54 protein-coding genes and 1 pseudogene (1 of these 55 only partly in view) are annotated in these 56497 nt (G+C 61.0%); 38 read left to right on the forward strand and 17 right to left on the reverse strand.

What is annotated here, in order from left to right; genetic code table 11:
- A pseudogene (locus GGD63_RS05775) lies at positions 1–932 on the forward strand (hypothetical protein); the annotation flags it as partial.
- Positions 933–1016: 84 nt separating this feature from the next.
- Here the strand turns inward: GGD63_RS05775 and GGD63_RS05780 are convergent.
- The gene (locus tag GGD63_RS05780; RefSeq protein ID WP_183240746.1) at positions 1017–2183 is read right to left on the reverse strand and encodes a glycosyltransferase family 4 protein; all 1167 of its coding nucleotides are present in this window, start codon (positions 2181–2183) and stop codon (positions 1017–1019) included.
- A gap of 504 nt (positions 2184–2687) precedes the next feature.
- On the opposite strand from GGD63_RS05780, the gene GGD63_RS05785 reads away from it, so the two are divergent.
- From GGD63_RS05785 to GGD63_RS05865, 17 genes are all read left to right on the forward strand, one after another.
- Positions 2688–3323 (forward strand): winged helix-turn-helix transcriptional regulator, encoded by a 636-nt coding sequence (locus GGD63_RS05785; RefSeq protein WP_210315655.1) that lies wholly within the window; start codon positions 2688–2690, stop codon positions 3321–3323.
- Positions 3324–3331: 8 nt separating this feature from the next.
- Positions 3332–3835 carry a transcription termination/antitermination protein NusG gene (locus GGD63_RS05790; RefSeq protein ID WP_246785370.1) on the forward strand — a complete coding sequence of 168 codons (504 nt, stop codon included), beginning with the start codon at positions 3332–3334 and terminating at the stop codon, positions 3833–3835.
- Positions 3836–3953: 118 nt separating this feature from the next.
- Positions 3954–4943, forward strand: a complete 990-nt coding sequence (gene galE / locus GGD63_RS05795) for a UDP-glucose 4-epimerase GalE (RefSeq protein WP_183239934.1) — start codon at positions 3954–3956, stop codon at positions 4941–4943.
- A gap of 124 nt (positions 4944–5067) precedes the next feature.
- A complete protein-coding gene (locus GGD63_RS05800; protein WP_183239935.1) occupies positions 5068–5931 on the forward strand; it encodes an ABC transporter permease in 864 nt (287 codons plus the stop codon).
- Positions 5932–5936: 5 nt separating this feature from the next.
- Positions 5937–7295, forward strand: coding sequence for an ABC transporter ATP-binding protein (locus GGD63_RS05805; protein WP_183239936.1), 1359 nt, complete (start codon positions 5937–5939; stop codon positions 7293–7295).
- Positions 7296–7313: 18 nt separating this feature from the next.
- Positions 7314–7859: a dTDP-4-dehydrorhamnose 3,5-epimerase gene (gene rfbC / locus GGD63_RS05810; protein WP_183239937.1), complete on the forward strand. Its 546-nt coding sequence runs from the start codon at positions 7314–7316 to the stop codon at positions 7857–7859.
- 5 nt (positions 7860–7864) lie between these two features.
- Positions 7865–9007 carry a DegT/DnrJ/EryC1/StrS aminotransferase family protein gene (locus GGD63_RS05815; RefSeq protein WP_183239938.1) on the forward strand — a complete coding sequence of 381 codons (1143 nt, stop codon included), beginning with the start codon at positions 7865–7867 and terminating at the stop codon, positions 9005–9007.
- Positions 8973–9758 (forward strand): formyltransferase family protein, encoded by a 786-nt coding sequence (locus GGD63_RS05820; protein WP_210315657.1) that lies wholly within the window; start codon positions 8973–8975, stop codon positions 9756–9758. The genes GGD63_RS05815 and GGD63_RS05820 overlap by 35 nt, the downstream gene beginning before the upstream one ends.
- On the forward strand, positions 9755–10504 hold the full coding sequence (locus GGD63_RS05825) for a cephalosporin hydroxylase family protein (RefSeq protein ID WP_183239939.1): 750 nt from the start codon (positions 9755–9757) through the stop codon (positions 10502–10504). Before GGD63_RS05820 ends, GGD63_RS05825 begins: the two co-directional genes overlap by 4 nt.
- Before the next feature lie 16 nt (positions 10505–10520).
- The gene (locus GGD63_RS05830; protein WP_183239940.1) at positions 10521–11471 is read left to right on the forward strand and encodes a glycosyltransferase family 2 protein; all 951 of its coding nucleotides are present in this window, start codon (positions 10521–10523) and stop codon (positions 11469–11471) included.
- Positions 11472–11478: 7 nt separating this feature from the next.
- Positions 11479–12567 (forward strand): glycosyltransferase family 2 protein, encoded by a 1089-nt coding sequence (locus GGD63_RS05835; protein WP_183239941.1) that lies wholly within the window; start codon positions 11479–11481, stop codon positions 12565–12567.
- Between the two features lie 11 nt (positions 12568–12578).
- Positions 12579–13352 carry a glucose-1-phosphate cytidylyltransferase gene (rfbF, locus tag GGD63_RS05840; protein WP_183239942.1) on the forward strand — a complete coding sequence of 258 codons (774 nt, stop codon included), beginning with the start codon at positions 12579–12581 and terminating at the stop codon, positions 13350–13352.
- Positions 13353–13357: 5 nt separating this feature from the next.
- Positions 13358–14623: a class I SAM-dependent methyltransferase gene (locus tag GGD63_RS05845; protein ID WP_210315658.1), complete on the forward strand. Its 1266-nt coding sequence runs from the start codon at positions 13358–13360 to the stop codon at positions 14621–14623.
- Between the two features lie 28 nt (positions 14624–14651).
- On the forward strand, positions 14652–15620 hold the full coding sequence (locus GGD63_RS05850) for a glycosyltransferase family A protein (protein WP_183239943.1): 969 nt from the start codon (positions 14652–14654) through the stop codon (positions 15618–15620).
- Between the two features lie 102 nt (positions 15621–15722).
- Entirely contained in the window at positions 15723–17297 is a 1575-nt protein-coding gene (locus GGD63_RS05855) for a glycosyltransferase (RefSeq protein ID WP_312013106.1), read from the forward strand.
- A complete protein-coding gene (locus tag GGD63_RS05860; RefSeq protein WP_183239945.1) occupies positions 17294–17995 on the forward strand; it encodes a nucleotidyltransferase family protein in 702 nt (233 codons plus the stop codon). The genes GGD63_RS05855 and GGD63_RS05860 overlap by 4 nt, the downstream gene beginning before the upstream one ends.
- Positions 17992–18852, forward strand: coding sequence for an NAD-dependent epimerase/dehydratase family protein (locus GGD63_RS05865; RefSeq protein WP_183239946.1), 861 nt, complete (start codon positions 17992–17994; stop codon positions 18850–18852). Before GGD63_RS05860 ends, GGD63_RS05865 begins: the two co-directional genes overlap by 4 nt.
- On the opposite strand, the gene GGD63_RS05870 is transcribed toward GGD63_RS05865, so the two are convergent.
- Positions 18849–20090 carry a polysaccharide biosynthesis protein gene (locus GGD63_RS05870; protein ID WP_183239947.1) on the reverse strand — a complete coding sequence of 414 codons (1242 nt, stop codon included), beginning with the start codon at positions 20088–20090 and terminating at the stop codon, positions 18849–18851. The genes GGD63_RS05865 and GGD63_RS05870 overlap by 4 nt on opposite strands.
- Before the next feature lie 142 nt (positions 20091–20232).
- Here GGD63_RS05870 and rfbG point away from each other — a divergent pair, with 142 nt between their 5' ends.
- Genes rfbG through GGD63_RS05890 form a run of 4 tightly spaced genes read left to right on the forward strand, consistent with a single transcriptional unit; the run spans position 20233 to position 24037 of the window.
- Complete coding sequence (gene rfbG, locus GGD63_RS05875) at positions 20233–21330, forward strand: CDP-glucose 4,6-dehydratase (protein ID WP_183239948.1); 1098 nt, start codon at positions 20233–20235, stop codon at positions 21328–21330.
- Positions 21317–22246, forward strand: coding sequence for an NAD(P)-dependent oxidoreductase (locus tag GGD63_RS05880; protein WP_283811927.1), 930 nt, complete (start codon positions 21317–21319; stop codon positions 22244–22246). Before rfbG ends, GGD63_RS05880 begins: the two co-directional genes overlap by 14 nt.
- Positions 22247–22277: 31 nt before the next feature.
- Positions 22278–23195, forward strand: coding sequence for an alpha-1,2-fucosyltransferase (locus tag GGD63_RS05885; RefSeq protein ID WP_183239950.1), 918 nt, complete (start codon positions 22278–22280; stop codon positions 23193–23195).
- Positions 23196–23236: 41 nt separating this feature from the next.
- The gene (locus GGD63_RS05890; protein WP_183239951.1) at positions 23237–24037 is read left to right on the forward strand and encodes a class I SAM-dependent methyltransferase; all 801 of its coding nucleotides are present in this window, start codon (positions 23237–23239) and stop codon (positions 24035–24037) included.
- Here the strand turns inward: GGD63_RS05890 and GGD63_RS05895 are convergent.
- Positions 24034–24255: a hypothetical protein gene (locus GGD63_RS05895; protein ID WP_183239952.1), complete on the reverse strand. Its 222-nt coding sequence runs from the start codon at positions 24253–24255 to the stop codon at positions 24034–24036. The genes GGD63_RS05890 and GGD63_RS05895 overlap by 4 nt on opposite strands.
- Before the next feature lie 109 nt (positions 24256–24364).
- Between GGD63_RS05895 and GGD63_RS05900 the strand changes: the two genes are divergently transcribed.
- Entirely contained in the window at positions 24365–25219 is an 855-nt protein-coding gene (locus GGD63_RS05900; protein ID WP_283811932.1) for a glycosyltransferase family A protein, read from the forward strand.
- Between the two features lie 372 nt (positions 25220–25591).
- Here GGD63_RS05900 and GGD63_RS05905 read toward each other — a convergent pair whose 3' ends face one another.
- A complete protein-coding gene (locus GGD63_RS05905) occupies positions 25592–26707 on the reverse strand; it encodes an acyltransferase family protein (RefSeq protein ID WP_183239954.1) in 1116 nt (371 codons plus the stop codon).
- 292 nt (positions 26708–26999) lie between these two features.
- Here GGD63_RS05905 and gmd point away from each other — a divergent pair, with 292 nt between their 5' ends.
- The 5 genes from gmd (at position 27000) to GGD63_RS05925 (ending at position 30566) form a co-directional block, all read left to right on the forward strand.
- On the forward strand, positions 27000–28070 hold the full coding sequence (gmd, locus tag GGD63_RS05910; RefSeq protein WP_183239955.1) for a GDP-mannose 4,6-dehydratase: 1071 nt from the start codon (positions 27000–27002) through the stop codon (positions 28068–28070).
- Entirely contained in the window at positions 28051–28992 is a 942-nt protein-coding gene (locus tag GGD63_RS05915) for a GDP-L-fucose synthase (RefSeq protein WP_183239956.1), read from the forward strand. Before gmd ends, GGD63_RS05915 begins: the two co-directional genes overlap by 20 nt.
- A gap of 36 nt (positions 28993–29028) precedes the next feature.
- Entirely contained in the window at positions 29029–29472 is a 444-nt protein-coding gene (locus GGD63_RS39955; protein WP_210315659.1) for a hypothetical protein, read from the forward strand.
- Positions 29473–29531: 59 nt separating this feature from the next.
- Entirely contained in the window at positions 29532–30095 is a 564-nt protein-coding gene (locus GGD63_RS05920) for an HAD-IIIA family hydrolase (protein WP_183239957.1), read from the forward strand.
- A gap of 333 nt (positions 30096–30428) precedes the next feature.
- Positions 30429–30566 carry a hypothetical protein gene (locus GGD63_RS05925; RefSeq protein WP_183239958.1) on the forward strand — a complete coding sequence of 46 codons (138 nt, stop codon included), beginning with the start codon at positions 30429–30431 and terminating at the stop codon, positions 30564–30566.
- 556 nt (positions 30567–31122) lie between these two features.
- Here the strand turns inward: GGD63_RS05925 and GGD63_RS05930 are convergent.
- Positions 31123–31329 carry a hypothetical protein gene (locus GGD63_RS05930; RefSeq protein ID WP_183239959.1) on the reverse strand — a complete coding sequence of 69 codons (207 nt, stop codon included), beginning with the start codon at positions 31327–31329 and terminating at the stop codon, positions 31123–31125.
- A 2713-nt stretch (positions 31330–34042) separates the two neighbouring features.
- The gene (locus GGD63_RS05935) at positions 34043–35266 is read right to left on the reverse strand and encodes a phenylacetate--CoA ligase family protein (protein ID WP_183239960.1); all 1224 of its coding nucleotides are present in this window, start codon (positions 35264–35266) and stop codon (positions 34043–34045) included.
- Positions 35267–35352: 86 nt separating this feature from the next.
- On the opposite strand from GGD63_RS05935, the gene GGD63_RS05940 reads away from it, so the two are divergent.
- Positions 35353–36507, forward strand: a complete 1155-nt coding sequence (locus GGD63_RS05940) for an AGE family epimerase/isomerase (RefSeq protein WP_183239961.1) — start codon at positions 35353–35355, stop codon at positions 36505–36507.
- 60 nt (positions 36508–36567) lie between these two features.
- Here the strand turns inward: GGD63_RS05940 and GGD63_RS05945 are convergent, their stop codons facing one another.
- From GGD63_RS05945 to GGD63_RS05960, 4 genes are all read right to left on the reverse strand, one after another.
- Entirely contained in the window at positions 36568–37407 is an 840-nt protein-coding gene (locus tag GGD63_RS05945) for an ABC transporter ATP-binding protein (protein ID WP_183239962.1), read from the reverse strand.
- A gap of 162 nt (positions 37408–37569) precedes the next feature.
- Entirely contained in the window at positions 37570–38850 is a 1281-nt protein-coding gene (locus GGD63_RS05950; protein ID WP_183239963.1) for an ABC transporter substrate-binding protein, read from the reverse strand.
- Between the two features lie 43 nt (positions 38851–38893).
- Positions 38894–39967, reverse strand: a complete 1074-nt coding sequence (locus GGD63_RS05955; protein WP_183239965.1) for a branched-chain amino acid ABC transporter permease — start codon at positions 39965–39967, stop codon at positions 38894–38896.
- A gap of 3 nt (positions 39968–39970) precedes the next feature.
- Positions 39971–40864: a branched-chain amino acid ABC transporter permease gene (locus GGD63_RS05960; protein WP_018643253.1), complete on the reverse strand. Its 894-nt coding sequence runs from the start codon at positions 40862–40864 to the stop codon at positions 39971–39973.
- A 79-nt stretch (positions 40865–40943) separates the two neighbouring features.
- Here GGD63_RS05960 and GGD63_RS05965 point away from each other — a divergent pair, with 79 nt between their 5' ends.
- The gene (locus GGD63_RS05965; protein WP_183239966.1) at positions 40944–41297 is read left to right on the forward strand and encodes an endonuclease domain-containing protein; all 354 of its coding nucleotides are present in this window, start codon (positions 40944–40946) and stop codon (positions 41295–41297) included.
- A gap of 68 nt (positions 41298–41365) precedes the next feature.
- Here the strand turns inward: GGD63_RS05965 and GGD63_RS05970 are convergent, their stop codons facing one another.
- Together GGD63_RS05970 and GGD63_RS05975 are read right to left on the reverse strand one after the other, a co-directional pair.
- Positions 41366–43297: a long-chain fatty acid--CoA ligase gene (locus GGD63_RS05970; RefSeq protein ID WP_183239968.1), complete on the reverse strand. Its 1932-nt coding sequence runs from the start codon at positions 43295–43297 to the stop codon at positions 41366–41368.
- Positions 43294–44115 (reverse strand): ABC transporter ATP-binding protein, encoded by an 822-nt coding sequence (locus tag GGD63_RS05975; RefSeq protein WP_183239970.1) that lies wholly within the window; start codon positions 44113–44115, stop codon positions 43294–43296. Before GGD63_RS05975 ends, GGD63_RS05970 begins: the two co-directional genes overlap by 4 nt.
- A gap of 337 nt (positions 44116–44452) precedes the next feature.
- Between GGD63_RS05975 and GGD63_RS05980 the strand changes: the two genes are divergently transcribed.
- Positions 44453–45127 carry a Crp/Fnr family transcriptional regulator gene (locus GGD63_RS05980; RefSeq protein ID WP_183239971.1) on the forward strand — a complete coding sequence of 225 codons (675 nt, stop codon included), beginning with the start codon at positions 44453–44455 and terminating at the stop codon, positions 45125–45127.
- 63 nt (positions 45128–45190) lie between these two features.
- Here the strand turns inward: GGD63_RS05980 and GGD63_RS05985 are convergent, their stop codons facing one another.
- Positions 45191–46027, reverse strand: a complete 837-nt coding sequence (locus GGD63_RS05985; protein WP_183239973.1) for a uroporphyrinogen-III synthase — start codon at positions 46025–46027, stop codon at positions 45191–45193.
- A gap of 158 nt (positions 46028–46185) precedes the next feature.
- Here GGD63_RS05985 and purU point away from each other — a divergent pair, with 158 nt between their 5' ends.
- Positions 46186–47049 (forward strand): formyltetrahydrofolate deformylase, encoded by an 864-nt coding sequence (purU, locus tag GGD63_RS05990; RefSeq protein WP_183239974.1) that lies wholly within the window; start codon positions 46186–46188, stop codon positions 47047–47049.
- Between the two features lie 128 nt (positions 47050–47177).
- On the opposite strand, the gene GGD63_RS05995 is transcribed toward purU, so the two are convergent.
- On the reverse strand, positions 47178–47471 hold the full coding sequence (locus GGD63_RS05995) for a hypothetical protein (protein ID WP_183239976.1): 294 nt from the start codon (positions 47469–47471) through the stop codon (positions 47178–47180).
- Positions 47472–48061: 590 nt separating this feature from the next.
- Here GGD63_RS05995 and GGD63_RS06000 point away from each other — a divergent pair.
- The 6 genes from GGD63_RS06000 to GGD63_RS06025 all read left to right on the forward strand — a co-directional run bounded on the left by GGD63_RS06000 (position 48062) and on the right by GGD63_RS06025 (position 53954).
- A complete protein-coding gene (locus GGD63_RS06000; RefSeq protein WP_183239978.1) occupies positions 48062–49240 on the forward strand; it encodes an ABC transporter substrate-binding protein in 1179 nt (392 codons plus the stop codon).
- 156 nt (positions 49241–49396) lie between these two features.
- Positions 49397–50266: a branched-chain amino acid ABC transporter permease gene (locus tag GGD63_RS06005; RefSeq protein WP_018643262.1), complete on the forward strand. Its 870-nt coding sequence runs from the start codon at positions 49397–49399 to the stop codon at positions 50264–50266.
- A gap of 8 nt (positions 50267–50274) precedes the next feature.
- Positions 50275–51303, forward strand: coding sequence for a branched-chain amino acid ABC transporter permease (locus GGD63_RS06010; RefSeq protein ID WP_183239980.1), 1029 nt, complete (start codon positions 50275–50277; stop codon positions 51301–51303).
- Entirely contained in the window at positions 51300–52055 is a 756-nt protein-coding gene (locus GGD63_RS06015; protein WP_183239981.1) for an ABC transporter ATP-binding protein, read from the forward strand. The genes GGD63_RS06010 and GGD63_RS06015 overlap by 4 nt, the downstream gene beginning before the upstream one ends.
- Positions 52048–52764: an ABC transporter ATP-binding protein gene (locus GGD63_RS06020; protein WP_183239983.1), complete on the forward strand. Its 717-nt coding sequence runs from the start codon at positions 52048–52050 to the stop codon at positions 52762–52764. The genes GGD63_RS06015 and GGD63_RS06020 overlap by 8 nt, the downstream gene beginning before the upstream one ends.
- A gap of 71 nt (positions 52765–52835) precedes the next feature.
- Positions 52836–53954, forward strand: a complete 1119-nt coding sequence (locus GGD63_RS06025) for a cobalamin-independent methionine synthase II family protein (protein ID WP_183239985.1) — start codon at positions 52836–52838, stop codon at positions 53952–53954.
- Positions 53955–54011: 57 nt separating this feature from the next.
- Here the strand turns inward: GGD63_RS06025 and GGD63_RS06030 are convergent, their stop codons facing one another.
- The 3 genes in view from GGD63_RS06030 to GGD63_RS06040 are tightly spaced (at most 16 nt apart) and all read right to left on the reverse strand, a layout consistent with a single transcriptional unit that may run on beyond the window.
- On the reverse strand, positions 54012–55127 hold the full coding sequence (locus GGD63_RS06030) for an acyltransferase (RefSeq protein WP_210315661.1): 1116 nt from the start codon (positions 55125–55127) through the stop codon (positions 54012–54014).
- Between the two features lie 16 nt (positions 55128–55143).
- Positions 55144–55869, reverse strand: coding sequence for a site-2 protease family protein (locus GGD63_RS06035; protein ID WP_183239987.1), 726 nt, complete (start codon positions 55867–55869; stop codon positions 55144–55146).
- Positions 55866–56497: the 3' portion of a DUF2167 domain-containing protein gene (locus GGD63_RS06040; protein ID WP_183239988.1), read on the reverse strand. It continues 298 nt past the right edge of the window; only the last 632 of its 930 coding nucleotides appear in the window; its start codon lies beyond the right edge, outside the window; the stop codon is at positions 55866–55868. Before GGD63_RS06040 ends, GGD63_RS06035 begins: the two co-directional genes overlap by 4 nt.

Consider the following 56497-nt stretch of genomic DNA (forward strand, 5'->3'; position numbering starts at 1 on the left):
AGTCCTCTGGCACGACGAGCTTGGTCCAAGTTGGGAACAACTATTTCCTCAATCCTGCGGCAGGCGGAACAGGGCCTGAGCTTATGTTTTCGAGCGCACCGGTCACGGTCGGCATGTGGATGGACTGGTCGCCGATCGGGGCGGAGCAGACTGGCAACGGCTACGAAGTGGCTTGGAAGAATGCGAGTACGGGCCAGTACAATGTCTGGAGCACCGACTCGAACGGCAATTACGGCGCGAACCTGCTGAGCTTCGTCTCTGGGACGAGCACCGCTCTCGAATCATACGAGGGCGTGTTTCACCAGGATCTCAATGGTGATGGTGTTATTGGCATTCCGATCGTTACCATCGAGTCGATGGGCTCGACTAGCTTAGCGCAGGTAGGAAACAACTACTTCTTGAATCCTGTGGCGGGTGGAACGGGACCCGAGCTCAAGTTTTTGAGCGCACCAGTCACGGACGGTATATGGACGGGTTGGGAGCCGATCGGAGCGGAGCAGACAGAGGCTGGCTACGTTCTTGCTTGGAAGAATGCTAACACGGCTCAATACAATGTTTGGAGCGCCGACACCAATGGCAATTACATAACTAACCTGCTGAGCTTTGTCTCTGGAACGAGCACGTCGCTGATATCCTACGAGGGCGTGCTTCACCAAGACATCAATGCTGACGGTGCTATAGGCGCACCGAGTCTCACGGGTGCTCCATCAGGCAAGGTTACTGAGTCCTTTGTGTTTGGCTCTGTTCTTGACGGCGTTAACGATCTCGATCATGGGGCCTGGGATGCTCGTCTTGTCAGATATCTACTTGATGCCTACGTCAACGGCGCGCACGCCGGTTCGTTAAACTTGACTGACCTGGCGCTGCAGGCAGAAGCGCCACTCGATCACAACCTCGCTGAACTATCGGATGGACACTACATAATCCGGTGACTTCTTGGATATCGCTGGGCAAGCCAGCAAATCGCAACTTGCCTACGAATCAGTGCTGGTGCGAGGGGCGCTCGGCTTCATCTGTTATTGAGGGACCTGCCCGCCAAACTGAATAACGAGCTGCGGCGCGAGCTTGTTATAAACATCAATAATCGCCTCTCCGACTATTTTAGACGATAGCCTTTGCACGACCATCTCGCGGGCTGTCCGGCCGCAGCGACTGCGGAGCTGTGGGGAAAGCGCCAGGCTTAGAAGCGCGTCTGCCAATGCTTCGGCGTCTTCGATGGGCACCAAAAGACCGGACTCATTTTGAACGACGATCTCTCGGCATCCGGGAGCATTTGTGGCTACCATTGCCCGACCGCAGGCAGCTGCCTCTAATAGGCTAACCGGCAGGCCCTCCCGGTGCGACGGCAGCACTGCAACATGACAACGGGTCCAGAGCGCGACGATATCGTCTAGGTGTCCAAGCCAAGTAATCCCTGGACGTCGGTTCCACTCTTCAACTTCCTCGATAGGGATGGATGCGGGGTTGGCTGGGTCAGGCTTCCCGGCAATCAGGAGCCGAAAATCATGACCTTGGTCCCGCAGCATCTTATGAGCAGAAACCAAAGCACGAATTCCCTTGTCTGATAGTAACCGTCCGGCAAATCCGAAGGTGATGGGACCTTCCGGCTCAGGCAAAGGTTGAAAGTGATCTGTATCAACCCCGGATCCGGGAATTTGGAGAACTCGCTCTTGATTCACTCCTAGTGCTACAAGATCCCTTTGGTCGTCCGGATTTTCAACGAGTACTACGCTGGTGTTACGGTTGAGCAGTGCAGGCAGAACTAGACGAATAGGCGCTCTTAAAATTCGACCCTTCCAGGTGCTCGAGGTGAAGATGTATCCCAAGCCCGTTATCGCGTTTACCTGCGATACCCTGCGATACCTCATCGCGAGCGAACCGTAGACGCAAGACTGCAAGCTTGCGCAGTGGATGATGTCAGGCTTTACATAGCTTTCGAGGCGCCGCAGCGCCATGATCGTACGTATTCCAGAAAAGGGGGATAGACCACGACGGAACGGAATTTCATGAAGAGTGAAGTTTTCGCTTTCGATCACCTGCCTTAGGCCGCTAATCCGTGTTGCTACGTGAACTTCGAACCCGGCGGCCCTAGCCGCGCGGGCCATGGGCAATCGATGCAGAAAAGCAAAATCTACATTCGCGACATATAGGATGCGTCGCTTACTTGTGCTGCGAAAGTCCATATCGATCAACGAGAGATGCTTACCGGCAGTACTTAGCGATGCGGGCCGCTGGAGGAGCGTGTGGTGGCCATTTTGTCTCGTCGGTCATAGGACTCCGTTTCGTTTTCGGGGGTTCTATTCTGTCGTCAACGATCTTCTCTTTGTCGATGGCGACCCACCCAGAATGGAAATTGACGAAAGCGTCGTACACTCAAGTACACTTGTCGCGCTAGGGCAATTCTGAGCCGAATGTTTTAACCGGTATAATGGTCCTACGTTGTGGGCTGACGGGCTGACGTCTTAATCCAGCCGCGACATGCTCTAGGTCCGAACGAGGCAATAAATGCTCCTCTCGGGCACAAGCGTTTACAATGGATGAGTTCCGCTGCGCGTCTACCTCGGAAGCTCTTTTAGTCTACGTATTGAAGCTCTGAAAGCGTTCATGACATGAACATAGTTCTTGACGTTCATCGCGTGAACGCTGTAAGAGCCTCTGGTGAGGATGGAAGCGCGGGGTGAACCATTTTGCTAAATGCGCAACATGAGAATGAGCGCATCGTTCTTGGGCTGTTGAGTTCGGTGGAAAGCGATGGCGAGCGCTCGCAGCGCCACATCGCAGCGGAGCTTGGGATCGCGCTCGGCCTCGTCAACGCCTATCTCAAGCGCTGCGTCAAGAAGGGGTTGGTCAAGGTCAGTGACGCGCCTGCCCGCCGCTATGCTTATTACCTTACGCCGCAGGGCTTTGCCGAGAAGTCTCGCCTCACCGTGCAATACCTTTCCAATTCATTCTCCTTCTTCCGGCTCGCCAAGACCGACTGCGCGCGTGTGTTCGAGCAGGCCAAAGGATGTGGCTTTTCTCGGGTTGTGCTCGCCGGACAGTCGGATCTGGCCGAAGTGGCCATCCTCTGCGCGGTCGAGACCGGCGTTGCGGTTGTCGCGGTGGTTGATCCCGCAAGCGAGGTTACACGCTTTGTCGGCGTCAATGTCTGTAGGTCCTATGATGAGGTGACGGAAGCATTCGACGCAGTCATCGTCACTGATGTTCTGCATGCAGGCACCTGCTACGAAATGGCTGCGGCGGTGCACGGCAACGAGCGCGTGCTTGCGCCGAGATTGCTCGGGTTGCGCGATCTGAGCGGGCGCGCTGAGGGTGCGGCATGAGCGCGACAATGGATATGCGCTGGTACGTGGTGCAAACCCAGGTAAACGGCGAGGGCAGGGCCGCGCACAATCTGCTTCAGCAAGGCTATCATATCTATCTGCCGCGCTATCTGAAGCGTCGGAGGCATGCGCGCAAGGTCGACTTCGTAGCGAAGCCCCTGTTTCCGCGCTACATGTTTGTCGCCGTCGACACAGTGGGGCAGCGCTGGCAGACGATACAGTCGACGCGCGGCGTCTCGCATCTTGTTTGTAAAGGAGACGAGCCGGCCGTGGTGCCGGATGGCGTGCTCGGCGAGCTAAAGGCGCGCGAGGACGAGCGCGGTTTTGTCAGATTGAGCGCCGGCCCTTCCTTCGCGCGAGGAGACAAGGTGCGGGTGCTCGCAGGCTCATTCATGAATAGTGCCGGGCTGTTCGATGGAATGGGTGATCACGATAGGGTCGCCATTTTGCTCGATATGCTCGGTCGCATGGTTCGCGTGCATCTCGACGTGGATCTGGTTGCCGCCGCCTAAGTGCGGCCTTTCGCGCGGCGCATGTCAAGCGCGCCGCGCTTGTGTGTTCGCTCCCTTCGGGAGGCTCCTGGTGGACCGTGTTTCACCCGGAGTGCGGTAGCATGGGAACTTTTAGCGAATGGCAATTCTGGTAACGGGAGGCGCGGGCTATGTCGGTAGCCATGTCGTGCAAGGGCTTGTTGATCAGAAGCAGAGCGTGATCGTGCTTGACAATCTATCCTCGGGTTTCCGGAAGGCGGTGGCGGAGCAGGCGACGTTTGTTTTTGGAGACGTCGGTGACGGCGAGCTGGTGTCGAGGCTGATCGGCGAACACAGTATTGACACGATCATGCATTTTGCCGCCTCGACCGTCGTGCCCGAGTCGATCGCTAAGCCCCTCGCGTACTATGCCAACAATACGGTTAAGTCGTTGGCGCTGATCCATGCGGCGATCAGCTGTGGCGTCAGACATTTCGTGTTCTCCTCCACCGCCGCCGTCTACGGCAATCCCGCCAATCAATTGGTCACTGAGGATGCTGCGCCGCAGCCGATGTCGCCCTATGCCACCTCGAAGCTGATGACCGAGACGATGCTGCGCGATGCCGCAGCTTCCAGCGGCCTGACCCACGTTACGTTGCGCTACTTCAACGTCGCCGGGGCCGACCCTCAGCTGCGAACGGGACAATCGACGCGCACTCCTACCCATCTAATCAAGGTCGCGGCGCAGGCCGCGCTCGGCATTCGCAACGGTATGGAGATTTTCGGTACCGATTATCCTACGCCGGATGGGACTTGTATCCGCGACTACATCCACGTCTGCGATCTCGTTAGTGCTCACCTTAAGGCGCTCGCCTATCTGCGTCGCGGCGGCGCAAGCGTGACGCTCAATTGCGGTTACGGGCATGGCTATTCGGTACGTGAAATCATTGCGGCGGTCCGGCGCGTCTCGGGCCGTGATTTCACCGCAATGCCGCGCGAGAGGCGCGCCGGGGATCCGGCTGCCATCTTCGCCGACAGTCGGCGGCTGCAACGAGTGTTGTCATGGTCGCCCGCCTATGACGATCTTGAAATTATCGTAGGGCATGCGCTCGCCTGGGAGCGGAAGCTAAACTTCGAATGGAACCTATGAGAGTCATGATCATCGGGCCGCATGATCGCGCATCATTCTATGTATCACGGAATCGGCTGCCCTCGGCTGGCAACTGGCGCCAGCATTCCCCATCACAATTTAACGGCGCGATCCGGAGCCGAATATGACGATCGTCCTGACGCCCGTTGAAGAAGGGATTCGTGATATCAGCGATACCGAATTGAGCCTGCGCTCGCTGGAAATCAGTGCCGCCGAAGATCTGTGGCTCGGACTTTTCAGGCGAGAGTTATGGGGGCGGCTCGGCTGGCTTGATGTCAAAAGGCGATATCGGCGGACGACGATTGGTCCGTTTTGGACATCGATTACGCTTGCGATCTACACCTTCAGTGTAGGCTTCGTCGGCGCGGCTCTCTGGCACCAGGACATCTTCGAATACTTGCCGTTTCTGGTCAGCGGTATGGTCGTTTGGATGCTGGTTTCATCCATCGCGATGGAATCGTGCAACATGTTTATCGCGGGACAAGCGCTGTTCCGGAACATCAGGTTCGAATACTCGATCCTCGCCTATGCGCTGGTCTGGCGAAACGTCCTTGTGCTCCTCCACAATTTCGTCGTTTACTTCCTTGTCGTCGTGGCGCTGAAGCCGTCACTTCTCAGCTTCACGCTCCTGCTGGTATTCCCTGGCCTAGCGCTCGTCATCTTGAACGCAGTTTGGATCTCGCTGTTTCTTGGGCTGGTCTGCCTGCGCTTCCGCGACGTGCCGCAACTGGTGTCTAGCGCCATACAGATATCGATGCTGATCACGCCATTGTTCTGGCCGGCCGGTACCGTGACGGGGATGCGGCGAATCCTATTCGTGGAATCGAATCCTCTTTATCACGTACTCGATGTGGTTCGCGCGCCGCTGGTCGGCAGAGTGCCGGGCGCGATTAGCTATGCCGTCATGATCATCATGTGCATCGGTGGTTGGTGGCTGACCTACGCGATGTTCAAGCGGTTCCGCAGGCGCATCGCCTATTGGAGTTGAGAAAAGTGGCGACCGTCATTCTCGAAAATGTGAACGCGCATTTCCCGATTTATGGAGCTCAGCAGCAGAGTCTGCGCAAGGCATTGTTTCAGCGCGCCACTGGCGGCTCGATCGAGCGCGAGGGCAAGAACAATGATCGGATCACCGTCAAGGCCCTGAGCGACATCTCGCTCACGCTGCGTGATGGTGACCGTGTCGGCTTGGTTGGTCACAACGGAGCTGGCAAGTCGACACTGCTCAAGCTAATGGCCGGCATCTATCCACCGGTCTCCGGCACGGTCAGAATCGAAGGACGCGTCACGCCACTGTTCGATGCTATGCCCGGGCTCGACGGCGAGGACACCGGCTACGAGAATATCATCACGTCCGGGATGCTGATCGGGATGACGCGCCGAGAGATCGAGGCGAAAATTCCCGAGATTGAGGAGTTCTGCGAGCTAGGCGAGTATCTCAGTCTCCCGGTACGCACCTACTCGACGGGCATGACAATGCGCCTGGGCTTCGCGCTGGTGACCTCGCTTGATCCCGGTGTGATCCTGATGGATGAAGGCTTCGGTACCGGCGATCTCCGCTTCACCGAGCGTGCGGAGGCGCGCATGAAGGAGTTCATCGGACGAAGCCCCATCATGGTCCTGGCAAGCCACTCAGACAAGATTATCAGGACGATGTGCAACAAGGCTGTTCTGATGGAGGCCGGCAGGATCGTTGCCTTCGGTCCTGCGGACGAGATCTGCGATCAGTATTACGAAAGCGTACACGCGGCGGCCGCGGCGGCCGAGCGTGCAAGGCAGATGGAACGGGCTGCCGCGGTCGCACGGGTCGCAGCGGCCGCAGATGCGGCAGATGAGATCGCAGGGACTCAGGCATCCGAGAGTGTCTTGGGTGTTGACCATTATGGGATGTATCCCAGATCGTCATTGAATTTTCCCTTGGAAGCGCTCAGGCCCGGCGATGATGTTGCGAGACTTCATAGCGCGCAATTGCTGGTGGATCATCTCGACAACCTTGAGACCATTGACAGGAACGAACTGATCAGCGTCGAAATGAAATTTGAGGTGATGAAGCCCGGCCACACTATGATGCCGAATTTCCACGTGTTCCTGGGGGACCAATACGTGTTCGTGAGTTCGCCACCGCAAACTGCTGAGCTGGAGCCCGGTATCTATACCACCAAAATGTCGATCCCACGGGGATTTCTCAATGTCGGGTTCTTCGTCATCGGAGTAGCGCTTACCTCTGTCAATCCGCAGAGAATTCATTTCTACATTCAGCAAGCCCTGCGATTTAGCATTACGGAAAGGGCGTTCGAAGGGATCCCTGGACCGGTGAGGCCGTCAATGGGATGGGACGTCACCCGTGCCTGAGCTATGTGGAGCAGTCCGGTGATTTTCCACGAACTCAGTCTCGCTGGGGCGTACCGCATCGAGCCACAATGGATCACCGATCAACGGGGCGGCTTCGCGCGACGGTTCTGCGCCGAAGCCTTCCACGCTCGTGGACTTGAATCAGACTTCGTCCAGAGGTCCATCTCCTCGAACAAACGTGCAGGAACCCTGCGCGGCATGCACTTCCAGGCTGCTCCGAATCTAGAAACCAAGCTCGTGCGGTGCACGCGCGGAGCGATGTTCGACGTGATGGTCGACTTGCGTCGGGATTCCGCAAGTTTCGGTCAATGGTATGGTGAAACCCTGACTCCCGATGACGGCATCATCCTCTATATTCCGAAGGGCTTTGCGCACGGCTTCCAGGTTTTGGTCGACGATACGGATGTAGATTACGAGATTACGCCGGCTTACGTGCCTGGTGCCGAAAGGGGCTTCCGCTTCGATGACCCCACGTTGACCATCGACTGGCCGCTCGCGGACATTATCATCTCGGAACGGGATCGCGCGCTGCCGCCATCGTTTCTCGAAGTATCACTTGGGTGAATTGCATGGCAGATCAAGTTGCAGCAGCTTTGTCGAAACAGTCCCGTATTCTATACACTAAACCGTCCATTACGGAGCTTGAAACACGCTATGCGGCAGATGCTGCGGCCAACGGCTGGGGCGAGCGCTGCTATGACTATATCAATCGCTTCGAGGCCGCCTTCAGGGATCATCTCGGCGTGTCCCATGCAATCGCGACGTCAAGCTGTACCGGCGCGCTGCACATGGGAATGGCGGCGCTCGACATCGGTCCGGGCGACGAGGTCATCATGGCCGATACCAACTGGATCGCCTCGGCGGCGCCAATCACCCATCTCGGCGCGACGCCCGTCTTTGTCGATATTCGTCCCGACAGTTGGTGCATCGATCCCGATCTGGTGGAGGCTGCGGTCACACCGCGGACAAAGGCTATTCTTGCGGTTCACTTGTACGGCAATCTGTGCGACATGGACCGCTTGTTGGCGATCGGAGAGCGGCATGGCATTCCGGTGATCGAGGATGCCGCGGAGGCGATCGGTTCTGAGTATTTCGACAAACGTGCCGGAAGCATGGGCCGCTTCGGAGCCTTCTCGTTTCATGGCACCAAGACCGTCACCACGGGCGAGGGCGGGATGTTCGTGACGAACGATCCCTCCCTTTACGAACGCGTGCTGACGCTCTCGAACCACGGCCGATCGCGAAGGCAGCGCAAGCAATTCTGGCCGGACGAGGTTGGCTTCAAATACAAGATGTCCAACATCCAGGCGGCTCTCGGCTGTGCGCAAATGGATCGGGTTGCCGATTTGATCGGCCGCAAGCGGCAGATCTTCCACTATTACCGCGACCGCTTGCGCGATCTGTCGGGGGTTCGAATGAACCCGGAACCAAGCAACATCGTCAACGGCGCCTGGATGCCGACGGTCGTCTTCGACGAATCAACCGGCGTGTCGCGCGAAAATCTCGCTGCCGCGTTCTCAGCCGATAACATCGATGCCCGGGTATTTTTCTATCCGCTATCGGGATTGCCGATGTTCGATGCCGTGCCGGGCAACCGGCATGCGTGGTCGATCCCCGAACGCGCGATCAATCTGCCCAGCTATCACGATATGACGCAGGAAGAGCAGGATCGAGTGATTGCCGTGGTGCGCCGAGTACTCTTGGACAATTGACGCTGCAATGAAGCTTCTCCTGCTTGCGGACGGTCACATCGGCTTCGAGGCCGCTCGCTGGCTGCTTGGAAATTATCGGGACGATGTCGGGCTAGTGGTGACGACGGCTGACAATGAGATCGCCGCGATGGCGCATGGCGCCGGCGTGCAGTCGCTCATCTTTCACTCGTCCGGCCAGATCTCGGATTTGGCCGCAAGCGAGCACCTGTCTTTCGACCTCGGCATCCTGGCGTGGTGGCCAAAGATCATCCGGCCGCCATTGCTCGGCCTTCCTCGCCGAGGGTTCGTCAACACCCATCCGAGCCTGCTGCCCTACGGCCGAGGCAAACACTACAATTTCTGGTCGATTGTCGATCGGGTGCCCTTCGGGGTGACCCTACATATGGTCGATGAAGGGGTCGATACCGGCGATATCGTCGCCCAGGCCGAGCTTCCCTATGACTGGGAGGATACCGGCGAATCGCTCTATCGACGGGCGAGGGAAGCGATGCTGAAGCTGTTTCAGGAGACCTATCCGAGACTTCGCAGCCTCGACTTCGAGACCCGGCCGCAGCATCCCGGAGCCGGGACCTTTCACCGCGCCTCCGAACTCGAGCCGGGCAGTGTGATCGACATCGAGGGGACGTATTTGGCGCGCGATCTGCTGAATTTGCTACGCGCACGCACCTTTTCAGGCTATCCCGGCTGTTCGTTCTCGGACGGCGGTGACCTGTACGAGGTTCGCGTTGAGATCAAGAGGAAGCCGCGATGAGTGAGTATGAAAAATTCAGGCGCGAATGCGCGACCGAGATCGCGCAGATGGGCGATGATGGCGAACTCGCTCTTGCCACGCGCGCCTGGATGGACCGCGCCAATCGCGCGAAATACTCCTACCATTTCGAATGGATGGGCCGTCCAATCATCCAATATCCTCAGGATATACTCGCTGTTCAGGAGATCATCTGGTCGGTAAAGCCTGACCTCATCATCGAGACCGGCATCGCGCACGGAGGATCGCTGATCTTCTCCGCTTCGATGCTGGAATTGAATGCGATTTCCGGCGGTCCGAAGGATGCTGAAGTGCTGGGAATCGATATCGACATCCGTGCACACAACCGCGCCGCGGTCGAAGCGCATCCGATGGCCCGGCGCATCTCCATGATCGAGGGCTCCAGTGTTGCTCCGGAGGTGATTGCCGCGGTCAGGGCCAAGGCTGCCGGCAAGCGTAGCGTTCTCGTCATGCTGGACAGCAACCACACCCACGATCACGTCATCGCCGAACTGGATGCCTTTGCTCATTTGGCCACCGTCGGGAGCTACTGCATCGTGTTCGACACCGTGATCGAGGATATGCCGGCTGACGCTTTCGCGGATCGTCCTTGGGGGCGGGGCAACAATGCCAAGACTGCCGTATTCGAGTTCCTCGAGCAGCACCCGGAATTCGAGATCGACAAGAGCATTCAGAACAAGCTGTTGGTCACGGTAGCGCCGGACGGTTACCTCAAGCGTGGCAGGTAGGGGTTCGGGTAGCCGAATGTCTGAGCCGCTCGTCATCATCGGAATACCGACGTTCAACCGACCGGAGGGGTTGAGGCGGACGCTGGGTGACCTTTGCGCGCAGACCTATCGTCACATCGAGATCGTCGTTTCGGACAACGCGTCTCCAGGCTCGGCTGTTCGAGACGTCGTCGACGAATTCGCCGCGAACGACGCGCGGGTCAGCTACCACCGGCATCCGGAAAATGTCGGAGCCATGCGTAATTTTTCGTCCCTGGTGCTCAAGGCGCGCGGCGAGTTCTTCATGTGGGCTGCGGATGATGATCGGTGGGAGCCGTTCTTTGTCGAGCGCTGCGTCCAACGGCTCGTGGCAGATCCCGGGCTCGCCGTGTGCCAGATGGAAGCTCAATACGAAGTCGACGGGAAAACCTTGTTCCCTTTCTTTTTCGAGGGCTCGCCGTTCAATAGCTATTCCTCACGCTCGCCATTCGATCGCGTGAAACATCTGCTGCGTCACGTCTACGGCAATCTGGTCTACGGCGTATTCAGGCGGGAAGCACTGTTTCACGAGGGCAAGCCGATTACCGAGTGGATTGGCCGGACGCTCAACGAGATTCCGATGCAAATTTTACTGGCATCGTGGGGAAATATTCGGGTTATTCCGGAAATTGGCCTCTACAAGTCGGCGCCGCGAACCGTTTGCGAGCAGGCGCGATGGGAGCAGGTCGGCGGCTGGCTTCCGAATTGGCGCGGCTGGTGGAATTATCTCACGGATTGCCGATCACTGCACCAGTATCACGAGATGGTCATGCATGAGAATTTCGCGGCAATCGACGCCCTCGGGCTCGATTCCCGGGCGACCGGACAGTTACGTACCTTCGCCGCGTATTGTCTGTTAAAGCACGAATTTCTCCTGGCATTGCGGTGGAAGCCTGTCGGCCCGGAAGCACCGCAGCCCACCGCAGCGAATCCAGTTGCACAGAGTTGATCCCTAGATGAGCGACCGCGTACCTCGTGTTTCGGTTGGTCTGCCGACCTACAATCGACCCGAACTTCTTGCGCTGGTGCTCGATACCTTCCAGCGGCAGACATTCGCCGATTTCGAGCTCATCATTTCCGACAACGCCTCGACCAACCCCGAGGTGCGGCAGGTATGCGAACGCTACGCCGGTGCGGATCTGCGCTTCCGGTACGTGCGTCAGCCGATCAACCGGGGCGCCGAGAGTAATTTCTGGTTCGTCTACGACCAGGCGCGAGCGCCTTTGTTTCTCTGGGCGGCCGATGACGATTTGTGGCCGGCCGACTTCCTGGAAAGAGGTGTCGCCGCGCTTGATCGGAATCCGCGTGCCTCGGCCTGGTTTTGCCAGGTTGTCAACATCAACATGAACGGCGATGTCGTCCGGACCTATCCGAGCTTCAAACGATTCCAGTCGAGCGCGTTCAAATTCCTCGATTTGGCGCGATTTCTCTGGGAGCCCGAAATCATGGGTAAGGCGAACCTGATCTATTCGATCTTCCGGCGCCAGGAGCTGGCGCGGGTGATCGATCTGTTTCGTGATCGCCCGTCGACCTGGGGCAACGACATGAACCTGGTCTATGGCTATTTGTGTCGCTCCAACCTGGTCGTCGACGCTGAACTGGTGCTGCAGAAGCGCGTCCCAACGGATATCGTCGATTCAGTGGTCAGCCCGCGCTCGCAGATCTATCCGCGGGAGGAGCGCTCGATCTATTTCGAGAACTATCGCCGCGCAGCGGAGGGCAGCAATTATCGGCCGCTGACGGTGGCCGTACTGACCGTCAGGTCTGCGTACGACTATGTCGCATCGGGCAGAGCCGCATGGGACTACGAACATTCGGAGTTCAAGCGCGATCTCGATGAACGGAAGAACGATTTTGAGAAGTGGAAAACGACAAGGTCGCAAGAGCTCCAGACGTGGAAGGCCCACGCTTCTGGCTTTATCGCACGGAATGTCGCCAGAACCACCGGGCTTTTCGCGCGAAATCTTGCGCGAGCCTCCCGACTTCTCACCCGGAATCTCGCACGAATTAGAGCACGAATCCCTGGATTAGGGGGCGGCAGGTAGGGAGTCATGAAATGAAAGCAGTCATTCTCGCAGGTGGCATGGGTACGCGAATATCCGAGGAATCATTGGTGCGCCCGAAGCCGATGATCGAAATCGGCGGGCGGCCAATCCTCTGGCACATCATGAAGCTCTACGCTCATCATGGGATCACGGATTTTGTGATCTGCCTCGGCTATAAGGGGTACATGATCAAGGAATACTTCATGAACTTCGTGCTGCATCATTCCGATGTCACCATCGATGCTACGAAGAACAGCGTCACCTACCATCAAAGCAGCGTCGAGCCTTGGCGGATCACGCTGGTGGATACGGGCGAGACCACGCTGACGGGCGGCCGGCTCAAGCGTGTGCGCAATTATCTCGATCCGCGGGAGCCGTTCTGCTTCACTTACGGCGATGGGCTGTCCGATATCGATATTGCCGCCAGCATCAAGTTTCACCGCAGCCATGGCAAACAGGCGACCGTGACGGCAGTGCGACCGCCGGGCCGCTATGGTGCGCTGGAAATCGATGACTCTACGGTGAAATCCTTCGTCGAGAAGCCACCCGGCGACAACGCCTACATCAACGGGGGCTTCTTCGTGCTCAATCCAGCGGTGATCGACCGGATCGAGGGCGACAAGACATCCTGGGAATCGACTCCGTTGGAGGCGTTGGCACGCGATGCGCAGCTCGCCGCCTACCGGCACTACGGTTTCTGGCAGCCGATGGACACGCTGCGCGACAAGATGATGCTCGAGGAACTCTGGCAGTCTGGTCGCGCACCTTGGCGGCATTGGGGCTAGACGCGATGGCCATTGGCTCTCCGATGTGCCGGTCCTGCGGCGCGCCGCTTACAGCCGTTCTGGTAGATCTCGGCATGACGCCGATTTCGAATGCGTTTGTCCGCGCCGAACATGCCTCGCTCAGCGAGCGGTTCTATCCGCTCAAGAGCTTTGTCTGCGACCATTGCTGGCTGGTGCAGCTAGAGGATTTCGAGACGCCGGAGACGCACTTCCACGCCGACTACGTCTATTTCTCGTCCTTCTCGGATAGCTGGCTCGCCCATGCGAGGACGTTTGCGGAACAGGCCGCGGCTCGGCTTGGCCTTGATGCCCGCTCGCGGGTCGTGGAAGTCGGCAGCAACGACGGCTATTTGCTGCAATATTTCGTTCAGCGTAGCATCCCCTGCCTCGGGGTCGACCCGGCGGCCAACTGTGCCAAGGCGGCCTGGGAGCTGCGGCGAGTACCGACCGAGGTCGCGTTCTTCGGATCAAAGGCGGCGATGCGGTTGCGCGAGCAGGGTGGCACGGCCGATCTGATCATTGCCAACAATGTGCTTGCGCATGTGCCCGACATCAACGATTTCGTTGCCGGCTTCAAGATCTTGCTCGGCGAGCGGGGCATTGCGACCTTCGAATTTCCGCATGTTCTGGAAATGATCCGCAATGTCGAATTCGATACCATTTATCACGAGCATTATTCCTATTTGTCGTTGTTGGCACTGGAGCCGCTGTTCGCGCGCCACGGGTTGCGGGTAATCGACGTCGAACGCCTCTCGACGCATGGCGGCTCGCTCCGACTGTATGTTGCGCATGACGACCGCACGGACGTTCTTGATAGCGTCAGGCAGCTCAGGCGCGAGGAAGCCCAGGCCGGCCTGGACCGGCTTGCGACCTATGAGACTTTCGGGCATCGGGTCCGGCAATTGAAACGATCGCTGCTGCGTCTTCTGATCGAGCTCATAGAGGCCGGGAAATCGGTCGCTGCCTACGGCGCGCCCGCGAAAGGGAATACGCTGCTCAACTACTGCGGAATCGGCCGCGACTTCATCTCTTTCACGGCAGATCGCAACGTACACAAGCAGGGTCTGCTGCTACCGGGTACCAGGATTCCGGTCCTAGCCCCGGATGAGATCGCGCGGAGGCGACCCGACTATGTTCTCATCCTGCCTTGGAACTTGCGGCAAGAGATCGTACAGCAGATCAGCCAGATTCCCGATTGGACAGGCCAGTTCATCATTGCGGTGCCTGAGCCGGTGATTCTGGACAGCCGTGGGAATTCAGACAATGACTGATCAGGATCGCGCACCGACCGTCAGCGTCGTGCTGTCGGTGCGCAACGGCGGCGCTGATTTGCCCAAGGCGCTTGAAACGATCCTCACGCAGTCGTTCACCGATTTCGAGCTGATCGCGATCAACAACGGCTCGACCGACAGCACCCGCGAGTTCCTCGATCAGATCGCTGATCCCAGGGTTCGCGTGTATCATCAGGAGGACAAAGGCCTCGCCGCCGCGCTCAATCGCGGCATTTCGCTCGCACGAGGACGCTACATCGCGCGGCAGGATCACGACGACTGGGCGCTGCCGACCCGCATTGCACAGCAGGTGGCGTTCCTCGATGCCAATCCCGATCATGCGCTGGTCGGCACCAGGGCCGAGGTCTGGGTCGGGAACAGCCCGACCGGCCGGTTTCACGATCATCCCACCGAGGACGGGGATCTGCGTTTCGCGCTGCTGTTCAACAATTACTTCGTCCATTCCTCGGCGATGATGCGCAAGACGGCGCTCGACCTGGTGGGCGTCTACACCACCGATAGTTCGCGCCAGCCGCCCGAAGACTACGAGCTTTGGTCGCGCATCGCCCGACGATTCCGTGTCGCCAACCTTCCGGAGCGTTTGACGATCTATCGCGAGGTGCCGACCAGCATGTCGCGCGACGGCGTCAACCCTTTCATGGAGAAGCTGATCCTGATATCAGCTGAAAACCTCGCGGCTGCGTCGACCGGCGCGCCGCTGCCTCAGCCCGTTCATCGCGACATTGCGTGTCTGGCTCATGGCCAGCCCGACAAAATGTCACGAGACGCTGATATTGAAGCCATGTGTGCTGCAATTGTCATGGCTGGGAAATCGATCTTCGGCGATCGAAGCTTTGACCCGGACCGTGATCCCGTCGCGTTCTGGTGTCGGAATCTGCGGCATCACTTCGCCATTCATCGCTATAAGCTGAATGGCGCGCGGACCGTCGCGCGCAGCGTAAGAACGGCGTTGCGTAGGTTTGGCTTTTCGATTTAAGGTTGATCGCGTTTGAGCAGCAAATCATCGTTGCGAATAGTGAAGGGACATTGATTGCGCCTCCTGCTTTGCTGTGAATCCTATCCGCCGCACCGAGGCGGCGTGCAGGAGGTCATGCGGCAGATCGCCGAACGCATGGCCGCGCGGGGCCATGACGTCACGGTAGCCACAAGTATCCATCCGGACAGGCGATCGAAGGTCGTCAACGGCGTCAGGATTCGCGCGTTCGATGCGGGCGGGAAGTCGGTCTATGGCCTGAACGGCGAAATCGAGGCGTATCGCGAGTTCGTCAGGACATCCCCCGTCGACGCGATCCTGATCATGGCCGCGCAGCAATGGAGCTTTGACGCGCTGTGGCCTGTGTTCGACGACATCAAGGCGCGCAAAGTATTCATTCCTTGTGGCTTTTCGGGGCTCTACGAGCCCGATTTCGCGGGCTATTTCCGGGAGCTTCCGGACATCCTCAAGAAGTTCGATCATCTCGTCTTCAACGCCGAAAAATATCGCGACATCGATTTCGTCCGAAACATCGGCCTGACTAATTTCACGGTGCTGCCCAACGGCATCAGCGAGGCCGATTTCGAGCGGGAAGCGGATCCTGAGTTTCGGCAGCGGATGGCGATACCGGAAGATGCGTTCCTGTTCATGACCGTCGGCAATCCGATCGAGGCCAAGGGACATCGCGACGTCGTCGAGGCGTTCCTGCACCTGGATACAAGTGGACGATCCGCGGTGTTGCTGTCGATCGCGGGATGGCCCGTCATCGAGTCGGGATATCTCCGGCACGCGAAGGCCGCCGTTAGCTTTGCCATGACCTTGGCTTCTCATGCGGCCGCCGTGACCAGGCGCGAGGGCTGGCCCGGGTTGCGACGGCTTGTCCGGCGGGCGGTGAAAAAATTGCGCCAGGCTATCGTCATCCGTCTGGTCAACTCGCGGCTGGGTCACGTCGCCCGCTTTATCGACTCTGCCGTCCGGCGCGTTGTTCACATCACGCGGGTCGAAGGATGGCCAGGCATCAAGCAACTGGTTCTACGCAAGCTTGGCAGGAGGCCGCCCGCGCCCATCGGCGTGGCCCCTTGTTCCGATATGCGGCCCGATATGCAGCGTGAAGGCGCACACATAGCGACCACTGGCACGCCGCCGGCGCCCGCACCGCTCGCGAGCATCGAGAGCATAGCTGCAAGGGCCTCCGCGCAACCGCTGAAGCGGGCGATCCTGACCGATCTGACGCGGCCGGAGTTGATTCAGGCCTACATGGCTGCCGATCTCTTCGTCTTTGCCTCGCGGATCGAATATTCTCCGCTGGTATTGTACGAGGCAGCCGCAGCCGGAACGCCATTCCTGACGGTTCCGGTCGGCAATGCCGACGAGATCGTGCGCTGGACCGGGAGCGGAATGCTCTGCGAGGCTTCAAAAGACACTTTCGGCTATACCCGCGTCGATCCGCAAAAACTCGCCAATGCGATGGCAAATTGCATGCGCGCACCGGATATGCTTGCCCGGTTCGGGACGACCGGACGGGAGCGGTGGCGCAAGCACTTCACCTGGCAGGTCGTTGCCGGGTACTATGAGGACATTCTTTCGGGCAAGACGCCCGACGTCCGTATCACTGACCTGCAGTCCCCGGATCAGCCAGCGCTGGATCCGCCGGGGCAGCCAATCTCGAGCGTAGCATGAAACACGCAGTTATCCTGGCCGGCGGTCGGGGCACCCGCCTCCGGCCGTACACCCTGACGCTTCCGAAGCCGCTGGTCCCGCTGGTGGACACGCCGATCGTGGAGATCGTAATCCGCAAACTGGCGAATGCCGGCTACGATGGGGCGACGCTGGCGATCAATCATATGGGCGATCTGATCAAGGCCTATTTCGGAACCGGCGAGCGATGGGGACTGAAGCTTCGCTATTCCCTGGAAAACGAGCCTCTGGGCACGATCGCGCCGCTTCGACTGATCAGTGATCTTCCGGACAATTTTTTGGTCATCAATGCCGACGTGTTGAGTGATCTAAATCCTTCAACATTTCTTGCAGATCACGTCGCATCCGGCGCGATCTTCACCATCGGTGCGACCAGTCGCGACCAGGTCCTGGACTATGGCGTTCTTGGCGTCGAGGGTGAACGCCTGGTGGAATTCCGCGAGAAGCCGAAGCTGCCCCAACTTGTCAGCATGGGCATCTATGGCGTCAATCGGCGCGTGCTTGATCATATCCCGCCGACCGGCCCCTTCGGGTTCGATCAGTTGATGCTCAAACTCATCGCGACCGGCGAGCCGGTCAATGTCAAACGGCATGATGGCTATTGGCTCGATATCGGTCGCCCGGACGACTACGAACGTGCCACCATCGAGTTCGAGAAGGACCGGAAGCGCTTCCTGTGACCGACCGTGTGCTGGTGACGGGCGGCCGCGGCTTTGTTGGCCGCAGGCTCGTCCAGCTTCTGAGAGAGCGGGGCGTCGAGGTCCATGCACCGGACCGCGGCGTGCTCGACGTAGCGGCAGGCGCCTTTCCAGACGTTACCGTCGACTGGGTCATTCATCTCGCGGGCCGAACGTTTGTGCCGGCTTCATGGAGCGAACCGGCCGATTTCTACCGCACAAATGTGCTGGGCACGGTCAATGTGCTCGACTATTGCCGGAAGACCCGGGCGAGGCTGATCCATGTAAGCGGCTATTGCTACGGCATTCCCGAGACGCTGCCGATCCCGGAAACCGCGCCGCTGAAGCCGAACAATCCCTATGCCTTCTCGAAGAAGGCCGCCGAAGACGCCTGTCGCTTCTTCTTCGAATGCCTGCAGGTCTCGGTGATGATCGTGCGTCCGTTCAACATCTACGGCCCGGGACAGCCGGCGAATTTCCTAATTCCGCACATCGTCGAGCAGGCGATCGATTCTAGCACCGCCATCGTGGTGGAGGACGATACGCCGAGGCGCGACTACGTGCATCTCGACGACGTCGTCGGCGCGATCGACTGTATTCGCAGGAATCCCAGACCCGGGGCTGTCTTCAATATTGGTTCGGGAAAGTCCTATTCGGTCGCGCAGGTGGCGGAGATCGTGCGCAGCGCAGCCAATGTCGGCAAACCGTTGGTCAGCCGTGGCAACCGGCGCGTCAACGACATACCGGACGTGATCGCCGACATTGCGACGATCAGGGGTGCGACCGGCTGGTCGCCGTCGATCACGCTCGAGGACGGGCTGCGTGGCGTGGTTGCCCACGCCAGAGGCCGGGGCGCCTAGGTGCGGTCGTCCAGGCTGCGGCCGGTCTCGATGTGCTTGAAGCCGGGAACGACAGAGGCGACGTGGCGCGCGATGTCCGATTTCTCCAGTTTTATGCCCGCATCCGTCGCGATCTCGTCGAAAAATGCCAGGGCCGGTTCGAGGGCGGTCGGGGGCGGCACGTATCGCAACGCGCTCAGCGCGGCGAAGTCCGTCGGGGCCGGCTTCTCGTCGACGGCCACGAACTCTTCGTATGGTTTTTCGCCACTGGTATCGAGCGGAGTCAGCAGAACGGGATAGGAGCCGCGTTTGAGTTCGGCCTCGGTTGCCGCACATGCCTCCGCCTCGTGCTCGTAGAACGCAGGCTGCAGACCAAGTTCTTGTAGCAGCGCCACGGCAATATCGACCAGGGGCCGCAAGTGTTCGTTCGGATCAAGTCGGGGAAAGGTGATGTGTCCGGGGGCGGCGGCGCCCGCGGTCAACAGACAGATCTCCGCCGCTTCCCTCGGGCTCACAAAGTAGCGGCGTACCTCGCGCGGCACGGCCAGGGGCTGTCGGCGGGCAAGCCGGTACAGAAAGCCTTGCAGCAGGCTTCCATTGGAAAAGGCGACATTGGCAAAACGCGTGGATGTCACCGAAGCCTCTTCGTTGCCGATCGAAAACAGCACATGTTCCATCAGACGTTTGCTCGCGCCCATCAGGCTGGTCGGGTTCGCTGCCTTGTCGGTGGATACCGCGAAATAGCGCTTTCCGTGGCCGTACTTCTGCAGCCATTTGGTGAAGCGGTGCATCTTGACGACGTTGGTGTCGATCATCTGGATGACCGATGGAACGTCCTTCTCGGACCGGACGTGTTTGTGGGCCGCAAAGTGCAGCACCAGATCGTAGGGCTTCTCCGTCTGCAACAGGCGCTCGGTGGCGGCGCTGCCATAATCGATTGGCAACAGGCGGAATTCGCAGCCGACTAGCGGCTCGGCGCGGGAGCGGAAGTCGCGGACCAGCTCGACGAGGCCGTTCTCGGCGAGGTCGACGGCATGGATGGCCGCGGGAGCGTACGGGAAAAGCAGCTCCAGCGTGGCGCTACCGATGCTTCCTGCGCCGCCGGTTACCAGAATGCGCCGACCGCTGATGGCCGATCGCAGCTCGGCATCGCGCGCCTTGATGTCCTCGGCGAATAGCGAAGTCGTCCGGCCGGTCGTCAGACGGCTCAACCCGGGATCGAAGAACAGGGACCCGGTGTGGCCAGAGAAGGCTTTCATAGCATGTCCTATTCTTGCTAAAGGGGGGGCGTAATCCGGGCCCTGGGGGGACCTCGCCCGGGCCCGCATTCGCAATTGTTCCATCGTCTCGGCCATCTTTAAGGTTATCAGTGTCCATTCTGCAAGGTCGTAAATCAGTTCCATGAGCTCCGAACTTCCTTTGCTTGATTTCGAGCTTGCGTTGCGGGGCACGCGCGTGTTCGTGACCGGGCACACGGGTTTCACCGGCGGCTGGCTGGTTAGTTGGCTCAAGCGCATCGGTTGCGATGTCGCCGGCCTTGCCCTTGCGCCGGCAACCAATCCCAACCTGTTCGCTGCGGCAAAAATCGCCGACGGTATCGCCTCGACGATCGGCGACATCCGCGATTTCGCGACTGTCCGTGATGCGATCGCGCGGCATCGGCCGCAGGTAATCATTCACCTCGCGGCGCAGCCCCTAGTCTCGAAATCCTTTGCGGATCCGCTCGAGACCTTCGCCACGAACGCGCTGGGCACGGCGCATGTGCTCGAAGCGGCGAGGCTCACGCCCGATGTCAAGGCGGTCGTCTGCATCACCACGGACAAGGTCTATCGTGACCAGGACTGGGTCTGGGGCTATCGCGAGCAGGATCCGCTGGGCGGCAGGGACCCCTACAGTGCTTCCAAGGCTTGCGCCGAATTGGTGGCGGCCTCCTATCGTGCGACGCTGGCCGAGCGCGGCAACGGCGTGCTGATCGCGAATGCCCGCGGCGGCAACATCATCGGCGGCGGGGACTGGTCGGCCGACCGGATCGTTCCGGATTTCGTTCGCGCGGTTACCACGCAGGCGCCGATCTCGCTGCGCAATCCCAGTGCGGTGCGCCCGTGGCAACACGTGATGGCCCTGGTCCATGGCTACCTGGTGCTGGCCGCCCGCTTGCTGAGCGGCGATCGCAGCGCCGCCGACAACTGGAATCTCGGTCCGAGCGATGAGGCGGCGCGGACGGTTCAGGATCTGGTCGAGCACCTCAGCGCAAGCTGGATCCGGCCCGACATCTCCTACGCGCCCGGAAGTTTTCCAGAGACGCGCTTCCTGCACCTCGACAGCACCAAGGCGCGTGCGCTGCTCAGCTGGAAGCCGCCACTGGCCTTTGCCGGGACCGTGGATATGACCGCGAGCTGGTACCGGGATTTCAACGTCAATCCGCGCGATGCCGCGCAAATCACCGTTCGCCAGATCGAACACTATCGAAACGCCTTGAGGAATCATGCGGCCTGCTAATGTTCTCGTCACTGGTGCCTCGGGCTTCATTGGCGTTCACCTCGTGGATCGCCTGCTGTCGGAAGGCAATCGCGTCACGGTGCTTGCAAGATCGTCGAGTGCGCTTCCGAAGGAATGGCACGACCGAGTGAACATCATCGCATGCGATGATTTTAGCGAGCGCGGTTTGAGGCTGCTGCTTCGCGCGCCCGTCGAGACAGTGTTCCATCTTGCGGCCTACGGCGTGCGTCCGAACTACCGTGACATCGATGAGATGATCGCCATCAATGTCGCGCTCCCGGCTGCCCTGGTGCGGCTTTGTGCCGAGTGGGGCGCACGAATGGTCATGGCCGGGACCTTCTCGGAATATCGGAGCCCGTCCAACCGGGACCTGTTGACGGAAGACTCGCCGCTAGAGCAGGGCAAGCTCTATGGTTCGTCAAAAGCTGCCGGTGGCCTGATGGCGAGCGCGATCGCAAATGGCAGTGGTACCCGATTTCGCCTCTTGCGTCTTTTCAAGGTGTATGGTGCAGGCGAGGCCTCCCACCGCCTTCTCCCGGCGCTCGTCACCGGCCTGGCCAAGCGCGAGCGCGTGGCAATCTCGGCCGGCACGCAAGTGTTGGATTTCGTCTACATCGATGACGTGATCGAGGCGATGCTGCGGGCCGATACGCATTGCCGCGACAAGGGTGGCATCGCGACCTGGAACGTCGCGACGGGCCGCGCCCATTCGGTGCGGGAATTTGCCGAGTCCGTCGCAACGGCGATGAACGCAGATCCCTCGCTGCTCGGCTTCGGCGCCATCGATATGCGCAAAGACGATGAACCGTGGCTCGTCGGCTCGCCAGATCGGTTTCGTTCGGAACTCGGCTGGCAGCCCTCGATTGGCCTTGAGGAAGGTATCCGCGCCGCTGTCGCGACGCTTTGCCGGGCTTGATCGTGGCCGTTGTTTCCGAGGGAAGGCACAGATGATCACCGTGTCGCTGATAGGCGGGCTGGGCAACCAGATGTTCCAGTATGCCGCGGGCAAGGCGCTGGCCGAACGTCACAGCGTCCGGCTCGCGCTCGACCTCAGTGGTTTCCACAACGATCCGCTCAGGTCTTTTCTGCTCGATCGACTGCTTGTGCCGGAAGCGATCGCTACGACCGAGGGCACGGCTGACACACGGGGGAAGGCCAAAGGCAATTTCGAACGGGTAAAATGGAAGGGGCGGATCGACCGCCTGCTCCGGCGCGCCGGCCTGCCGCAGATGGTGCAATCGCCGCACGAATATCGCGAGCCGCATTTCCATTACGATCCCGTCTTCGAAGGGCTTAGCTCGCACACGACGCTGTTCGGCTACTTCCAGACCGAGCGCTACTTTGCTCCGATCGCAGAGCAATTGCGCGGTTGGTTCTCGCTACGGGAGCCTGTCGTCGATGGCGCCAGTGAGATTCTGGCCCGGATCGAGGCAAGCCGGCTGCCTGTCTCCGTGCATGTCCGCCGCGGCGACTATCTCAACCCCGGCACCGCCGAATTTCACGGCATTGTCGGCGAACCCTATTATCGCGAGGCGCTCGGCCGGCTGGAGCAGGCGATCGGCGGGGAGGCGGAGTTATTCGTCTTTTCCGATGATCCGGCAGCCGCGGAAAGCGTGCTGAATTTCGTGCCGAAATCGCGGCTCGTGCATGTCCGCGGCGCCCCCGAGCGTCCATGGGAAGATATGGCGCTGATGGCGCGTTGCCGGCATCATGTAATCGCCAACAGCTCGTTCAGTTGGTGGGGAGCATGGCTGAACGGCGGGGAAGGGAAACAGGTTATTGCGCCGCGGCAATGGTTTGCGCCGGCCGAATTGAAGAATCTCAACACGACCGATCTTTACCCGGCCGGCTGGATCGTGGTCTGATCGTCCACCAAATCCAATAGTTATTGCAAGGGAGGGGCACCATGCAACAGACAGCTCGTTCGATCATGCGTAAATTGCGTCAGAAATGCGGACAACCGGTCACTGTCGCCGCGAATCCGACGGATGTCTCAACCAGTCCTGCGGAGGCAATCGAGGTAATGCGTACCTGGCCCGATCCTGTGCGCAATCCCACGGCATCCGAATTCGAAGTCGACCTCTGGACGCTCTCGAGCTTCCTCTTGGAGAAGATCGTGCCGGTGGTCGGCACGCATCCGTACCCACTGAACGAGTTGCTGCTGATCACCGCGGCCGCATGCCGTCTGAAGCCGTCGGTGGTGTTCGACTGGGGAACGCATATCGGCGTATCCGCAAGGATCTTCTACGAATGCGACCAGGCCTTCAATCTCGGCTATGAAATCCATTCCGTCGATCTGCCGCCAGATGCCACCCATGTCGAGCATCCGGGCCAGGAACATGGTCGTCTCGTCCGTGGACTCGACAAGGTTCACTTGCACCGGGGCGACGGCGTGATGGTGGCGCTCGAGCAGTGGCAGAAGCTCGGCCGGCCGGCGAGGCCGCTGTTCTTTGTCGATGGCGACCACGCCTATGAATCGGTGCGTGGAGAACTTGGCGAGATATTCTCCACGGTGCCGGACGCCAGCGTGCTCGCGCACGACACCTTCTTTCAATCGGCTGAAGCGAATTATAACGTTGGGCCGGCACGCGCCATCGAAGCGATCGTGGAGCAATTTCCGAGTCGCTTCCGCATCATTCACTCTGGGCTCGGTCTTCCTGGCATGACGCTATTAGTATCTAGTGATCTGCAGCTCCTAGCTTTTTAGTCATAGATGAATGGCTCGCCACGCCTATTGATGCGCAGCAACGCCGTTTCCTTCCGAAGAATAGACGCTTGCTTTACGATGTGACCAAACCAACTGGTACGAAAGTCTTGATTGCCGTTTTCACGACATCCCTGTTGTCTGCAATTTTGCGAATGCGGCTTAGATTCGTCAATATGCCGCGGGCTCACCGTGCTTGCCACAATTTTCTTTGCGGTCATGATCGCACTCTAGCTTTCTCTAGTTGCACCATATGAAATGGTCCTTTAGCTGAACATTGGCGCATCATCAGAGTAAAAAGTGACTCTCCTCCCGCTTGTTTCGGTCGTTATGTCAATGCGCAATAGCGCCCCGACGGTGGCGGAGGCGGTGCGGTCACTTCAACTCCAGGTACTTCAAGATTGGGAGTTGATACTGATTGATGATGGCTCAACGGACGATAGTAGTGCGGTGGTAGAAGAGCTCAAGGATAAGCGAATTCGGCTCGTCCGGGAGCCAGTTTCTGCGGGATTGGCGATACGGCTCAACCAGGCAGTCAGGTTAAGCAAAGGTGAATTCATTGCGCGTATGGACGCGGACGATGTTTGCTTCCCAGAGCGATTGGCACAGCAAGTGGGACGATTGCGGCGCGATCCAAGCCTTGACTTAGTCGGTTGTGGTGCGGTTGTGTTCAATAGCGATCGTGAGCTTATTGGGGAGTTGCCGGTCGGGTTGACGCATGAAGATATCGTTGCACGACGATTCGTTGGATTTCCTCTTCCTCATCCGACGTGGTGTGGACGGGCGGCGTGGTTTCGCCAAAATCCCTACGATTCGAAACCCACGTATGCTGAGGACCACGAGTTATTGCTGCGAACGCTGCATGCTAGCAACTTTGCTGGGCTAGATAGCGTGCTTCTGGGATACCGTCAGGATAGGCTAAATTTACGTAAGATTCTACCTGGTCGGGCTGCTCTCGCTCAGAGCTTCTGGCGCTACGGCATCCAGAGGGGACAGCTTTCGTCGGCACTCCGAGGAATGGCCGGACAACTCCTTAAAGGAGCGGTAGATCTCATTACTATCGGCATCGGGATCAATCAGCCCATGCAGAAGACGCGTTTGAACCCGGTTCGTGGTTCGACCATCCTTCAATGGAACAGCCTTCAGGAGATGCTTCGGGCGCGAATTCCGCCGATCGATGGGTGAGCAAAGTGTCTACGTCGCGTGCTAAGGGTGCATCGTAGATAGCGCGGTTCCCCTTCGTCCGACATGAGTGTGAAAGCTGAATACGAATCAGCAATGCGGAGCTCCGCTGGAACCGCAGTAGGGTTTGCTGGACTTGCATTAAGTTCGCTGACGGATCTTTCAGAACATGCACGCCAAACGGTGCTCCGAAGAGGAGCCCAAAAAGGTCGCCGGCGCGCTTGATTAAAGTGCGAGTTGGTGAAATCGCGTTCGCGGCGTACTTTCCAGATAATTGAGGTGTGAAAGCATCTCATCAACTCCGCTAGCCGCTGTTTGCCCAAGCCGGTCCGAGCTAATGCTGATCTTACCTCGTGAAACCGAGTTGTGGTGCGGCTACCCCTTAGCCTCAGTAACTGGGGGCAGAGGCGGATTAGGATTACGAAAACGAGATCTCATCGAGATCACGCTTCGGTGCTGACCGAAGAATATCAGAGCCGTCCATGAATTCAGCCTCAACGCAGTCGAGATTGCCAAGCTGTACAGCGTCGGCGCAATGATTGGTGGCCACATCCCGAGAACGTGAAAATGGATCGCATAAACATCAAGTGAGCGCTGGCCAAGAAACACAAGCGACCGATCCAAAAGTGTAGGAAGACGGCAATAGACAATCCTTGCAAGATCGATGAACGCTAGCGTTCCGGCCGCTGCGACGATCATGACGTAAATGGAGTTGATCGAGCGAGCATGCCCCAAGGAAGACGGAAAATAGGCGATCAATGATGAGACGTTCGTGCGGTGCCAGAACGGCACCAGCGCTACGAAAATCAGATATGGAAGGAAGCGAAAAATCGATGGCAAGCCGCGGGGAAGGGCAATCTGATAAACTAGACCCCAGACAAAATAAGGGAAATGCACCCGCGCAAGGTAGAGCCCGAATCCATTAGGAATGGCGCGGCTGGCTAAGTTCACGAGAATGGTTGCGGCGATGAAAGCTGTAGCTTGGGTCCAGCGGTTATCCCACGAAAGTGCCCGGCTCTGCGGAACGTAACGACGGAACGTAACAATGAGCAGAGTGGCAAGTGTCACGCCAACAGTACACTGAAAAAGTACGGGCAGAAACCACAGTCCGTTGTCCGGGAACTCGATGACCTTAATCATATGCGATAGAAAGGTCCCTGAAGGATTAAGGATGAAACCAACAGCGGCCCATACTAAGAATGGAATAATGAGCCGCCTGCTTTTCCTTCCAAGATCGTCCCGGAAAGCCTTCAGGCAAAGGTGTTTGTCGATCTGCTGCTGATAAAAGAAACACGCAGTCATGCCTGCGACGAACATGAACATAGGCATGTGGAATGCATATACAACGCGGAAAGGCCAGTACTCGTCGAAATTTGGCGTGGCGCCTTGAAACGTATGACCAACCACGACCGTCAGGATTGCAAGCCCTTTCAGATAGTCCAGGAATCTATCGCGGACGGCAGCGCGCTCCAAACTCGAGTTGGACATCATTCATTCTTTGGAAAAATTTCTGATTCTAGACAGTATAGCAACATTAGGCAATGTGTGCAGCCGTTTTACGTTGAGCATCACGCTTAGCCAGATAAGGTCGACCTCCCATCGGCACCTCAACTCTAGCTAACCTACCGGACCGGAGAACACCTATTGTACCAGATCGGCCCCTCATTTCACGGACAGTGCCTTGACCTGTCATTCGGGATATGTCCAAGAAAGTCGCGAGGGCGAAGTCTTAATATTCCTCAAATGCGGGCCACACCTGGCAAGAATCGAGAGGCACTATGTCATGACTAACCGGATCGCTCTCATCACCGGGGTGACCGGCCAGGACGGCGCCTATCTCGCCGAATATCTGCTGTCGCTCGGCTATGTCGTGCACGGCATCAAGCGGCGCTCGTCCTCGTTCAACACGGCGCGGGTCGACCACCTCTACCAGGACCCGCATGTCGGCAATGTGCCGTTCCTGATGCACTATGGCGACATGACGGATTCGACCAATCTGATCCGCCTGGTGCAGCAGATCCGCCCCACAGAGATCTACAATCTCGCCGCGCAAAGCCACGTCGCCGTCAGCTTCGAGAGCCCGGAATACACGGCCAATGCCGACGCGATCGGCGTGCTGCGCCTCCTGGAGGCGATCCGCATCCTCGGCATGGAAAAGGAGACGCGGTTCTACCAGGCCTCGACCTCCGAGCTCTATGGCCTCGTGCAGGAGATTCCGCAGAAGGAGACGACGCCGTTCTACCCGCGCTCGCCTTATGGCGTCGCCAAGCTCTATGGCTACTGGATCACGGTGAACTACCGCGAAGCCTACGGCATGTTCGCCAGCAACGGCATCCTTTTTAACCACGAGAGCCCGATCCGCGGCGAGACTTTCGTCACCCGCAAGATCACCCGCAGCGTTGCCCGCATTGAGGTTGGCCTGGACGAGGTACTCTATCTCGGCAATCTCGAGGCTAAGCGCGACTGGGGCCATGCAAAGGACTATGTCGAAGGCATGCACATGATCCTCCAGGCGGAGAAGCCCGACGATTTCGTGCTTGCGACCGGCGAGACGCGGTCGGTGCGCGAGATGGTGGAGCTCTCGTTCGCACATGTGGGGCGCCGCATCGAATGGCGCGGCAGGGGTGTGGACGAGACGGGTGTCGATGTCAAAAGCGGCAAGACGGTTGTGAAGATCGATCCGACCTATTTCCGCCCGACCGAGGTCGATCTCCTGATCGGCGATGCCAGCAAGGCGCGCCAGGTGCTCGGCTGGACGCCGAAGCGGACGTTTGTTGAGCTCGTCGCGGAGATGATGACGGGCGATTTGGCAGAGGCAAAGCGGGATGCTGCGAATGGCAAGCGCGCCGTTTGAGTTGAAGGGCAAGAGCGTCTACGTCGCCGGCCACCGCGGCATGGTCGGCAGTGCCATTGTGCGCCGGTTGGCGCAGGAAGACGTCCGGCTCGTCACGGTGGCTAGGGGCGAGATCGATCTGCGCAACCAGGCCGCCGTGTTCGACTGGTTCACGAAGACGCGGCCGCAGGTGGTGTTCCTCGCCGCGGCCAAGGTCGGCGGCATCGTCGCCAACGACACGCTGCGCGCCGAGTTCATCTACGACAACATCGCGATCGCCGCGAACGTGATCCAGGCCGCGCATCAGAGCGGCGCCGGGAAGCTGATGTTCCTGGGCTCCTCCTGCATCTATCCCAAGCTGGCGCCGCAGCCCCTGCGCGAGGACTCGGTGCTGACAGGCCCGCTGGAGCCGACCAACGAGCCCTATGCGATCGCCAAGATCGCAGGCATCAAGATGGTCGAGGCCTATCGCAGCCAGTACGGATCCGACTTCATCAGCGTGATGCCGACCAATCTCTATGGCCCCGGCGACAATTATCACCCCGAAATGAGCCACGTCGTCGCCGCCCTGATCCGCCGCTTCCACGAGGCCAAAGTCTCCGGCGCGAAGAACGTCGTCGTCTGGGGCACCGGCACGCCACGGCGCGAGTTCCTCTATGTCGACGACATGGCGGATGCCTGCGTGCACCTGATGAAGACCTATTCCAGTGCGGAACTGGTCAATATCGGCACCGGCGAGGACATCACCATCGCCGAATTCGCGCGCCTCGTCGCCGACATCGTCGGCTATGGCGGAGAGATCAGCTTCGACACTTCGCGGCCCGACGGCACCCCGCGCAAGCTGCTCGACGTCAGCCGCCTCGACAAGCTCGGCTGGCGCGCCACGACCTCGCTTCACGATGGCTTGAAGCGCGCATATGCGGCGTATCTGTCCCAGAGGTAGAATGCTGGGATTACAGGTAGCCAGGACGAGATTCTCTTGGTCATACCCCATGATGATGCGTGCATCCGAACCACCAATGAAATGCCGCCGATCGTTCGGTTTGAACCTGATGATATGATTTGGCGCATCGGCGCCATTCGTTTGAACCGTTGTCACCGGCATCTCCTACGCAAGAACGAGCGGCTTTACATGCAGCACTGCTTGAAGCCCCGCGGCCACGAGGCGAGATACCGGCGCCATGATTGGCGTTGGCGCTCGATCGAATCAGTAACGCTCCAATCGCAGACGAATATCAGTCCTTTCCGCAGCAACATTGTTGCTCGTTTTGACGACAGGAATGACTGTTGTTCTCATCCGCTTAGGTACCGCGCGGAGGGGCTGAGCAAGATGAAAGCGACGAAACGAAGCCAATCGACGCATGAGCAGTATGGACAAGGTGCTCTGGCAGAGCACGATCCTGCTAAGAGCGCCACGTATTGAAATGAAGAAAGGATTATCGGAAGATCAGCTGTGTTCCGACCAAGTTGGGCTAACAAGAATTGATACGTCCGGCAGTTTTTTTTGATCGTGATGGCGTCCTCAATGAGGACGACGGCTATGCTTTTGATCCGGCCAAGATCCGGTGGGTGCAAGGAGCCCAGCAGGCCGTAAAAGCAGTCAATGATGCCGGGTATTTTGCGTTTGTAGTGACGAACCAATCAGGAATCGCGAGGGGGTTTTACGAGGAGCGGCATGTTCGCGAGTTGCACTCATGGATGTCGCGTGAGCTTGCTATGGTTGGTGCGCATATCGATGCGTTCGAATTTTGCCCACATCACCCGGATGGCCTGATTGCGCGATATCGTGTCCTTTGTAACTGCCGAAAGCCGCAACCGGGAATGATCGCAGGTCTGCTTGAGCGGTATTCGGTGGACATTGGTGCTAGCTTCATGATCGGGGACAAGCAGAGTGACCTTGCAGCGGCGCAAGCGGCCGGCATCGCAGCATATCTGTTTAATGGGTCTAACCTCCACGCCTTCATCGCCCCGCTATTAACTGCTTGGTCCCACGATCCTCCGCATCAACCGCCCTCGCATCAGGGAGTCGCGGGAACGGAGGATTGATCTCGTCGCTATCGCGAGGGACGGTTCGGTCGATTGCTAGGCTAGCGAAAACAAGGAGTGAATTTGGCGTCAAAGCGACAACTCGAAGCCAATGGCACAAACGCGAGCAAATGAGATTTCTGTCGAGCTTGGAACGTTATGAGAAGGCCGCCCTGTCGCGGCAGCGGCGAGGGCTCAAACGCATGAAGCGGAACAACGGATGAGGACCTCAAGCTGGCTAGGGTCCAGAGAAGCGGGACTCAACGGGGCGGGTAGTAAGTCGGGGAACATCGTCCCGATTGGACGGTATATATGCATCGCTGCTAGTATTTATTTCGAAGTCTTGGAGGCGGCATGAACTACATTTTCCCCCTGCTGGCGGTGGCCACCACCATCGGCCTCTTCCTGCTCTACGCGATCGTGCGGCCGACTCTGCGTCGATCCCGGCCCGCCCATGAGGTTCCTCGCTGGCCCGATTCAAGTCTGAGATAGCCGACTGAGCTACTTGGGTCCGCATTTTCGGTTGGCGAGCGACTGAACAAGGCGTTCAGTGGCCGTCCTAGCTAGGCATATCGAAAAACCGAAATGGAACTTGCGTCGTCGGGCAAAACAGTGGTTCATAGGGTGCTGGTCCAGTCGCAAATGGAGTCCAGCAAATGGCCGACGAATGCAAGGCTTTATCCGATCTGCCGGAAGTAGCTAAGCTGAACGGAGAATTCCGAAGGAACTACGGGAAGCTTCTCGGAGCTTTCCTGTATCTGCGTTCGATCAGCGCCATCCGTGGAAGGTCCTGGTTTTGGACCGCCTTGCTTTCAGCGGTTTGCTCCGCCGCGCTGGCGTGGCTGGGGCGGTGGGGGGTGTCACTATGAGCTGCAGATGACAAATTGGAAGACAGAGGCCGTTTTGAGCGGTCTGATTTCTGGCGCGCCTCGCAGCTGCACAAAATGACGAAGAGCGGTGCACTCACCACCACTAAAGCGATTTCCTCCACGCGCTGCGGCGAACTCTAGCCTGTGAAGTGCGCAGACGTCAGCTCTCAAGGGGCCGATTAAACCACCCCGCCGAAGTCGATTCCCTCCTTGGCAAGCTGCTCGGCTTCTTCGGCGGACGCAGTGGGCTTCGTATCGAGGTAGGGATGCTCAGAAGCCGGCAGGATGGTGCGGATCTTCTGGCCATCCACCCGCGTGATACGGGCAATCCAGCCTCGTTGGCCGTGCTCAAATCGATCAATGTGGTACTGCTTGTAGGTAATCATGACTCTTGAACGCGACTGACACCGATATGGGTTCCTTCTATATGACCTGGGGCCGCCGCACAACATATCTTAATAGAAAGCTAATGTCTGCCACGCTTAACCACGCACGGCGCCGGTCTCAACAACAAAAGAAATCCGCCGACTTGAGAGCTGGTGGGAGTTAATCAGATGGCGACCGGGCTAGCGGTCACCCATTGATCTTAGCACAGGCGCTCGTCGGCGCGAACAGGCGGTGTTACGCTCGTCCGTGCAAAGTCTGCGGCCAGGCCCGGCGCCGCCGGAAGACGTCAGCGGACGTGGCGTCCGCGCAGAGGCTATCCTAGGACATATTGACGCCCTTCAGCGCTTCGAAGCCGCGTGCGGGCATTTCGATGTTGAACAGCACGGGCGGCTCGGCGCTCTGGACGCAGGCGCCGGCACTTCTTCTCGGCGCTGAGCGAGTTCGGCTCACATCGCGCGGCTGCAGACGGTCTCTCGCATCCACCCGGGAACTCCCTTGAGGTTGTTCAAGTGTGATGATCGAGGCTGGGCTCGAGCAGTTGAAGCTGGCGCCTGGCTCTTTGCCGGCGGATGATCGGGATTTGCACGCGCGAGCGGGGAACCAGTCCTAGACTTGAGCGAACGACGACTGCGGGTCAAGACATGATCGGTCGCGTCACAGAAGCGGTCGACACAAGTGTTTCTCCAGGAATCTAACCGTCCACCGAACGACATTCAACTGCGGCCCGCGTTTCGGAAGCTCGTTCACCTTGACAGCACAGGCAAGCGACCGAGCCATCTGTCGGTTAAGAGCTAGTCGCTCTGGCGCTGGCCACTCACCAACTTACGAATGGATATGCTGGGCTGGAAGCGCTCCACTCTTATTGAACACTTCTTGCAAGAACAACAATCGTTGCGGCGAATGCGATTTGCGAACTGACGCCGAACGTTCCGGTCAAGCTGCGCTTGGAGTGCATCCACCAATGAAAACGCTGTAGGCGATGAATGGGTCCGCGCGGGTAAAAAGTGTGAACGAATTGCAATGGGTCCGGTAGCATTGCGGCAAAAGCGGCGACCGCGACGGTCCACATTGACGCCTCCGTTGCGAACAGCCAAAGTGAGAGTCCTATCCCCATGCAAGCATCGGTTCCGATGATCGCAAAATCCAATAGCGTGGCTCTGCTCAAGGGCAACCGGCGATTATTAGCACCGTTTCCGAGCGCAATTGATCGAAGCGGATAGTCCCAGTGCGGTATCGCGTCTATCGCGAAGTGGCTCGCAAATCCCGTGATCGCCGCTATAAAGGGATGAGTTGGCATGAGGCTTGCGATCGCGCCCCCAACGATTGCGTGCGTGCTCAAGATCACCGTAGTTGTTCCATGGTAGACTGATCGGCGTCAGCAACCGCTTCCTTACCAATGGTCTCTCAACAGAGGCAATCAATTAATTGATAAGCGCGCCTTTACCGAGGAAGCCGCCGCGCATCATTCGACGCGACCACAGCGAGCAGAGCTGACCAGATGATCTGCGCCAACTCCTGCGACAGCTACAGCCAGGCGCACACCAGCACAAAGAGCGCCGACCAGTGCGCAAAATGTAAGCCAAGCGACGATAATCATCCACAAGGCAGCTAGCGGAAGTCGAAAGCAAGGCTTGATCGTTCCAATCACGGTCGCCCCTCGGTGGATCTGAAGGCCGCATGCTATCATTGGTTGATCGACCTTTCCACATCCTGGCGGCCGCGGCCGTCGTACGTGGTTAGCCGTTTCTTTCCGGCACGTCTTCCCCACGATGAAATCGCCGCCCTCATGAAACTGGCAGCGCTATAGAACTCGTTGCAGTCGGGATTTTTCCCCTCGTGCGGTGACGCGAGATGATTGATTTGCTTCTCGCTCGCGATGTGGTTGGATCAGCGCCGCCGGTAGACGTTCCCGGTTTTGGATCGCGTTGCTTTCGGCCGCTTGCTCGGCGGCGCTCCAGCCGTTTGGAAGACACGCCTCACGCTCGATGGTCCACAACGGTGCATGGCTTGGCTTTTCGCCGGGTGTCCAACGGGCAGCCCTAACGGAGGGATAAGCTGTCCGTCTATACGTAGGCAATTGCTCCAGCCGTCGGGACTGATGCGCCCTCCCATCGCTCGGATCGCGGCCGCGGCCTGATCGGCAAGCTTCGCCCTCAAGCTGGGACCAAACAGGACTCGCGTCGAGGAATTCGTAATTCCGCTTCGGTACGTAGCCAAGCAACCGGTAGATTTTGAAAATTTGCCGAAATACGTTTGACAGGTCACAGAGCAGGAAAGTCCTGGGGTTCGTTCGATAATTGCCGGAGTCAAACGGTCTTCTTTGAGAAGGGTTCGGCGCGGCCGCTCCTTCGGATCACCGGGTCTAATGCGAATGTGATCCGTATAGAGATACTTTCGGTCTCCTTCTTGATCACCACTCTTGTTTGCATCTTTTCATCGACAAGCGTCCTCGCCAACGCGTAGCCTGCACGACCGCAGGGTTTATCGCCGAGCCATGCAAAGCGACATTGGCCGGCGTAGATCTTCGCTGAGAACTCGCGGCTGGACGCGTCGATTCTTGCATTAGAGTCCTAGAGTGGAAGAGGCAAGAACGAGTGCTTTCGTTCAACGTCCTTGCGTTCCCGCAAAGCGTAGAGTGAATTCCCGCGATCGCTCTGGCGGGAATTTGGCCTCAAACAATTGTTTTCGATCGAGTGGCTAGACTAAGGGGCGTTACCGCTCGTCCGCGATCACCTTGCCGTCGTTCGGCAGCGCGCCGGGGCCGACCAGCTCGACGCTTCCGCCGAGTTTCGTCACCGCGCGCAATGTGCCCGCGATCTCTTCGCGCAGCGTCTCGCTTGCCGCCGCTGTTTCCGCTTTCAGCGTCATCGCGTCGGTTTCGCCCTGGCGCGTGACGACGAGACGGAGGCGGCCGAGCGCAGGATGGCGCTTGCCGATCTCGGCGACCTGCTCGGGACGGACGAACATGCCCTTGACCTTCGTGGTCTGGTCGGCGCGGCCCATCCAGCCCTTGATGCGCATGTTGGTGCGACCGCAGGGGCTGGTGCCCGGCAGCTCGGCGGTGAGGTCGCCGAGCGCAAGCCGGATCCAGGGATGGTGCGGGTCGAGCGAGGTGACGACGATCTCGCCGACGTCCCCCGGCGCCACGGGATCGCCGGTGCCGGGCCTGACGATCTCCATGATCAGGTCCTCGTTCACGACCATGCCTTCACGGGCCTCGGTCTCGAACGCGATGAGGCCGAGATCGGCGGTGCCGAAGGCCTGGTAGGCGTCGATGCCGCGCGCCTTGATCTCGGCCTGGAGCGAGGGCGGGAAGGCCGCCCCCGAGACCAGCGCGCGCTTGATCGAGGAGACGTCGCGGCCTGCGCTTGCGGCTGCATCGAGCAGGATCTTCAAAAAGTCCGGCGTACCGCTGTAGCCGACCGGACGGTAGGCTTCGATCAGCTCGAATTGCTGCTCGGCATTGCCGGGACCCGCGGGGATCACCGCGCAGCCGAGCGCGCGCGCCGACGAGTCGAAGATGAAACCGCCGGGCGTGAGGTGGTAGCTGAAGGTGTTGAGCACGATGTCACCCTCCCGGAACCCGGCCGCGAACAGCGCCCGTGCACCGCGCCACGGATCGGCCTGCCGTCCTTCCGGCTCGAAGATCGGTCCCGGGGAGGTGAAAAGCCGTGCGAACGAGCCAGGGGCCGCCGCCACGAAGCCGCCGAACGGCGCGGAGGCCTTGTGCAGGGCCGGCAGTTCCGACTTGCGCAGCACCGGCAGGCCCGCCAGGGCCGCTCGTGTGGTTACGGCGTCGGGATCCACGCCCTTCAGCCGCTCGGCATAGGCTGGGGCCGTCATCGCGCTGCGCAGTACGCCGGGCAGGCGCGAAAACAGCTCGGCCTCGCGCGCAACTGGCTCGCGCGTCTCGAGGGCGTCGTAATGGGCGGTCATGGCTGATCTTTCCGGGTTGGCATCCGTTGCACGCCGCCGCTGGCATGGGTATCAGACGGCCATTGTCGGGACGTGGAGAGAGCGAGATGGCGGAGGAACGGATCATGGCGGCGGAGGAGACGGCCGGCGTCGTCGCGCGCCTGAAACGCCGCATGATCGATGATGCGATGCCGCTGTGGTCGACCGTCGGCTGGGATCATGCTGCGGGCGGCTTCATCGACCGGCTGCACCGCGACGGCACGGCGGATGCCGCCGCGCCGCGGCGCGTGTTCGTGCAGGCGCGGCAGATCTACTGCTACGCCAAGGCGGCGCAGATGGGCTGGTATCCGGAAGGGCGTGCCATCGCGCTGAAGGGGCTGGAGTACTTCCTGGCGAAGGCCAAGTCGCCCGACGGCAAGCCCGGCTATGTGCACCGGCTGACACCGGAGGGCGCGGTGCTGGACGGCCGGCGCGATGCCTACGACCACGCCTTCATCCTGTTTGCGCTGGCGACCGTCTATGGGCTCGACCAGGACGCGCAAATTCGCGCCGAGATCGATGCGCTGCTCGCCTTCCTCGACGGCCACCTGCGCTCGCCGCATGGCGGCGTCCATGAAGGCCTTCCGGTCTCGCTGCCGCGCCGGCAGAACCCGCACATGCACCTGTTCGAGGCGATGATCGCGTGCTTCGACGCGACTCACGATCTGTCTTTCCAGAACCGTGCCGGCGAGTTCTTCGCACTGTTCCTCGCCAACCTCTACGACAAGCAGAAGCACGTGTTGTCGGAGTATTTCGAGGAGGACTGGTCCAAGATCGAGCCGGTCAGCGTCGAGCCGGGCCATCAGGCGGAATGGGTCTGGCTGCTGAAGGGATTTGAGCGCATCACGGGCTGTCCGACCGGGCAGCGGCGCGCGGAGCTGCTGGCGACGGCGCTGCGCTATCGCGACGAGGCGACGGGCTGCCTGATCGACGAGGGCGATGCGAGCGGCAACATCCGCCGCAGCACGCGCCGGCTGTGGCCGCAGACCGAGATCGCAAAAGCGTGGATCGCGCAGACCGAGTCCGGCGAGGCGGGTGCGGCGGAGGAAGCGCGCGCGGCGCTGGTGCGGCTCGAACGGCATTATCTCAGCCATCCCGTCAAGGGCGGCTGGTACGACCAGTTCGATCGCGACGGCAAATCGCTGGTCGATACCATTCCTGCGTCGTCGTTCTATCATGTTCTCTGCGCAGTCACGGAAGCGGAGCAGGTTTTGGAAGGTTAAAGCTCTTTTGTTTTGACGCGTTTTCTTCACGCGAACCGTTTCCCACTTCGCTTGAAAACGCTACAGCCAGCGCTTGCGCCGCTTGAAGCTCTTGAGGTTCTTGAAACTCTTGCGCTGGTCGCCGGCGCCGCCGAGGTAGAACTCCTTGACGTCCTCGTTGTCGCGCAATTCGTCCGCGGTGCCGTCGAGCACGACCTTGCCCTGTTCCATGATGTAGCCGTGGCTCGCCACCGACAGCGCGGCGCGCGCGTTCTGCTCGACCAGCAGGATGGTGACGCCGAGATCACGGTTGATCTTCTGGATGATGGAAAACACCTCCTTCACCAGCAGCGGCGACAGGCCCATCGACGGCTCGTCCATCAGGATCATCTTCGGGCGCGCCATCAGCGCGCGGCCGATCGCGAGCATCTGCTGCTCGCCGCCGGAGAGATAGCCGGCAAGGCCGGTGCGCTCCTTCAGGCGCGGGAAATAGTTGAAGACCATGTCGAGGTCGGCGTCGACCTCGCGGTCCCTGCGGGTGAAGGCGCCGAGCTTGAGGTTTTCAAGCGACGTCATGTCGGCGACGATGCGCCGGCCCTCCATCACCTGGAAGATGCCGCGGCGGACGATCTTGTCGGGATCGATGCCGTTGATGCGCTCGCCTTCGAACAGGATCTCGCCGCGCGTGACCTCGCCGTCCTCGGTCTTGAGCAGCCCCGAGATCGCCTTCAGCGTCGTCGACTTGCCGGCGCCGTTGGCTCCCAGCAGCGCCACGATCGCGCCCTTGGGCACGTCGAGGCTGAGTCCCCGCAGCACCAGGATGACGTCGTCATAGACGACCTCGATGTTGCGCACGCCGAGCAGGGGCGGCGTCGCGACAGCAGTGGGAATTGAGCGGGTTGCTTCAATGGTTTGGGACATGCGTCTTCCTTCTCCGCTGTCGTCACCCGCCTTGTGCGCATCGCGCACTGGAGCGGGTGACCCAGTATTCCAGAGGCGCCGGCGATTCATCGATAAGCCGCGGCGTACTGGATCCCCCGCCTTCGCGGGGGATGACAGTTGTGTGTGGGGAAACGGCGGGCCTCACCACCCCAGCCATTCCGGCTTGCGCGGCAGCTCGACCGTCTTGACCTTCTCGAGCTTGATCGTGCCCTTGGCCATGAGGTCGTTGAGGTCGCCGTCGGTCGCGCCCGACACCTTGGTGCGATAGAGATCGACCTTGAGCGTGCCGCGATGGTCCTTGTCGGTCCAGGTTGAGGGATTACAGACGCCGTCCATGCCGGCCGGCACCCAGTCCTTCTTCTGGTAGAACCCCTTGGCGACGTTCTCGCCGGTGGCGCCGCCGTTCTTGGCGGCCCAGTCGAGCGCTTCCCTGGCGTAGAGCGCGCTACAGATGCCTGCGATATAGTGCACCGGGCGATAGGCCTTGCCGCTCGCATCCGATATTTTCGAGATTTCCATCACCGTCTTCATGCCTGGCGCGTTGCCGCCCCAGGTCACGGCCGTGCGCAGTGGGAAGACGACGCCGTCGGCGGCGTCGGCCGCGGTCTTGGCGGCATTCTCGTCCATGCCCCAGACATTGCCAAGGAACTGCACGTCCACGCCGGCGGCCTTGCAGGCCTTCAGCACGGAGATGTTGGAGGCGGCGGTGTTGCCGAGATAGGCGTAGTTGGCGCCGGAGCTCTTCAGGCTGAGGCACTGCGCGGAGTAGTCGCCGGGCGTCAGCGCGAACACGATCGGCGGCAGCACTTCGAAGCCGAGCTCATTGGCGATCGCCTCGCCGGCCGCCTTCGGCGCATTCGGATAGGGATGATTGCCGCCCATATGGACGAATTTCGGCTTGCCGCTCTTGCCCTTGGCCTTCCAATCCTCGGCGGCCCAGGTCACCAATGCGCGCATCGCATCCGAGTAGCTGGGGCCGTAGAAGAAGTTGTAGGGGGCGGGCTTGGCCTTTCCGCTCACGCCTTCCGGATCGGTCAGCGCCGCCGCGTAGGAGGCGGAGACGTAGGGAATCTTGTCCTGTGCGACGAAGCCGGTCAGCGCTTCGGTGTCCGCGGTGCCCCAGCCCATGATCGCGGCAACCTTCTCGCCACCAGACCATTTCTTGTAGAGCGCGATCGCGCGCGGCACCTGGTAGCCGTAGTCGTTGCTGTCGAGATTGACCTGCTTGCCGCCGATACCGCCGTTCTTGTTGATCCAGGCAAATGTGTCGGCCACGGCTTGGCCATAAGGCGTGCCGACGTCCGAGGTCGCACCGGAATAGTCGGCGAGATGGCCAACCGCGATCTGCGCCTGCGCGCTGGCCGCAAAGCCTGCGATCGCAAACGCGAGGGAAGCGGTGCTCAAAAGGGATTTTGTCTTCATGGGTTGGTTCCTCCTGTTATCGTTAAAGTGAAGTCGCCCGCGCTCAATGCGAGAACGGGTAGAGTTTCCAGTAGGCCTTGATCTGTCGCCAGCGATGCGCGAGCCCGTCCGGCTCGAACATCAGAAACGCGATGATGATGAGCCCGATCGCGATCTCGCGCAGGAAGGTGATGTTGGTGTTGAGCGACAGCGCCTTGTCGATCGCGCCGCCCTTCAAATGCAGGCTGATCCATTCCATCGACTCCGGCAGCAGCACGACGAAGGCGGTGCCCATCAGCGTGCCCATGATCGAGCCGGTGCCGCCGATGATGATCATGGCCAGGAACAGGATCGAGCGCTCGATGCCAAAGCCTTCCTGGGAGACCACGAGCTGGTAGTGCGCGTAGAGCGCACCGGCGATGCCGGCGAAGAAGGCAGCAAGGCCGAACGACAGCGTCCGATACTTCGTGAGGTTGATGCCCATGATCTCGGCGGAGAGATAATGGTCGCGGATCGCCACCAGCGCGCGGCCGTCGCGCGTGCGCATCAGGTTGGTGACGAGGATGTAGCTCAAGAGCACATAGGCCAGCACGACGTAGAAATACTGCCTGTCGCCGCGCAGCGTGTAGCCGAAGATCGAGAACGGCTCGGCGCTGGCGGGCACTGAGCCGCCGGAAAACCATTCTGCGCGGGAGAAGAAGTCGAGCAGGATGTATTGCGCGGCGAGCGTTGCGATGACGAGGTAGAGACCCTTCAGCCGCGCCGCGGGAATGCCGAAGATCAGTCCGACCATCGCGGTGACGACACCGGCGAGCGGGATCGCGAAGAATACCGGGATCGGCGCGTTGTTCGAGATGTAGGCCGAGGAGAAGGCGCCGAGCAGGAAGAAGGCGGCGTGGCCGATCGAGATCTGGCCGGTGAAGCCGACCAGGATGTTGAGGCCGAGCGCCGCGATCGAGAAGATGCCGATCTGGATCAGGATGCTGAGCCAGTAGCCGCTGAGGAATTGTGGCACGAGGCAGAGCAGCAGCACGCCCGCGATCGCGAAGTTGCGGCTGGTGGTGGTCGGGAAGATTGTGGTGTCGGCCGCGTAGGAGGTGCGGAAATCACCAGCGGGGATGAGGGCAGGGCCGGCCATGGGTCAGATCCGTTCGATGTCGTGGGTGCCGAACAGGCCGTAAGGCTTGATCATCAGCACGATGATGAGGACGTAGAACGGCGCGATCTCGTAGAGATTGCCCCAGTGCAGATACTCGCTGTCGACATATTGCGCGACGTTCTCCAGCAGCCCGATGATGATGCCGCCGAGCACGGCGCCGCCGACGGAATCGAGCCCGCCGAGGATCGCCGCCGGGAACACCTTGATGCCGTAGGCGGCAAGGCCCGAGGAGACGCCGTTGACGACGGCGACGACGACGCCGGCGACGGCCGACACCGTCGCCGAGATCGCCCAGGCCATCGCAAACACGCTCTTGACGGAGATGCCGAGCGACTGCGCGACCTGCTGGTTGAATGCGGTGGCGCGCATCGCGAGGCCGTATTTCGAGGCACGGAAGAACCAGGCCATCCCGATCATCATTGCGACCGACACCACGAGGCTCATGACATAGACGGTCTGGATCTGGAGCCCGAACAGGCTGACCGACTGGCTCTCGAACACGCGCGGGAATGGCTGCGGGTTGACGCCGAACATCCATTTCAGCGTGGCCTGCAGTACGGTGGAAAGGCCGATCGTCACCATGATGACGGAGATGATGGGCTCACCGATCATCGGCCGCAGGATCAGGACCTGCACCGCGATGCCGAACACGAACATGAACACCAGCGTGATCGGCATGCCGATCCAGAACGGCACCTGGTATTTGGCGAGCAGCGCCCAGCACACCCAGGCGCCGACCAGCAGCAGTTCACCTTGCGCAAAATTGACGACCTGCGTCGCCTTGTAGATCAGCACGAACGACATCGCGACCACGCCATAGAGCGTGCCGACCACGAGGCCGTTGACCAGGAGCTGGATGAGAAAGGCGGTGTTCATGTCATGCTATCCTTCGCCTCTCCCCGCTTGCGGGGAGAGGCCGTCGCGCAAAGCGCGGCGGGTGAGGGGGAGCTTCCGCATGCGAGGTGCTGATGAGGGTAAGACGGGGCGTGCCAGAAGCCTGCGCAGCGCCTCGACAGATGCGGAAGGGATCTTGTGGTATCGCCTGCGCGCTCGCCGACTGAACGGCTATAAATTCGTCCGGCAGGAGCCGATTGGTCCATACACGGTAGACTTCATTTGCCGCGAAGCCCGCCTCGACGGCGGCCAACACGCCGACAGTTCGCATGACGCCGTGCGGGACAGATGGCTGACCGATCGAAACTATCGGATCCTGCGGTTCTGGAACCACGACGTGTCTCGCAACTTGGCTGGCGTTCTCGAGACGATTGTCACCGCGCTCGCGGAGACTTCCCCTCACCCGGATCGCTGACGCGCTCCGGCCTCTCCCCGCAAGCGGGGAGAGGCGAAGGGCGGCGGCATGCGGGGCAGCAGACTGGCTCACTCCGCAGCCTCCGCCATATGCCCGTGCCCGCCGAGATCCACCACGCGCAGCGTCGTCCGTACGCGCTGCGTGGTGCCGTCCTGGAAGCGGATCACGGTATCGACGGGGATGTCGGAATCGCCGCGGTAGATCGCGTCGATGATGCCTTCGTATTTCTCGTTGATGACGCCGCGGCGCACCTTTCTCGTGCGGGTGAGCTCGCCGTCGTCGGCATCGAGCTCCTTGTAGAGCAGCAGGAAGCGCGAGATGCGCTGGGCCGGCGGCAGCGTGGCGTTGACGGTCTCGACCTCCTTCTGCAGCAGCGTGTAGACCTCGGGGCGCGAGGCGAGGTCGCTGTAGGTGGTGAAGGAGAGGCGGTTCTTCTCCGCCCATTTCGAGATGATGGAGTAGCGGATGCAGATCATCGCCGCGAGGGCGTCGCGGCCGGCCCCGAGCACCACGGCTTCGGCGATATAGGGCGAGAATTTCAGCTTGTTCTCGATGAATTGCGGCGAGAAGCGCTCGCCGCGCGAGGTCTCGGCGAGATCCTTGATGCGGTCGATGACGACGAGCTGGCGGTTCGCGTTGAAATAGCCGGCATCGCCCGACAGCATCCAGCCGTCCTTGATGTCGGCGACGCTGGCCTCGGGGTTCTTGTAATAGCCGAGGAACATGTTCGGGTGCCGCACCACGATCTCGCCGACGCCGTGGACGTCGGCGTTGTCGATGCGGATCTCGACGCTGTCGGCCATCGGCACGCCGGTCGTGTCGGGATCGACCTTGCCCTCGGGATGCAGCGTGTAGGCCCCGAGCAGCTCGGTCTGGCCGTAGAGCGTGCGCAGCGGCACGCCCATGGCCTGGAAGAACTTGAAGGTATCGGGCCCCAGCGCCGCGCCGCCGGTGGCGGCCGAGCGCAGGCGGGTGAAGCCGAGCCGGTCGCGCAACGCGCGGAACAGGATCGCGTCGGCAAAGCCGGAGTGCTTGCCCTGTTCGAGCGCGGCAAGGCCACTCTTCATGCCGATGTCGAACAGGCGCTGCTTGAACGGCGTTGCGTCCATCACCTTGGCGCGAACGTCGGCGGCGATCGATTCCCAGACCCGTGGGGCAAAGAGCACGAAGGTCGGCGCGATCTCGCGCAGATCGTTCATCATCGTGTCGGGCTCTTCGACGAAGTTGATCTTCATCCGGCACAAGAGGCCTTTGCCGAGTACGTAGACCTGCTCCATGATCCAGGGCAGCGGCAGCACCGAGACATATTCGTCGTCGGGCCCCTTGGGATCGAACGCGAGATAGGTCGCGCAATGGCCGAGCACGCGGCCGGCGGCGAGCATCGCGAGTTTTGGATGCGAGGTGGTGCCTGACGTCGTACAGAGGATAGCGACATCCTCGCCCTTGGTGGCATCGACCAGCTTGTCGTAAAGCTCCGGCTCGCGTGCGGCCCGCGCGCGGCCGAGTTCGGCAAACTTCTCGGCCGACATCAGGCGCGGGTCGTCATATTTCCGCATGCCGCGCGGATCGGAATAGATGATGTGCTTCAGCTTCGGGACGCGGTCGGCGAGCGTGAGCAGCTTGTCGACCTGCTCCTCGTCCTCGGCGAAGACCAGCTGGGCCTCGCCATAATTGAGCAGATAGGAAGCCTCCTCATCCAGCACGTCGCGATAAAGCCCGAGGCTGAGGCCGCCGATGGCATGCGTTGCGACTTCCGCCGCGACCCAGTCCGGCCGGTTGTCGCCGATGATGCCGATGACGTCGTTCCGGCCAAGACCGAGCTCGAGCAGGCCAAGCGCGAAATCGCGCACGCGCGTCTGGTAGTCGTTCCAGGTGAAGATGCGCCACAGCCCGAGATCCTTCTCGCGCAGCGCTATCTCGTTGCCATGCTCCTTCGCATTGAGCCGGAGCATCTTCGGATAGGTGTCGGCCTGCGCGACGCGGCCCGCATAATCCATCATGCAGCGCTCTCCTGCGCCGGCGAAGCATCGTCGGGATCGACCAGCACCTCGTCCTCCTCGCCGAGATAGGCGCGCTTGACGTGGGGGTCGGCGAGCACCGCGCCCGGATCGCCCTCGGCGATCTTGCGGCCGAAATCCAGCACCATGACGCGGTGGGAGATGTCCATCACCACACCCATGTCGTGCTCGATCATCACCACCGTCATACCGAACTCCTCGTTGAGATCGACGATGTAGCGGGCCATGTCCTCCTTCTCCTCGAAGTTCATGCCGGCCATCGGCTCGTCGAGGAGGATGAGGCGTGGCTCCAGCGCCATGGCGCGGGCGAGCTCGACGCGCTTGCGCAGGCCGTAGGAGAGGGTCCCGGCGGCCGCCTTGCGCACCGACTGCAGGTCGAGGAAGTCGATGATCTCCTCGACCTTGTGGCGGTGCGCCAGCTCTTCCTTGCGTGCGCCGGTGAGCCAGTACAGCGATCCCGTGAGGAAGTTGTTCTTCAAGAGGTGATGGCGGCCGACCATGATGTTGTCGAGCACGCTCATGTGGTGGAACAGCGCCAGATTCTGGAAGGTGCGGCCGATGCCGAGCGAGGCGCGGGCGTTCGGCGTGAGGCCGGTGATGTCGCGCTCCCCGTAGAAGAGCTGGCCCTCGGTCGGCTTGTAGCGACCGGAAATACAGTTCACGATCGAGGTCTTGCCGGCGCCGTTGGGGCCGATGATCGAGAACAGCTCGCCCTCCTTGATGGCGAAGCTGACATCGGTCAGCGCACGGACGCCGCCGAATCGCAAGGACACGCCGCGCACTTCGAGACTGGTAGCCACCAAACGAATCCCTCCCGGTGATGGCGCTTGATTGGCGCTCTTCGTCCGTTCCTGTCGGGCGATCCTAGTACGGCCGTGCCGGCCAGACCATGCAGCTATTGGTCTCGACCGGACCGGCGCGGCATTCGTTCCCTTTCGGGATCAAAAGCCGCACCACCCGAGGTGGCTCTCAATAGGGGAAAGCGTTATTTTGAAATGTCTCCGGCCTGACAATTCTGCGACAAAGTTTTTCGGGCGGCAGCGGCCTCCATCTTTCGTCGGATGGGGATCGGAACGACAATGTTGCAGCGCAGCAGAAAGAGCGGAGTGACGAGACGGTGCGGCTGGCCTCGAGATCATGATTTCGGAGGATCATCTGAGGCGCATCGCCGCCTGGTCGCGCGAGCTCACGCAAGCTGAGATCGAGGTCGCTCGCGCCGGAATCACGGAGCGGTCTTACGGCACCGGCGAGACCGTGTTCATGCGTGGTGACACGTTTGCCTATTGGGCCGGCATGGTCTTCGGCCTTGCCCGGATGGGCGGGGTCTCGCGCGATGGCAAGGAGACGAGCCTCGCCGGACTGACGGCGGGGGCCTGGTTCGGCGAGGGCAGCGTGCTCAAGAACGAGCCGCGCCGCTATGACGTGGTCGCGCTGCGCAACAGCCGCGTCGCGCTGATGGAGCGCAGCGCGTTCATGTGGCTGTTCGAGAACAGCGTCGGCTTCAATCGCTTCCTGGTGCGACAGCTCAACGAGCGGCTCGGCCAGTTCATCGGCATGCTCGAGGTCAACCGCACGCTCGATGCCACCTCGCGGCTTGCGCGCAGCATCGCCTCTCTGTTCAACCCGATCCTCTATCCGGAATCGACGGCGCATCTGGAGATCACCCAGGAGGAGATCGGCGCGCTCTCCGGCATGTCGCGCCAGAACGCCAACCGCGCGCTGAACCGGCTGGAGAAGGAGGGGCTGCTGCGGCTCGAATATGGCGGGGTGACGATTCTGGATATCGAACGGCTGCGCGGTTACGGCGATTAGTGAAGGCGCTCGCAACACAGCGTTTGTTGAGCCGTCTCGTTCCCCATTGCGGAGGCAGTTCGTTCACTTCGCCCCCGCCTTTCTCTCCGCCAGCGCACTCGCCATCGCCGAGATCAGCGGCCGCATGAAATAGGCTTCGTCGGCGGGCGAGACGTCGGTGCGCATGCCGTGCGCGGCGAGCTCGCCGGAGACGGCCGGGCCGACTGATGCGATCAGTGTGCGTTCGAGGCCTGCGCGCAGCTTCGCCTCGCTGCCATGCGCCTTGGCGGCCTCGATCAGGCGGCGGACCTGGCCGAGATTGGTCAGCGCGATCGAGTCGATCCGTCCCTCCGCCATGTCGTCGATCGCGGCGACGATGTTGGCATCCGCGGCCTTGGAATCGTAGACATAGGGCAGCACGGTGTCGACCTCGGCACCTTGCGCCGAGAGCGCGCCGGTCAGCGCGCTGTGGTCCTTGTCGGGGTAGAGCTGCAGGCCGAGGCGCCGCCCCTTCAGGTCGAGCTTGCCCAGCATCTCGATCACGCCCTCGGTGGTCGGCTTCTCCGTGGTCTGCTGCGCCTCGAGCGAGATTTCACGCAGCGCCTTGCCGGGCTTCGGCCCGCGGGTGAATTTTCGCGATTTGGCGATCGCCGCGACCAGGGCCTGGTCGAGCCCGCGGGCCCGCGCGAGCTTCATGATCCGCCGCAGGCCTTCGCCGGTCATCAGCACGAGGTCGTCGAAGGGCTTGTCGATGGCGCGCCGGATCCAGGCCTCGACCGGAGCGGGGTCCGGCGCATCATGGATCGTGAACATCGGGCACTGCACGACATCGGCGCCTTGCTCGGCCAGGAGCTTCGAAAACTGCGCCTCCTCGCGCGTTTCCAGGATCAGGATGCGGGTGCCGTTCAAGCGGTCGGCCATGGGCGTGCTCCGGTATAAATCGCAAGGGTACGTTCATCCTGACTCTGCGCTTTACGTTGATGCAAGCCTTGGGATTGGCGCAAGGGCAGCGTCGGTGCTAGAGCAGGGCGCAAATCGCGGGGTGTTCCGCGGCCGTTGCACAAACCTTCATCAGAGCCATGCCCGACCATCAATATGTCCTGACCCTGTCCTGTCCGGATCGCTCCGGCATCGTCTCGGCGGTGTCGACCTTCCTGGCCCATAACGGACAGAACATTCTCGACGCCCAGCAGTTCGACGACGTCGAGACCAAGAAGTTCTTCATGCGCGTGGTGTTCACCGCGGCCGATCTCGCCGTCGAGCTCGCCGCACTCCAGACCGGCTTTGCCGCGATTGCGGAGCGTTTCGGCATGGAGTGGCAGATGCGCGACCGCGCCGCGCATCGCAAGGTGATGCTGCTGGTGTCGAAGTCCGACCATTGCCTGGTCGACATCCTCTACCGCTGGCGCACCGGCGAATTGCCGATGACGCTTGCGGCGATCGTCTCCAACCATCCGCGCGAAGTCTATGATGGGCTCGATTTCGGCGGCATCCCGTTCCACCATTTGCCGATCACCAAGGAGACCAAGCGCGAGCAGGAGGCGCAGATCCTCGATCTCGTCGCCAAGACGAAGACCGATCTCGTCGTGCTCGCCCGCTACATGCAGATCCTGTCCGACGATCTCTCGGCAAAGCTCTCGGGGCGCTGCATCAACATCCACCACTCGTTCCTGCCCGGCTTCAAGGGCGCAAAACCCTATCACCAGGCGCACGAGCGCGGGGTGAAGCTGATCGGCGCCACCGCGCATTACGTCACGCGCGACCTCGACGAAGGCCCGATCATCGACCAGGACGTCGAGCGCATCAGCCACCGCGACACGCCGGAAGATCTCGTGCGCAAGGGCCGCGACATCGAACGCCGCGTGTTGGCGCGTGCGATCCGCTACCATCTCGACGACCGCGTCATCCTCAACGGCCGCAAGACTGTGGTGTTCGTGGATTGACGGTCGGTCGTTCCGGGGCGATGCGTCAGCATCGAACCCGGAACCTCGAGATTCTCAGGTGCGCAATTGCGCACCATAGTTCGCCTCTGCGAGGCGCCCCGGAACCACAGCGGGATGGTTGTTGCGCCTCAGCGGATCGCGCCAGGCGACGTCGTCCCCGTCGTGCCCTTCTGCGCCTGCTCTTCCTTCTCGCGATCGGCCGCCGGCATCAGCCGCTTGCGCTCGCGCTCCTTCATGTAGGCGTCGTATTGCGGCGTGCCCGGCCGCGGCGGGGCATCGGCCGGCAGGCCGCCGGCCCATTGCGGGACGTAGTCGCCCATGCCGGCCGAGAGTTTTTCGTTGACCGTGCCGCAGCCTGCAAGGTTGGAAGCGAGCAGGGCGACTGCAGCAGCGATCGAAAGCGAACGGGAACGCATGGACATCTTCTAGGTCGTGCCCGATCGGGCGCGGGATGAGGGAGCGCCGGATGGGCGTCAGCGGCGGACTATAGCCCTCAACATGTAAAATTGGCCTATTCGAGGGTCGGCGATAATGTATACATTTACGGTATTATAGTAAGCTAATTTAGCCCTTGAAGGGGCAGGCTTAGCTGATACGGTATACATTACGTATTCACTGTCGTGCTCGGTCGGTGAGCGTCGCCAATGGCCTCGCCGCGAAGCACGTGAGATGTCCAGATTCTGCAAATGAGAGGCGGAATCCTCCATCTACGGCGTCGTGCGGCCTCCTTAAAATGGCGCACCAACCACCATCGCCCAACCGGCCAGCGCCATGAGGGGCTTTTTCGTTGACAGGACCATTTTATTTGTACAATCGTACAAATCTCTCCCTGCCGTCGTTGAGGCAGATCACGCGGCTTGCGCCGAATGGTCGCCCAACGTCCGATTGACAACGGGGTTGCAGAGGACGCCATGTGGCCGCACGGCATGGCTTGTCCGTAAGTGAAGCGCGGCAAGGACCGGGCACTCGGTCCGGCTTACAAAAGGTCAGGAATGAAGGGGAGGGACATCTGATGTTCGAACGCAAGATTTTTTCACGCGCCGCAGCGGTCGCTGCCATCGCGGGCCTCGCGGCCGTCGCGCCCGCCAAGGCGGAAGACACGGTCAAGGTCGGCCTGATCCTGCCGATGACCGGCGGCCAGGCCTCGACGGGCAAGCAGATCGAGAACGCGGTCAAGCTCTATATGCAGCAGAAGGGCGACACCGTCGCCGGCAAGAAGGTCGAGATCATCCTCAAGGACGACGCTGCTATCCCCGACAAGACCAAGACCGCGGCGCAGGAGCTGATCGTCAACGACAAGGTCAATTTTATCGCCGGCTTCGGCGTGACGCCCGCAGCCCTTGCCGCCGCGCCGCTGGCAACGCAGGCCAAGATCCCGGAGGTCGTCATGGCCGCCGGCACCTCCATCATCACCGAGCGCTCGCCCTATATCGTGCGCACCAGCTTCACGCTGGCGCAGTCCTCGACCATCATCGCCGACTGGGCGGTGAAGAACGGCATCAAGAAGGTGGCGACGCTCACCTCGGACTACGCGCCGGGCAATGATGCGCTCAACTTCTTCAAGCAGAATTTCACCGCCGGTGGCGGCGAGGTGGTCGAAGAGGTCAAGACGCCCTTGCAGAACCCCGACTTCGCACCTTTCCTGCAGCGCATGAAGGATGCCAAGCCCGACGCGATCTTCGTGTTCGTGCCGGCGGGCCAGGGCGGCAACTTCATGAAGCAATATGCCGAGCGCGGCCTCGACAAGGCCGGCATCAAGGTGATCGGGCCGGGCGACGTCACGGACGATGACCTGCTCAACAACATGGGCGACGCCGTGCTCGGCACGGTCACCGCGCATCTCTACTCCGCAGCGCATCCGTCCGCGATGAACAAGGACTTCGTCGCCGCCTACAAGAAGGCGTTCGGAAACCGCCCGGGCTTCATGGCGGTGAGCGGCTATGACGGCATCCACCTGATCTACGAGGCGCTGAAGAAGACCAACGGCGACACCGACGGCACCAAGCTGGTCGAGGCCATGAAGGGCCAGAAGTGGGAAAGCCCGCGCGGTCCGATCTCGATCGACCCCGAGACCCGCGACATCGTGCAGAACATCTACATCCGCAAGGTCGAGAAGGTCGACGGCGAGCTCTACAATGTCGAGTTCGCGACCTTCGAGGCCGTCAAGGATCTCGGCAAGACCAAGAAGTGACGCGCGAAAGCGCGTCATCCCGGAGCGCGCATTAGCGCGAATCTCAGATGCGCAATTGCGCATCTGAGATCTCGAAATTGTTGAAGCGAGATTCCGGGTTCATCGCCTTCGTGCTGCCCCGGAATGACGAGCGTCTACAGGAACGATCTACCGTCGATGACCGCAATTCTCACCAACCTGTTCGATGGCGTTGCCTACGGCATGCTGCTGTTCGTGCTCGCCTGCGGGCTCGCGGTCACGCTCGGTCTGATGAATTTCGTCAACCTCGCCCATGGCGCCTTCGCCATGGCCGGCGGCTATGTCTGCATGGTGCTGGTCAACCGGATGGGCTGGCCGTTCTTCGCCGCGCTGCCGCTCGCTTTCGTCTCGTCGGCCGCGATCGGCATCGCACTGGAGCGCACGCTCTACCGGCATCTCTACACCCGCAGCCATCTCGACCAGGTGCTGTTCACCATCGGCCTGACCTTCATGTCGGTCGCAGCCGTCGACTATATCCAGGGCTCCTCGCGCGTCTTCATCAACCTGCCGGCCGCGCTCCAGGGCCAGTTCGATGTGTTCGGCGTCGGCATCGGCCGCTACCGGCTGATGATCATCGTGATCTGCGGCCTGCTCACCATCGGCCTCCAGATGGTGCTGGCCAAGACCCGCTTCGGCAGCCGCCTGCGCGCTGCGGTCGACGACCCGCGCGCTGCCAGCGGCCTCGGCATCAACGTGCCGCAGGTGTTCGCCTTCACCTTTGCGTTCGGTTGCGGGCTCGCCGGTCTCGGCGGTGCGCTGAGCGCCGAGATCCTCGGCCTCGATCCGTATTTCCCGCTGAAGTTCATGATCTACTTCCTGATCGTGGTCACCGTCGGCGGCTCCTCCTCGATAACAGGCCCGTTCCTGGCCTCGCTCCTGCTCGGCATCGGCGACGTCGCCGGTAAATATTACGTGCCGAAGATGGGACCCTTCGTGATCTACACCATGATGATCGTGATCCTGATCTGGCGCCCGAACGGCCTGTTCGGCCGCACGGCCGCGCGTTGAGTTCGCCGATGACCGCTTCTTCCGACGTCGGGTATCACGCCCAGCGCCACGCGCGCTGGCACTATGGCGAGGCCGCCTTCTGGCTCATCGTGCTGGCCTGCGGCTTCCTGTTTCCCACGCGCTATCTGATCATGACCGACATTCTGCGGCTGGCGCTGTTCACGATGTCGCTCGATCTGATCCTCGGCTATGCCGGGATCGTCTCGCTCGGCCATGCCGCCTTCTTCGGCGTCGGCGCCTATGCCGCGGGGCTTCTGGCCCTGCACGGAATCATCAACGAGCCCGTGCTGGCACTCATCGTCGCGGGCCTTGCCGCAATGGTGCTGGGCTTTGCCACCAGCTTCCTGGTGATCCGCGGCGTCGATCTGACCCGGCTGATGGTCACGCTCGGCATCGCGCTGCTGCTGGAGGCGCTCGCCGAACGCTTCTCCAACATCACCGGCGGCACCGACGGCCTGCAAGGCATCGAGATGCAGCCGATCTTCGGCGAGATTCCGTTCGACATGTTCGGCAAGGCCGGCTTCTTCTATTCGCTGGCCGTATTGTTCGTGCTGTTCCTGCTCGCCCGCCGCGTCGTCCATTCCCCGTTCGGCCTGTCGCTGCGCGCCATCAAGAACAACCCGCTGCGCGCAGCCGCCATCGGCATCCCGGTCAACCGCCGCCTGATTGCGATCTACACGCTCGCGGCGTTCTATGCCGGCATCGCAGGCGCGCTGTTCACCCAGACCACCGCGATTGCCTCGCTCGACGTGTTCGCCTTCGAGCGCTCCGCCGATTTGATGCTGGTGCTCGTGATCGGCGGCACCGGCTATCTCTATGGCGGGCTGATCGGCGCGGTGGTGTTCCGCATGCTCCAGGAATTGTTCTCCACCATCACGCCGCAATACTGGCAGTTCTGGATCGGCCTCGTGCTGGTCGTGATCGTGCTGGTCGGCCGCCAGCGCCTGCATCGCTGGGTGTTGTATGTGCCGAACCTGGTCATCAAGCAGGTCGCGGGCCGCAAGGCTGTCGTCGCCGTGCCGGAGAGCGACGCATGACCATCGCGCTCGAAACCCGGAATCTCGAAAAGCAGTTCGGCGGCCTGCGCGTCACCCGCGATCTTTCCCTCAGAATCGAGCAAGGTGCCCGCCATGCGTTGATCGGCCCGAACGGCGCCGGCAAGACCACCGTGATCAACCAGCTCACCGGTGTGCTCAAGCCGAACTCCGGCCGCATCCTGCTCGAAGGCCAGGACATCACCGACCTGCCCGTGCATAAGCGCGTGCTGCGCGGCCTGTCGCGCACCTTCCAGATCAACCAGCTCTATCCCGACCTGACCCCGCTCGAGACCATCGGCCTTGCCGTGTCCGAACGCCTCGGCCATGGCGGCGACTGGTGGCGGCGGATGGGGACGCGCATCGACGTCAACGGCGAGATCGCCGAGCTCTTGACGCGCTTCCATCTGCTCGACGTCATGAACGAAGAGACCGTGACGCTGCCTTACGGCAAGCAGCGCCTGCTCGAGATCGCTGTCGCCATTGCGGCCAAGCCACGCGTGCTGCTGCTCGACGAGCCCGCCGCCGGCGTGCCCGAGAGCGAGCGCCATGACATTCTCGCCGTGGTCGGCGCGCTGCCGCGCGACGTCACGGTGCTGCTGATCGAGCACGACATGGATCTCGTCTTCTCCTTCGCCGACCGCATCTCGGTGCTGGTCTCCGGCGCGCTGCTGACCGAGGGCCCGCCCGAGCAGGTCGCGCGCGATCCGCAGGTGAAGGCGGTCTATCTCGGCGAGGAGGCGGTCAATGTCTGACCTGCTCGCAATCGATGCACTTCGCGCCGGCTACGGCGAGGCCGTGGTGCTGCCGAAGATGAGCCTGCGCCTTGCCGAAGGGCAGGTGCTGGCGCTGCTCGGGCGCAACGGCACCGGCAAGACCACGCTGATCAACTCCATCGTCGGCGTCACCCGCCGCTTCTCCGGCACCGTCGCGCTGGCCGGCACCGACGTCACCACCTTGCGGCCCGACCAGCGGGCACGCGCCGGCATCGGCTGGGTGCCGCAGGAGCGCAACATCTTCCGCTCGCTCACGGTGGAGGAGAACATGACCGCGGTGGCCCAGCCGGGTCCCTGGACGGTGGAGAAGGTCTACGAGATGTTCCCGCGTCTGAAGGAGCGGCGGAGCAATTTCGGCAACCAGCTCTCCGGCGGCGAGCAGCAGATGCTGGCGATCGGCCGCGCGCTGACCCTCAATCCGAAGGTGCTGCTGCTGGACGAGCCGACCGAGGGCCTGGCCCCGATTATCGTCGAAGAGCTGCTCAAGGCGATCGGGACCATCACCCGGGCAGGGGGCATCTGCTCCATCATCGTCGAGCAGAATGCGCAAAAGATTCTGGGGCTCGCCGACCGCGTTGTGATATTGGAGCGCGGAACGATCGTCCACGACGCCCCGAGCGCCGCGCTGAAGGCCGACCCCTCGGTCCTGGAGCGCCACCTCGGCGTCGCAGGCGCGGCCGCACACTAATCTTTGCTACTCCCCGCTTGCGGGGAGTGGGAGTACAACGAGCGCCGACTGAAATTTCGGGAGAAACAAGAATGCAGCGAACCAAAGCCCCCTTCCGCGCCGACGAGGTCGGCAGCCTCCTGCGCCCCGCCAAGATCAAGGAAGCCCGCGCAAAACTGGAGAAGGGCGAGATCTCGGCCGACGATCTGCGCAAGATCGAGGACATGGAGATCGAGAAGGTCGTGCACAAGCAGGCCTCGATCGGGATGAAGCTTGCGACCGACGGCGAGTTCCGCCGCTCCTGGTGGCATTTCGACTTCCTGGCCAAGCTCACCGGCTGCGAGCTGTTCCACCCCGACACCGGCATCCAGTTCACGGGCGTGCAGACTCGTCACGATGCGGTCCGCGTCATCGGCAAGCTCGACTTTCCCGATAACCACCCGATGCTGGATCACTTCCGCTTCCTGAAGAAGGTCGCCGACCAGGCCCACGTCACCGCCAAGATGACGATCCCATCGCCGGCGGTGCTCCACTTCCGCGGCGGCCGCAAGTCGATCTCCAAGGACGTCTATCCCGATCTCGACGCCTTCTACGAGGACCTCGGCAAGACCTACCGCAAGGCGGTGAAGGCGTTCTACGACGCCGGCTGCCGCTACCTTCAGTTCGACGACACCGTCTGGGCCTATCTCTGCTCGCAGGACGAATTGCAGAAGGCGCGCGAGCGCGGCGACAATCCCGACGGCCTGCAGCAGATCTATGCCCGCATCATCAACTACGCGCTGGCGGAGAAGCCCGCCGACATGGTGGTGACGACGCATGTCTGCCGCGGCAATTTCCGCTCGACCTGGATTTCTTCGGGCGGTTACGAACCCGTGGCCGAGACCCTGCTCGCCGGCACCAATTACGACGGCTACTTCCTGGAATACGACAGCGACCGCGCCGGCGGCTTCGAGCCGCTGCGTTTCCTGCCCAAGGGCAACAAGGTCGTCGTGGTCGGCGTCATCACCTCGAAGTTCGGCGAGCTCGAGAAGAAAGAGGACATCAAGCGCCGTCTGGAAGAGGCCGCCAAGTTCGCGCCGCTGGAGCAGCTCGCGCTGTCCCCGCAATGCGGCTTTGCGTCGACCGAAGAAGGCAACATCCTCTCCGAGGAGGAGCAGTGGGCCAAGCTGAGCCTCGCGGTCGAGATCGCCAAGGAAGTATGGGGGCAGTGATCCGGCGCAGCCGCGCCATCGCGTGAGCGAGGCATCAGGGCTGCTTGATCGGCGACATCAGAGCGGGGCCGGACTTGTCCGCCCCGCTTGTTTTTTGCGCAGCACAGTGCTGCGGATCAGCCGCTGCGCCGGCGCCTCGAACCAGCGATAGGTGAGGTGCGAGGCGACGAGTGTCGGCAGCACGAAGGCCGCCCAGAACAGATGATCGCCATAGGGAATCGGCCGCTGCATGGCGGCGCAGGCGAGGGCGATGGCGAGCTGGATGGGGAAGTGCAGGAGATAGCAGGAATAGGTCATATTGCCGGCCACCTCCAGCAATGTCTCGATCCGCCGCGGCAAGGTGAGCTGGCCCGAGCAGCAGAACAACAGGATCGGCGCATAGGTCAGCAGCAGCGGTCCGGTGACCGGGACGATGTCGATGTCCGCTAGCCAGAGCGCCGCGGGCACCGCGATGGCGGTGCACCCGGCCATCGCCTCCAACATCCGTCGATGCCGGGAAAAGGCGACGGCCTGCCGGGCCATGGCGGCGAGCCCGCCCGCATAGAAGAAAGCCAGGCTGGTCCCGACCTGGGTACCGAACGTGATCGAGGCGAGAATCACGACCAGATTGAGCAGCGGGGATTTGGTCACAAAGCGCAGCGTCAGGAAGAAGGTCGCATAGTCCAGGATCTCGACCGAGACCGACCAGATCGGTCCGTTGAAGCTTTCGCTGCGCGGCGGCAGCCAGTCGCTCGCCATGAACAGCTGCGCGACGAAGTGCGGGACATCGTTGTTCTGATAGACAAAGTAGACGCCATGCTGCGCGAAATAGATCGGCTGCAGCACGGCGACCAGCAGCAACGTCGCGATATGGAGTGGGTAGAGTCGCGACAGCCGGTACACGAAGAAGGTTCGGCCGTCGATCGTGCGATCGGCGACGGCGGTGCGATACTTCCAGAAGAAGATGAAGCCCGAGATGCACCAGAAGAACCAGACGCCGTATTCGCCGGCCTCGTAGAACGGGAACAGAGCGCTGTAGAACGGCAGCTCGCTTCTGGTGAGGTTGACGCGGGGTCCGGTAGCGAACGCGAAGTGCTGATAGTGCCACAACAGGACGGCGACGGTTGCAAGGAAGCGCAACCCCTCCAGTCCCAGGAGCTTCTGGGGCTCCGGCAATGTCGAGCTTTTCGGCATGACGATATTGCCTCGGCTAACCCGGCCGCGTCATTGGTCCCAGCATCTCGTGGACGTCGTAGGTCATGACCGCGAGCAGGGCTGCGAGCGCGAGATAGGCGCCGCCATATTCGAGCTTGGTCTGGAGTGGCGCGCCGTAATAGGCGACGTTCTCGGGCGCATGCGGATCGTATCGCCAAGCGCTGACGAGCTGCGGGGCCGCAAGGATCGCCACGACGAGCAGCATCGGGCTTGGCCGGTACAGCACCAGTGCAACCAGGATCGGCACGCCGACGAACCAGATTCGCGGACTAAGGACGGCCGTCACGCGGCCGCCGTCGAGCGGCGAGATCGGCAGCAGATTGAACAGATTGAGGAACAGTCCCGCATAGGAGATCGCGAGCAGCAGGGCGCTGTCTTCCGATCTTGCCCACAGATAGACCGCGAGCGCGGCGGCCGTTCCGACCACAGGACCCGCGATCGCCACATAGGCTTCCGTCTCGACGTCGACGGGCTTGTCCTTGAGCGCGATCCACGCACCGACGAACGGAATGAACGCCGGCGCGCCGACATCGAGGCCGCGCTGCCGCGCGGCGACGTAGTGACCCATTTCGTGTGCGAGCAGCAGCGCGATGAAGCCCGCCGCGTAGCGCCAGCCCCAGATCGTCGCGTAGACCGCGAGCGACAAAAGCATGGTCCCGCCGCTGGTGGCGAGCTTTCCCCATTTCAGCCCGGAGAACAGCAGCAGAAAAAGAGTCTTCATGCCGTGCCGCCGGCGGAATCGCCGCGCGGCTTGCGGCGGAAGAATTTCGCCACGCCGGCGCCGGCGACCGCCAGACCGAAGATGATGGCCTTGGCGAACTTGAGCACAAAGGCAAGCAGCACCGCAAACAGGCCGAGCTTCTTGGCGGCGACGCCGCCGACCAGCGCGAGCAGACCATATTCTGCGATACGGTCGGTCGAGGCGCTGAAGTCCTCGTAGCGCTTGCCGGATTGATACGAGAGGTTGGCGAGCAGTTCGTGAGCCGCTCCCTTGTCCGTTGCGATCCGGCTCGAGTCCGACAGCAGGTTCAGGCTGAAATAGCCTTCGCGCCCCAAAGCGTATGTGTTGTAATTAACGTCCTTTTCGACGTTGTCCGGCGCGCCCTTGTCCTTGCCGAGGACCGACCACACCAGACGGTGCGACACGGCATCGTATTGCGGCGGCTCGATCCAGCCGATCACTTCCATCTCGGGAAATCCGCGGGCGAGGCGGTCCTTGTTGGACTCCTCGACGCCTTCCTTCAGGTTCTTCAGGAGGTCGTCCGCATTCCAGTCCTTGGCGGCATCATCCTTGATGTAGCCTTCCTTGATGTAGTTGATCACGACCAGCCACCGGTCGTTCTGCCGGG

Source organism: Bradyrhizobium sp. cir1 (genome assembly GCF_014198245.1).
Classification (GTDB): Bacteria; Pseudomonadota; Alphaproteobacteria; order Rhizobiales; family Xanthobacteraceae; genus Bradyrhizobium.

Coding starts and splice junctions, on each gene's coding strand:
- GGD63_RS05780 (WP_183240746.1), bottom strand. CDS start 2,183: ATGGACTTTCGCAGCACAAGTAAGCGACGCATCCTATATGTCGCGAAT.
- GGD63_RS05790 (WP_246785370.1), top strand. CDS start 3,332: ATGGATATGCGCTGGTACGTGGTGCAAACCCAGGTAAACGGCGAGGGC.
- galE (WP_183239934.1), top strand. CDS start 3,954: ATGGCAATTCTGGTAACGGGAGGCGCGGGCTATGTCGGTAGCCATGTC.
- GGD63_RS05800 (WP_183239935.1), top strand. CDS start 5,068: ATGACGATCGTCCTGACGCCCGTTGAAGAAGGGATTCGTGATATCAGC.
- GGD63_RS05815 (WP_183239938.1), top strand. CDS start 7,865: ATGGCAGATCAAGTTGCAGCAGCTTTGTCGAAACAGTCCCGTATTCTA.
- GGD63_RS05825 (WP_183239939.1), top strand. CDS start 9,755: ATGAGTGAGTATGAAAAATTCAGGCGCGAATGCGCGACCGAGATCGCG.
- GGD63_RS05830 (WP_183239940.1), top strand. CDS start 10,521: ATGTCTGAGCCGCTCGTCATCATCGGAATACCGACGTTCAACCGACCG.
- GGD63_RS05835 (WP_183239941.1), top strand. CDS start 11,479: ATGAGCGACCGCGTACCTCGTGTTTCGGTTGGTCTGCCGACCTACAAT.
- rfbF (WP_183239942.1), top strand. CDS start 12,579: ATGAAAGCAGTCATTCTCGCAGGTGGCATGGGTACGCGAATATCCGAG.
- GGD63_RS05845 (WP_210315658.1), top strand. CDS start 13,358: ATGGCCATTGGCTCTCCGATGTGCCGGTCCTGCGGCGCGCCGCTTACA.
- GGD63_RS05860 (WP_183239945.1), top strand. CDS start 17,294: ATGAAACACGCAGTTATCCTGGCCGGCGGTCGGGGCACCCGCCTCCGG.
- GGD63_RS05870 (WP_183239947.1), bottom strand. CDS start 20,090: ATGAAAGCCTTCTCTGGCCACACCGGGTCCCTGTTCTTCGATCCCGGG.
- rfbG (WP_183239948.1), top strand. CDS start 20,233: ATGAGCTCCGAACTTCCTTTGCTTGATTTCGAGCTTGCGTTGCGGGGC.
- GGD63_RS05880 (WP_283811927.1), top strand. CDS start 21,317: ATGCGGCCTGCTAATGTTCTCGTCACTGGTGCCTCGGGCTTCATTGGC.
- GGD63_RS05885 (WP_183239950.1), top strand. CDS start 22,278: ATGATCACCGTGTCGCTGATAGGCGGGCTGGGCAACCAGATGTTCCAG.
- GGD63_RS05890 (WP_183239951.1), top strand. CDS start 23,237: ATGCAACAGACAGCTCGTTCGATCATGCGTAAATTGCGTCAGAAATGC.
- GGD63_RS05895 (WP_183239952.1), bottom strand. CDS start 24,255: ATGACCGCAAAGAAAATTGTGGCAAGCACGGTGAGCCCGCGGCATATT.
- GGD63_RS05900 (WP_283811932.1), top strand. CDS start 24,365: ATGTCAATGCGCAATAGCGCCCCGACGGTGGCGGAGGCGGTGCGGTCA.
- GGD63_RS05905 (WP_183239954.1), bottom strand. CDS start 26,707: ATGATGTCCAACTCGAGTTTGGAGCGCGCTGCCGTCCGCGATAGATTC.
- gmd (WP_183239955.1), top strand. CDS start 27,000: ATGACTAACCGGATCGCTCTCATCACCGGGGTGACCGGCCAGGACGGC.
- GGD63_RS05915 (WP_183239956.1), top strand. CDS start 28,051: ATGGCAAGCGCGCCGTTTGAGTTGAAGGGCAAGAGCGTCTACGTCGCC.
- GGD63_RS05925 (WP_183239958.1), top strand. CDS start 30,429: ATGAACTACATTTTCCCCCTGCTGGCGGTGGCCACCACCATCGGCCTC.
- GGD63_RS05930 (WP_183239959.1), bottom strand. CDS start 31,329: ATGATTACCTACAAGCAGTACCACATTGATCGATTTGAGCACGGCCAA.
- GGD63_RS05935 (WP_183239960.1), bottom strand. CDS start 35,266: ATGACCGCCCATTACGACGCCCTCGAGACGCGCGAGCCAGTTGCGCGC.
- GGD63_RS05940 (WP_183239961.1), top strand. CDS start 35,353: ATGGCGGAGGAACGGATCATGGCGGCGGAGGAGACGGCCGGCGTCGTC.
- GGD63_RS05945 (WP_183239962.1), bottom strand. CDS start 37,407: ATGTCCCAAACCATTGAAGCAACCCGCTCAATTCCCACTGCTGTCGCG.
- GGD63_RS05950 (WP_183239963.1), bottom strand. CDS start 38,850: ATGAAGACAAAATCCCTTTTGAGCACCGCTTCCCTCGCGTTTGCGATC.
- GGD63_RS05955 (WP_183239965.1), bottom strand. CDS start 39,967: ATGGCCGGCCCTGCCCTCATCCCCGCTGGTGATTTCCGCACCTCCTAC.
- GGD63_RS05960 (WP_018643253.1), bottom strand. CDS start 40,864: ATGAACACCGCCTTTCTCATCCAGCTCCTGGTCAACGGCCTCGTGGTC.
- GGD63_RS05965 (WP_183239966.1), top strand. CDS start 40,944: ATGCGAGGTGCTGATGAGGGTAAGACGGGGCGTGCCAGAAGCCTGCGC.
- GGD63_RS05970 (WP_183239968.1), bottom strand. CDS start 43,297: ATGATGGATTATGCGGGCCGCGTCGCGCAGGCCGACACCTATCCGAAG.
- GGD63_RS05980 (WP_183239971.1), top strand. CDS start 44,453: ATGATTTCGGAGGATCATCTGAGGCGCATCGCCGCCTGGTCGCGCGAG.
- GGD63_RS05985 (WP_183239973.1), bottom strand. CDS start 46,027: ATGGCCGACCGCTTGAACGGCACCCGCATCCTGATCCTGGAAACGCGC.
- purU (WP_183239974.1), top strand. CDS start 46,186: ATGCCCGACCATCAATATGTCCTGACCCTGTCCTGTCCGGATCGCTCC.
- GGD63_RS05995 (WP_183239976.1), bottom strand. CDS start 47,471: ATGTCCATGCGTTCCCGTTCGCTTTCGATCGCTGCTGCAGTCGCCCTG.
- GGD63_RS06000 (WP_183239978.1), top strand. CDS start 48,062: ATGTTCGAACGCAAGATTTTTTCACGCGCCGCAGCGGTCGCTGCCATC.
- GGD63_RS06005 (WP_018643262.1), top strand. CDS start 49,397: ATGACCGCAATTCTCACCAACCTGTTCGATGGCGTTGCCTACGGCATG.
- GGD63_RS06010 (WP_183239980.1), top strand. CDS start 50,275: ATGACCGCTTCTTCCGACGTCGGGTATCACGCCCAGCGCCACGCGCGC.
- GGD63_RS06015 (WP_183239981.1), top strand. CDS start 51,300: ATGACCATCGCGCTCGAAACCCGGAATCTCGAAAAGCAGTTCGGCGGC.
- GGD63_RS06020 (WP_183239983.1), top strand. CDS start 52,048: ATGTCTGACCTGCTCGCAATCGATGCACTTCGCGCCGGCTACGGCGAG.
- GGD63_RS06025 (WP_183239985.1), top strand. CDS start 52,836: ATGCAGCGAACCAAAGCCCCCTTCCGCGCCGACGAGGTCGGCAGCCTC.
- GGD63_RS06030 (WP_210315661.1), bottom strand. CDS start 55,127: ATGCCGAAAAGCTCGACATTGCCGGAGCCCCAGAAGCTCCTGGGACTG.
- GGD63_RS06035 (WP_183239987.1), bottom strand. CDS start 55,869: ATGAAGACTCTTTTTCTGCTGCTGTTCTCCGGGCTGAAATGGGGAAAG.